Origin of the sequence: Frateuria defendens (assembly GCF_001182895.1) — a bacterium.
Taxonomy (GTDB): Bacteria; Pseudomonadota; Gammaproteobacteria; order Xanthomonadales; family Rhodanobacteraceae; genus Frateuria_B; species Frateuria_B defendens.
This window is the reverse complement of record NZ_LFQR01000033.1, coordinates 1-57155: the sequence shown is the minus strand read 5'-3', so window position 1 is coordinate 57155 and position 57155 is coordinate 1. Positions and strand designations below refer to the sequence as shown.

Annotated in this window: 45 protein-coding genes and 1 pseudogene; 30 read left to right on the top strand and 16 right to left on the bottom strand. The window is 69.9% G+C overall.

Going from position 1 to position 57155, the window contains the following annotated elements; all coding sequences use genetic code 11:
* Positions 1-221 precede the first annotated feature (221 nt).
* Genes ACH65_RS05600 through ACH65_RS05580 form a run of 5 tightly spaced genes read left to right on the top strand, consistent with a single transcriptional unit; the run spans position 222 to position 4571 of the window.
* Entirely contained in the window at positions 222-824 is a 603-nt protein-coding gene (locus ACH65_RS05600) for a hypothetical protein (RefSeq protein ID WP_049621591.1), read from the top strand.
* Positions 821-1015 (top strand): helix-turn-helix transcriptional regulator, encoded by a 195-nt coding sequence (locus ACH65_RS05595; RefSeq protein ID WP_049621590.1) that lies wholly within the window; start codon positions 821-823, stop codon positions 1013-1015. The genes ACH65_RS05600 and ACH65_RS05595 overlap by 4 nt, the downstream gene beginning before the upstream one ends.
* A 48-nt stretch (positions 1016-1063) precedes the next feature.
* Entirely contained in the window at positions 1064-2638 is a 1575-nt protein-coding gene (locus ACH65_RS05590; RefSeq protein WP_049621589.1) for an alpha/beta hydrolase, read from the top strand.
* Complete coding sequence (locus tag ACH65_RS05585) at positions 2635-3369, top strand: ABC transporter ATP-binding protein (RefSeq protein ID WP_049621588.1); 735 nt, start codon at positions 2635-2637, stop codon at positions 3367-3369. Before ACH65_RS05590 ends, ACH65_RS05585 begins: the two co-directional genes overlap by 4 nt.
* The gene (locus ACH65_RS05580; protein ID WP_049621587.1) at positions 3366-4571 is read left to right on the top strand and encodes an ABC transporter permease; all 1206 of its coding nucleotides are present in this window, start codon (positions 3366-3368) and stop codon (positions 4569-4571) included. Before ACH65_RS05585 ends, ACH65_RS05580 begins: the two co-directional genes overlap by 4 nt.
* A gap of 132 nt (positions 4572-4703) precedes the next feature.
* On the opposite strand, the gene hemH is transcribed toward ACH65_RS05580, so the two are convergent.
* A complete protein-coding gene (gene hemH, locus ACH65_RS05575) occupies positions 4704-5765 on the bottom strand; it encodes a ferrochelatase (protein WP_049621586.1) in 1062 nt (353 codons plus the stop codon).
* 113 nt (positions 5766-5878) lie between these two features.
* Here hemH and ACH65_RS05570 point away from each other — a divergent pair, with 113 nt between their 5' ends.
* The 5 genes from ACH65_RS05570 (at position 5879) to ACH65_RS05550 (ending at position 8579) form a co-directional block, all read left to right on the top strand.
* Entirely contained in the window at positions 5879-6568 is a 690-nt protein-coding gene (locus tag ACH65_RS05570; protein ID WP_049621585.1) for a lipid-binding SYLF domain-containing protein, read from the top strand.
* A 59-nt stretch (positions 6569-6627) separates the two neighbouring features.
* Positions 6628-6861: a twin-arginine translocase TatA/TatE family subunit gene (gene tatA / locus ACH65_RS05565; RefSeq protein WP_049621584.1), complete on the top strand. Its 234-nt coding sequence runs from the start codon at positions 6628-6630 to the stop codon at positions 6859-6861.
* 18 nt (positions 6862-6879) lie between these two features.
* Positions 6880-7272 carry a Sec-independent protein translocase protein TatB gene (gene tatB / locus ACH65_RS18555; protein WP_049621583.1) on the top strand — a complete coding sequence of 131 codons (393 nt, stop codon included), beginning with the start codon at positions 6880-6882 and terminating at the stop codon, positions 7270-7272.
* Complete coding sequence (gene tatC, locus ACH65_RS05555; protein WP_049621582.1) at positions 7259-8011, top strand: twin-arginine translocase subunit TatC; 753 nt, start codon at positions 7259-7261, stop codon at positions 8009-8011. Before tatB ends, tatC begins: the two co-directional genes overlap by 14 nt.
* 76 nt (positions 8012-8087) lie before the next feature.
* Positions 8088-8579 carry a cupin domain-containing protein gene (locus ACH65_RS05550; protein WP_049621599.1) on the top strand — a complete coding sequence of 164 codons (492 nt, stop codon included), beginning with the start codon at positions 8088-8090 and terminating at the stop codon, positions 8577-8579.
* Between the two features lie 140 nt (positions 8580-8719).
* On the opposite strand, the gene ACH65_RS05545 is transcribed toward ACH65_RS05550, so the two are convergent.
* Entirely contained in the window at positions 8720-10075 is a 1356-nt protein-coding gene (locus ACH65_RS05545) for a S41 family peptidase (protein WP_049621581.1), read from the bottom strand.
* 140 nt (positions 10076-10215) lie between these two features.
* Positions 10216-11400 carry a murein hydrolase activator EnvC family protein gene (locus tag ACH65_RS05540; RefSeq protein ID WP_082190153.1) on the bottom strand — a complete coding sequence of 395 codons (1185 nt, stop codon included), beginning with the start codon at positions 11398-11400 and terminating at the stop codon, positions 10216-10218.
* A gap of 416 nt (positions 11401-11816) precedes the next feature.
* Between ACH65_RS05540 and ACH65_RS05535 the strand changes: the two genes are divergently transcribed.
* The 7 genes and pseudogenes from ACH65_RS05535 (at position 11817) to ACH65_RS05510 (ending at position 23964) form a co-directional block, all read left to right on the top strand.
* Entirely contained in the window at positions 11817-14633 is a 2817-nt protein-coding gene (locus ACH65_RS05535) for a TonB-dependent receptor (RefSeq protein WP_202594151.1), read from the top strand.
* Between the two features lie 240 nt (positions 14634-14873).
* The gene (gltB, locus tag ACH65_RS05530) at positions 14874-19334 is read left to right on the top strand and encodes a glutamate synthase large subunit (protein ID WP_049621579.1); all 4461 of its coding nucleotides are present in this window, start codon (positions 14874-14876) and stop codon (positions 19332-19334) included.
* Positions 19331-20764: an FAD-dependent oxidoreductase gene (locus ACH65_RS05525; protein WP_049621578.1), complete on the top strand. Its 1434-nt coding sequence runs from the start codon at positions 19331-19333 to the stop codon at positions 20762-20764. Before gltB ends, ACH65_RS05525 begins: the two co-directional genes overlap by 4 nt.
* Before the next feature lie 123 nt (positions 20765-20887).
* Positions 20888-21268 (top strand): annotated as a pseudogene (locus ACH65_RS05520) (hypothetical protein); the annotation flags it as partial.
* Between the two features lie 105 nt (positions 21269-21373).
* Positions 21374-22000: a hypothetical protein gene (locus ACH65_RS18825; protein WP_237561451.1), complete on the top strand. Its 627-nt coding sequence runs from the start codon at positions 21374-21376 to the stop codon at positions 21998-22000.
* A gap of 20 nt (positions 22001-22020) precedes the next feature.
* Positions 22021-23058, top strand: a complete 1038-nt coding sequence (locus ACH65_RS20250; RefSeq protein WP_161805591.1) for a phospholipase effector Tle1 domain-containing protein — start codon at positions 22021-22023, stop codon at positions 23056-23058.
* A 138-nt stretch (positions 23059-23196) separates the two neighbouring features.
* On the top strand, positions 23197-23964 hold the full coding sequence (locus ACH65_RS05510) for an NRDE family protein (RefSeq protein WP_049621577.1): 768 nt from the start codon (positions 23197-23199) through the stop codon (positions 23962-23964).
* A gap of 33 nt (positions 23965-23997) precedes the next feature.
* Here ACH65_RS05510 and ACH65_RS05505 read toward each other — a convergent pair whose 3' ends face one another.
* From ACH65_RS05505 to ACH65_RS05495, 3 genes are read right to left on the bottom strand one after another with little or no spacing between them, the layout of a single operon-like run.
* Positions 23998-25107: an ABC transporter permease gene (locus tag ACH65_RS05505; RefSeq protein ID WP_049621576.1), complete on the bottom strand. Its 1110-nt coding sequence runs from the start codon at positions 25105-25107 to the stop codon at positions 23998-24000.
* The gene (gene ccmA, locus ACH65_RS05500; RefSeq protein ID WP_049621595.1) at positions 25104-26024 is read right to left on the bottom strand and encodes a heme ABC exporter ATP-binding protein CcmA; all 921 of its coding nucleotides are present in this window, start codon (positions 26022-26024) and stop codon (positions 25104-25106) included. The genes ACH65_RS05505 and ccmA overlap by 4 nt, the downstream gene beginning before the upstream one ends.
* A 43-nt stretch (positions 26025-26067) precedes the next feature.
* Complete coding sequence (locus ACH65_RS05495; protein ID WP_049621575.1) at positions 26068-27066, bottom strand: HlyD family secretion protein; 999 nt, start codon at positions 27064-27066, stop codon at positions 26068-26070.
* Between the two features lie 294 nt (positions 27067-27360).
* On the opposite strand from ACH65_RS05495, the gene ACH65_RS05490 reads away from it, so the two are divergent.
* The 5 genes from ACH65_RS05490 (at position 27361) to ACH65_RS05470 (ending at position 32949) form a co-directional block, all read left to right on the top strand.
* Complete coding sequence (locus tag ACH65_RS05490) at positions 27361-28596, top strand: D-alanyl-D-alanine carboxypeptidase family protein (protein ID WP_049621574.1); 1236 nt, start codon at positions 27361-27363, stop codon at positions 28594-28596.
* Positions 28596-28886: a YbeD family protein gene (locus ACH65_RS05485; RefSeq protein WP_049621573.1), complete on the top strand. Its 291-nt coding sequence runs from the start codon at positions 28596-28598 to the stop codon at positions 28884-28886. The genes ACH65_RS05490 and ACH65_RS05485 overlap by 1 nt, the downstream gene beginning before the upstream one ends.
* Before the next feature lie 114 nt (positions 28887-29000).
* Positions 29001-29669, top strand: coding sequence for a lipoyl(octanoyl) transferase LipB (gene lipB / locus ACH65_RS05480; protein WP_049621572.1), 669 nt, complete (start codon positions 29001-29003; stop codon positions 29667-29669).
* A gap of 8 nt (positions 29670-29677) precedes the next feature.
* Complete coding sequence (gene lipA, locus ACH65_RS05475) at positions 29678-30682, top strand: lipoyl synthase (protein ID WP_049621571.1); 1005 nt, start codon at positions 29678-29680, stop codon at positions 30680-30682.
* A gap of 14 nt (positions 30683-30696) precedes the next feature.
* Complete coding sequence (locus tag ACH65_RS05470; RefSeq protein WP_049621570.1) at positions 30697-32949, top strand: carboxy terminal-processing peptidase; 2253 nt, start codon at positions 30697-30699, stop codon at positions 32947-32949.
* 405 nt (positions 32950-33354) lie between these two features.
* Here the strand turns inward: ACH65_RS05470 and ACH65_RS05465 are convergent, their stop codons facing one another.
* From ACH65_RS05465 to ACH65_RS05430, 8 genes are all read right to left on the bottom strand, one after another.
* Positions 33355-35115 (bottom strand): M1 family metallopeptidase, encoded by a 1761-nt coding sequence (locus ACH65_RS05465; protein WP_049621569.1) that lies wholly within the window; start codon positions 35113-35115, stop codon positions 33355-33357.
* A gap of 136 nt (positions 35116-35251) precedes the next feature.
* On the bottom strand, positions 35252-36712 hold the full coding sequence (locus tag ACH65_RS05460) for a c-type cytochrome (protein WP_049621568.1): 1461 nt from the start codon (positions 36710-36712) through the stop codon (positions 35252-35254).
* A gap of 10 nt (positions 36713-36722) precedes the next feature.
* On the bottom strand, positions 36723-38312 hold the full coding sequence (locus tag ACH65_RS05455; RefSeq protein WP_049621567.1) for a GMC family oxidoreductase: 1590 nt from the start codon (positions 38310-38312) through the stop codon (positions 36723-36725).
* 86 nt (positions 38313-38398) lie between these two features.
* Positions 38399-38998, bottom strand: coding sequence for a sugar dehydrogenase complex small subunit (locus ACH65_RS05450; RefSeq protein WP_064504820.1), 600 nt, complete (start codon positions 38996-38998; stop codon positions 38399-38401).
* Between the two features lie 311 nt (positions 38999-39309).
* Positions 39310-40338 (bottom strand): LacI family DNA-binding transcriptional regulator, encoded by a 1029-nt coding sequence (locus tag ACH65_RS05445; RefSeq protein WP_049621566.1) that lies wholly within the window; start codon positions 40336-40338, stop codon positions 39310-39312.
* 19 nt (positions 40339-40357) lie between these two features.
* Positions 40358-41737, bottom strand: coding sequence for a leucyl aminopeptidase family protein (locus tag ACH65_RS05440; protein ID WP_049621565.1), 1380 nt, complete (start codon positions 41735-41737; stop codon positions 40358-40360).
* A 129-nt stretch (positions 41738-41866) separates the two neighbouring features.
* The gene (locus tag ACH65_RS05435; protein WP_049621564.1) at positions 41867-42583 is read right to left on the bottom strand and encodes an HAD family hydrolase; all 717 of its coding nucleotides are present in this window, start codon (positions 42581-42583) and stop codon (positions 41867-41869) included.
* A gap of 17 nt (positions 42584-42600) precedes the next feature.
* Positions 42601-43959 carry a LysM peptidoglycan-binding domain-containing protein gene (locus ACH65_RS05430; protein WP_049621563.1) on the bottom strand — a complete coding sequence of 453 codons (1359 nt, stop codon included), beginning with the start codon at positions 43957-43959 and terminating at the stop codon, positions 42601-42603.
* A gap of 589 nt (positions 43960-44548) precedes the next feature.
* Between ACH65_RS05430 and cyoA the strand changes: the two genes are divergently transcribed.
* Genes cyoA through cyoD form a run of 4 tightly spaced genes read left to right on the top strand, consistent with a single transcriptional unit; the run spans position 44549 to position 48458 of the window.
* Entirely contained in the window at positions 44549-45493 is a 945-nt protein-coding gene (gene cyoA / locus ACH65_RS05425; protein ID WP_082190152.1) for a ubiquinol oxidase subunit II, read from the top strand.
* 6 nt (positions 45494-45499) lie between these two features.
* Positions 45500-47473, top strand: coding sequence for a cytochrome o ubiquinol oxidase subunit I (gene cyoB, locus ACH65_RS05420; protein WP_049621562.1), 1974 nt, complete (start codon positions 45500-45502; stop codon positions 47471-47473).
* Between the two features lie 2 nt (positions 47474-47475).
* Entirely contained in the window at positions 47476-48081 is a 606-nt protein-coding gene (gene cyoC, locus ACH65_RS05415; RefSeq protein ID WP_049621561.1) for a cytochrome o ubiquinol oxidase subunit III, read from the top strand.
* Entirely contained in the window at positions 48081-48458 is a 378-nt protein-coding gene (gene cyoD, locus ACH65_RS05410; RefSeq protein ID WP_049621560.1) for a cytochrome o ubiquinol oxidase subunit IV, read from the top strand. The genes cyoC and cyoD overlap by 1 nt, the downstream gene beginning before the upstream one ends.
* Positions 48459-48674: 216 nt before the next feature.
* Here the strand turns inward: cyoD and ACH65_RS05405 are convergent, their stop codons facing one another.
* Positions 48675-50057 (bottom strand): Do family serine endopeptidase, encoded by a 1383-nt coding sequence (locus tag ACH65_RS05405; RefSeq protein ID WP_049621559.1) that lies wholly within the window; start codon positions 50055-50057, stop codon positions 48675-48677.
* 356 nt (positions 50058-50413) lie between these two features.
* On the opposite strand from ACH65_RS05405, the gene ACH65_RS05400 reads away from it, so the two are divergent.
* The 4 genes from ACH65_RS05400 to ACH65_RS05385 all read left to right on the top strand — a co-directional run bounded on the left by ACH65_RS05400 (position 50414) and on the right by ACH65_RS05385 (position 56168).
* Positions 50414-53683, top strand: a complete 3270-nt coding sequence (locus ACH65_RS05400; protein ID WP_049621558.1) for an LAGLIDADG family homing endonuclease — start codon at positions 50414-50416, stop codon at positions 53681-53683.
* Positions 53684-53739: 56 nt separating this feature from the next.
* The gene (locus ACH65_RS05395; RefSeq protein WP_053096164.1) at positions 53740-54402 is read left to right on the top strand and encodes a hypothetical protein; all 663 of its coding nucleotides are present in this window, start codon (positions 53740-53742) and stop codon (positions 54400-54402) included.
* Positions 54403-54492: 90 nt separating this feature from the next.
* The gene (locus ACH65_RS05390) at positions 54493-55251 is read left to right on the top strand and encodes a TSCPD domain-containing protein (RefSeq protein WP_049621557.1); all 759 of its coding nucleotides are present in this window, start codon (positions 54493-54495) and stop codon (positions 55249-55251) included.
* Positions 55252-55958: 707 nt separating this feature from the next.
* Positions 55959-56168, top strand: coding sequence for a dodecin (locus ACH65_RS05385; RefSeq protein WP_049621556.1), 210 nt, complete (start codon positions 55959-55961; stop codon positions 56166-56168).
* 180 nt (positions 56169-56348) lie between these two features.
* Here the strand turns inward: ACH65_RS05385 and ACH65_RS05380 are convergent, their stop codons facing one another.
* Positions 56349-56888 carry a DUF2058 domain-containing protein gene (locus ACH65_RS05380; RefSeq protein WP_049621555.1) on the bottom strand — a complete coding sequence of 180 codons (540 nt, stop codon included), beginning with the start codon at positions 56886-56888 and terminating at the stop codon, positions 56349-56351.
* Positions 56889-57155 lie beyond the last annotated feature (267 nt).

The following is a 57155-nucleotide window of genomic DNA, read 5'->3' as shown; positions in this document are numbered from 1 at the left end:
TCTACCGCCCACGCTCCTAGAGCGACCGCGTGCCGATGGCGAAGGTGGTGTCGATCGCCACGCCGTGCCATTTCGTGGTGCTCGATCAGTCGGCGGTGTCATGCCGCGTCGTGTCAAGCAAACTTGACGTGACACGTCCCCTGTCCTAGTCTGCACCTGTCAAGTTTGCTTGACAGGTACCCGCGGCCGCCGCGGCACCCCGTCCGGCGGGAGGTGGGGAGATGACGCAGCACGTCTACCGGCGCTACCAGCGCGAGTTCCTGCCGGCGATGCTGGCCTACGCCGCCGTGATGCTGGTGCTCTGGCCACTGACCAGGCGGATCGAGGACACCGGCCTGAAGGCCCTGCTGGCGCTGTTGCCGATGCTGCCGCTGGGGCTGGCGATCCGCGCGATGGTGCGGCTGGTGATGCGCACCGACGAGCTGGACCAGCGCATCCACCTGACCGCCCTGGGCGTCAGCAGCGCGGTGGTCGGCATGGCCTGCATGTCGGCCGGTTTCCTCGCTGCGGCCAGGGTGGTGGCGGTGCCGGGCACGGCGCTGCTGTGGGTGTTCCCGCTGCAGTGCCTGAGCTACGGGCTGGCGCGTTGGTGGGCCGGCCGTCGCTACGGCATGGCGGCGATGGAGGAAGACTGCGGCGTGCTGACGCCGCCGCGCGTCCTGCTGGCGGCCGTGGTTTGCGCGGCGCTGTCGCTGGCCCTGCATCGGGTACTCAGCGATTGGCAGACGGGTTTCCTGATCGGCATGGCCGCGGCGTTCCTCGCCTGGGCAGCGGTCATGCTCGTACGCCGGCGCTGGCGGCATCGGCGCGGCGGCGATGCATGAACAACCGCGTGCGCGCACTGCGCGCCGACCACGGCTGGTCGCAGGCCGACCTGGCCGAGCGGCTGGACGTGTCGCGGCAGACCGTCAATGCGATCGAGACGGGCAAGTACGACCCCAGCCTGCCGCTGGCGTTCAAGATCGCCAGGCTGTTCGGACGTCCGATCGAAGCGATCTTCGAGCCGGAGGTGTGAGGCGATGGCAAGCAGGTGGGACACGAACGAGCGAAGGGGAGGAGACTGATGGCAAGCAAGGGACGTACAGCCCTGCGCATCGCCGCCGTGCTGGTGGGGCTGGGCGCGCTCGCCTGGCAGCACCTGCACCAGCGCGCCGGTAACCGGGCCGCGGGCGAGGCGCCGGCGCCCGCCTCGGCGGCGAGCATCGCCGCGGCCACGCCGCCGGCCGCGCCGCGCACCTGGAAGCTGGGCACGCTCACGCTCACCGCCTGCCAGCTCGGCCAGCCCAACAGCGGACTGTCGACCGCCGCCTGGTGCGCGCCGTTCGAGGTGCCGGAAAACCGCGACGACCCGCACGGCCGCCGCATCATGCTGCGCCTGGCGGTGGTGCGCTCGGAGGCGCAGGTGCCGGCGAAGGACATGCTGGCGCTGCTGGCCGGCGGCCCGGGCCAGGCGGCCACCGAGAGCTGGCCGGCGGTGGCGCCGGCGTTGGATGCGCTGCTCGCCCACCGCAACGTGCTGCTGCTCGACCAGCGCGGCACCGGCGGCTCGAACCCGCTCGACTGCAAGAGCGTGGAGCAGGCCGGCGAGGAGGGCGATTTCGACCCCGGCCGGCTGCGCGCGCAGACCGCGCAATGTCTGAAAGAGGTGGAGGCCAAGGCCGACCCGCGCTACTACACCACCACCGTCGCGGTGGAGGACCTGGAGGCCGCGCGCCGCGCGCTCGGCGCGCCCGCGCTGGACCTGGTGGGCATCTCCTACGGCACCCGCGTGGCGCAGCAGTACGCCATGCGCCACCCCGACGCCGTGCGCAGCCTGGTGCTGGACGGCGTGGTGCCCAACACGCTGGTGCTGGGCGAGGAGTTCGCGCAGAACCTCGACGACGCGCTCAAGGCGCAGTTCGCCCGCTGCACCGCCGACGAGGCGTGCCGCAAGCGCTTCGGCGACCCGTACCAGACGCTGTTCCAGCTGCGCGACGCGCTGCGCGCCAACCCGCACCGGGTGAGCTTCCGCGATCCGCAGAACTACCGCAGCGTGCAGCGCACGCTGAGCGAGGCCGCGCTGACCAGCGTGGTACGCATGTTCGCCTACTCGCCGCCCACCGCCGCGCTGCTGCCGCTGTCGATCGACGCCGCCGCGCACGGCGACGTCGGCCCGCTGCTCGGCCAGGCCAAGCTGCTCTCCGGTGACCTCGCCGACACCATGAACGGCGGCATGCAGTCCTCGGTGATCTGCAGCGAGGATGCGGACCTGCTCACCCCGCGCCCGGAGGACGAGCGCACCATCCTCGGCACGCGCATGATCGACACGCTCGAGGCCCTGTGCACGGTGTGGCCCAAAGGCAGCCGCCCGGCGGATTTCCACCGGCCGCTGCACAGCGCGCTGCCGGCGCTGCTGCTGTCGGGCCAATACGACCCGGTGACGCCGCCGCGCTACGGCGAGGCAGTGCTCAAGGGCCTCTCCAACGCCCGCCACTTCGTGCTGCGCGGCCAGGGCCACAACGTGATCGGCGCCGGCTGCGCGCCCAAGCTGGTGAAGGACTTCGTCGAGAACCTCCAGCCGTCCGCGCTGGACGCGGGCTGCCTCGACCGCATCCAGCCCACCCCGGTCTTCATCGACTTCAACGGAGCCGCCCCATGATCGAGGTGAAGGACCTCCACAAGGCGTTCGGCGCCGTGCGGGCCGTGGACGGCGTGAGCTTCGCCGCCCGCGACGGCGAGATCACCGGCCTGCTCGGCCCCAACGGCGCCGGCAAGACCACCACGCTGCGCATGCTCTACACGCTGATGGCGCCGGACCGCGGCCAGGTGCTGGTGGACGGCCTCGACGCCGCCGCCGATCCGCTCGCGGTACGCCGCCGCCTCGGCGTGCTGCCGGATGCGCGCGGGCTCTACAAGCGCCTCACCGCGCGCGAGAACATCGACTACTTCGGCCGCCTGCAAGGCCTGCCGGAAGCCGAACTGCGCGCACGCCGCGAGGCGCTGGTCGAGGCGCTGGAGATGGCCGACATCGCCGACCGCCGTATCGAGGGCTTCTCGCAGGGCCAGCGGGTGAAGACCGCGATCGCCCGCGCGCTGGTGCACGACCCGCGCAACGTGATCCTGGACGAGCCGACCAACGGCCTTGACGTGATGGCCACCCGCGCGCTGCGCCAGTTCATGCTCAAGCTTAAGGCGGAGGGGCGCTGCGTGCTGTTCTCCAGCCACATCATGCAGGAGGTGGCGGCGCTGTGCGACCGCATCGTGGTGATCGCGCACGGCCGCGTGGTGGCGGACGAGACGCCCGACGCGCTGCGCGCGCAGACCGGCGAGGCCAACCTGGAGGACGCCTTCGTGAAACTGATCGGCAGCGAGGAGGGCCTGGCCGCATGAACGCCCCCGCCCAGCCGGCGCGCCGCGCGCGCGCCTTCCTCACCGTGTTCCTGAAGGAAGTGCGCGAGAACCTGCGCGACCGCCGCACGCTCACCAGCGCCTTCCTCACCGGCCCGCTGCTGACGCCGCTGCTGTTCCTGATGCTGATCAACATCTCGGTCAACCGCCAGCTGGACAAGGCCGAGCGGCCGCTCAAGGTGCCGGTGATCGGCGCCGAATACGCGCCCAACCTGATCGACGTGCTCAAGGCCGGCGGCATCGTGCCCGAGCCGGGCCCGGCCGACCCGGAGGCCGCCGTGCGCCGGCAGGACACCGAGCTGGTGCTGCGCCTCGGTGCCGACTACGCCAGGTCCTGGCGCAAGGGCGAGCCGGTGCAGGTGGAGCTGATCTACGACTCCTCCCAGCGCGAGGCCGGCGCCTCGGTGGAGCGCGTGGGCAAGCTGGTGGAGGCTTATGCCCGCCAGCAGGGCGCGATGCGGCTGGTGGCGCGCGGGCTCTCGCCGATGCTGGCGGTGCCGGTGGTGGTGGCCCGGCGCGACCAGGCCACGCCGCAGTCGCGCGCGGTGCTGCTGTTCAACATGCTGCCGTACCTGTTCGTGCTCACCATCTTCATCGCGGGCATGCCGCTGGCGATCGACCTCACCGCCGGCGAGCGCGAGCGGCAGTCGCTGGAGCCGCTGTTCGCCAACCCGGTGGCGCGCTGGAAGATCTTCCTCGGCAAGCTGGCGGCGATCTGCACGTTCTCGGTGGCGAGCCTGGTGATCTGTCTGGTGGCCTTCGGCATCATCGGCCGCTTCATGCCGACCGAGAAGCTGGGCATGGAGATCGACCTGGGGCTGGGCTTCATCGTCCACGTGCTGTGGCTGCAACTGCCGCTGATCGTGCTGCTGGCGGCCTTGCAGTCGATGGTGGCGGCGTTCGCCAAGAGCTACCGCGAGGCACAGACCTATCTTTCGCTGCTGATGTTTCTGCCGGTGCTGCCGAGCATCCTGCTGATGGTGCTGCCGATCCGCGCGCAGGACTGGATGTACGCGGTGCCGCTGCTCGGCCAGCACCTGGCGATCCTCGACCTGGTGCGCGGCAACGGTCTCGGCGTGGCGCACCTGGGGTTGATCCTGGCCGGCACCGCGGCGACGGCGCTGGTGGCGACGGTGACCACGATGCAGCTGTACCGCTCCGAGCGGCTGGCGATCTCGGTTTGAGCCGGCGGTGCCCCGCCGCGGGCGACCGGGCCGGCTCCCGTGTAGGAGCGCGCCTTGCGCGCGACAAACCTACGCAGCGGTGACGCCGCAACCCCGCGGTCGCGCGCAAGGCGCGCTCCTACACGAGCGGGCCTAGCGGGCGGATTCGCGGGCCGCGGCGAACTCCGGCCAGCCCTGCGCGTGGCGCAGCACCAGGTCGGCGAGGTGGGCCACCTGCGGCGCGCTGTCGTTGAGCGCGGGGATGTAGCGCAGGTCCTCGCCGCCGGACTCGCGGAAGAAGTCGCGGTTCTGCATGGCGATCTCCTCCAGTGTCTCCAGGCAATCCACCGCGAAGCCGGGGCAGGCGACGTCGAGCCGCTTCACGCCCTCGGCGGCGAGGCGGCGCACCGTTTCGTCGGTATAGGGCGAGAGCCACGGCTCGCGGCCCACGCGCGACTGGAAGCTCACCAGCAGCTCGGCTTCGCCCAGCCCCAGCCGCTCGCGCAGCGCGCGGGCGGTGGCCTGGCACTGCGCGTAGTAGGGGTCGCCCGCGCGCACGTAGCGCTCGGGGATGCCGTGGAAGGAGAGCAGCAGCTTCTCGCCGCGGCCGTGTTCGGCCCACCAGCGCTCGATGCTCGCCGCCAGTGCGGCGATGTGGCCGGGGGCGTCGTGGTAGTCGTTGACCAGGCGCAGCTCCGGCGGCCAGCGCAGGGTCTTGAGCGTGTCGGCCACCGCGTCGAACACCGAGCCGGTGGAGGTGGCCGAGTATTGCGGGTAGAGCGGCAGCACCAGCAGCCGGCGCACGCCTTCGCCTTGCAGGGCCTCGATCTGCCGGCGCACCGAGGGCTCGCCGTAGCGCATCGCCAGCGCCACCTTCACCGGGCCCGCGTCGCGCCGGTCCAGCTCGCCTTGCAGGGCGGCGGCCAGGCGCTCGGAGCCGACCTTGAGCGGCGAGCCCTCCGGCGTCCATACGCGCGCGTAGGCGTGCGCCGAGCGCTTGGGGCGGATGCGCAGGATCACCCCGTGCAGCACCAGCCACCACAGCCAGCGCGGGGCCTCGATCACCCGCGGGTCGCCGAGGAACTCGGCCAGGTAGGGGCGCAGGGCCCGGGCGGTGGGCGCGTCCGGCGTGCCGAGGTTGACCAGCAGCACACCGGCCTGAACGGGCCGGTCAGCGGAGTGGGGGGCGGGGCCGGTATAGTGATTGCTTGGCATCGTGGCGATGGCGGTTGGCTCAAGCGCCGGAGTCTGCCACAAGCCATCCGCGGCTCGGCGATCCCTAAGGGTCGCACGGCCGACCGCCTTCCTCAAAGTCAACGGAGCTGCCCATGTTCAAGCCAACGCTGCGTCGCCTGATGTTGCCCATGCTGGCCCTGCTGCTCGCGGCGGGCGCCGCGCAGGCGGAGGATCCGCCGCTGGTGCGCGCGCAGAACGCCGTGCGCGTGCTCAACGAGATCATGCAGGCGCCGGACAAGTCGATCCCGCACGACCTGCTGCGCGACGCCAGGGCGATCGCGGTGATCCCGGACCTGGTCAAGGCCGGCTTCATCTTCGGCGGCCGCCGCGGCGAGGGCCTGATCTCGGTGAAGGGCGCCGACGGCGCCTGGTCCAACCCGAGCTTCATCACCATGACCGGCGGCAGCATCGGCTTCCAGGCCGGCGTGTCCTCCACCGACGTGATCCTGGTGTTCCGCACTCAGCGCGGGGTGGATTCCATCGTGGACGGCAAGTTCACCCTGGGCGCGGACGCCGCCGCCGCGGCCGGCCCGGTCGGGCGCACCGCCAGCGCTTCCACCGACAGCCAGCTCAAGGCCGAGATCTACTCCTACTCGCGCTCGCGCGGCCTGTTCGCCGGCGTGGCGCTGGATGGCTCGGCGCTGAGAATCGACTATGATGCGAATGCCGCCATCTACGGCGCCGGGATCACCCCGCGGCGCATCTTCGAGGGCGGCGTCGGCCATGTACCCGGGCCGGTGGTCGATTTCCGCGACCGCCTGGAGGAGTACACTGCCCGTTGATTGATTCGGAAAGGCCGGCTGCCGCTGTCTTCCGGTCGTTTTCCGTCCCTGAGGTTTCTATGAGCATCTGGCATCTACTCATCCTGCTACTGGTCGTGGTGGTGATCTTCGGCACCAGCAAGCTGCGCAACATGGGCGGCGACCTCGGCTCGGCCATCCGCGACTTCAAGAAGGGGCTCAGCGACGAGGAGCCCGCCAAGAAGGACAAGGATTCCGACCGCCTGCGCGCCGACCCGCCGGCCGCCGAGAGCACCACCCAGGAAGCGCAGCGCGACAGCGCCGACCGCAAGTAAGCGCGCGGTGGCGCGGCGATGATCGAGATCAGCTTCGGCAAGCTGGTACTGCTTGCGTTGATTGCGCTGATCGTGCTCGGACCGGAGAAGCTGCCGGGCGCCGCGCGTACCGCGGGCGCCCTGCTGCGCCGCCTGCGCACGAGTTGGGACAGCGTGCGCGCGGAAGTGGAGCGCGAACTGGAAGTGGAAGAATTGAAGCGCACGGCGCGCGAGGCGGCCGCCAAGGCCGAGGCCGCCCAGGCCCAGCTCGACGCCGGCGTGCGCCGGGTGCAGGGCACGGCCGGCGACCTGACCGCCAAGGTTTCCGCCCCGGTGCCCGACCCCACCGCACCGCCCGCCGCCGCCCCGGCGGCTCCCGCCGTGCCGGCCCCGCCAGCGCCGCCCGAGGAACCGCCGCATGGCCCCGCCTGAGCAGCCCGAAGACGACCTGGAACAGGGCCTGTTCTCCCACCTGATCGAACTGCGCTCGCGCCTGCTCAAGGCCGTGGTCACCGTGCTGGCGGTACTGCTGGCGCTGATGCCCTTCGCCAACCGGCTGTACGCCGCGCTGGCCGCGCCGCTGGTCTCGCGCCTGCCCGAGGGCGCGCACCTGATCGCCACCGAGGTGGCGAGCCCCTTCGTCACGCCGCTCAAGCTGGCCTTCTACGCGGCGCTCTTCATCAGCATGCCGGTGGTGCTCTACCAGCTGTGGGCCTTCGTCAGCCCGGGCCTCTACCGGCACGAGAAGCGCCTGGCGCGGCCGCTGCTGGGGGCGGCGCTGGTGCTGTTCTACCTAGGCTGCGCCTTCGCCTATTTCCTGGTGCTGCCGGCGGCGTTCCGCTTCCTCACCGCGGTGACGCCGCAGGGCGTGGAGATGATGACCGACATCACGCATTACCTCGACTTCGTGATGCTGATGTTCTTCGCCTTCGGCCTGTGCTTCGAGGTACCGGTGGCGGTGGTGATCCTGGCCGCCACCGGCATCGTGGAGGAGGCCAAACTGCGCGCCTCGCGGCGTTATGCCTTCGTCGGCGCCTTCGCCATCTCCGCCTTCATCACGCCGCCGGACATCACCTCGATGGTGATGCTGGCGATCCCGATGTGCGTGCTCTACGAGCTGGGCCTGTTCGCGGTGCGCTGGCTGGTGAAGCCCAGGCCGGTCGCCTCCTGATGCGCGGCCGGTCGCGCGCGCGAAGCGCCGCGGAAGGGTGGCGATGAGCGGGCGCCGCCCGCCGCAGGCGCCGGACATGCCCGCGCGCGCGGAGGCGCTGATCCGGCGACTGGACCTGCAGCCGCATCCCGAGGGCGGGCATTACCGGCGCATCCACCCGCTGCCGCAGCCGGCGCAGCGCGGGGCGCTCAGCGCGATCCACTTCCTGCTGCCCGCCGGCGAGGTCAGCGCCTGGCACCGCGTGGACGCGGAGGAAGTCTGGCACTACGTGGAAGGCGATCCGCTGGAGCTGCTGATCTATCGGCCGGAGCTGGGCACGCTGCGGCGCCTGCGGCTGGGCCCGCTGCCGGAGCGCGGCGAGGCGCAGTCGCTGCTGGGCATGGTGCCCGCCGGCGCCTGGCAGGCTGCGCGCCCGCTGGGCGCCTACACGCTGTGCAGCTGCCTGGTGGCGCCGGCCTTCGAGTTCGCCGGTTTCAGCCTGGTGGAGGACGCCGCGCTGGCGAGGCGGCTGGCGGCGCTGGCCCCGGATTTCCCCGTCGCAGTAGAGCCCGCCCACGATTCTCGGTAGGCGCGCCTTGCGCGCGACCGGGGCAGCGGCGACGCCGCAGCCCCGGTCGCGCGCGAGCGCGCTCCTGCGTCATGGTTGAACGGCGACCCGGTCGGCGCGCGGGCGCGGCCGCCTTGCGCCTTGCCTTGGTATGGCGGGCCTCAGCGCCTGGCGGCGCCGGGCGCCGCGTTATGCGCCAGCGCCAGGCCCTTGAGCACGTTGAGCGCCTGCGACAGCGCGTAGTCACGGGTGGCGAGCTTCTCGTTCTCGGCGCTGCCGTCGTTGTCCGCGTCCTTGCCGGCGGCGGCGTTCTCGTTGGCGAGGTGGTGGCGCAGGTCGGCCTCGGAGTCGATCAGGGAGGCGTTGCTGTCGGCCTTGCTCACCGTGAGGTCGGCCAGCGCGATGTCGGGCTTGATGCCCTCGGCCTGGATCGAGGTGCCGTTGGGCGTGTAGTAGCGCGCTGTGGTGATCTTCACCGCGTGGTCGGCGTCCAGCGGCAGCACCGTCTGCACCACGCCCTTGCCGAAGGTGCGCCGGCCCATCACCAGGGCGCGGCGGTTGTCCTTGAGCGCGCCGGAGACGATCTCCGCCGCCGAGGCGGTGCCGTTGTCCACCAGCAGCACGATCGGCGCGCCGCCCAGCAGGTCGCCCGGGTGCGCCTCGAAGCGCATGTTGGCGTCCTGCAGCCGGCCGCGGGTGCTGACGATGCTGCCGGCGTCGAGGAAGTCGTCGCTCACCGCCACCGCGGCGGTGAGCAGGCCACCGGGGTTGGAGCGCAGGTCCAGCACCGCGCCCTTGGGCGCGCCGTGCTGCTTGACGTAGTCGGCGAACTTCTTCTCCAGGTCGCCGGCGGTGTCTTCCTGGAACTGGCTGATGCGGAGGTAGACGTAGCCCGATTCGAGCGGGCGCACGCGCACGCTGGTCACCGAGATCTTCTCGCGCACCAGGGTGTAGTCCAACGGCTTGTCGCTCTTCTCGTGCAGCACGGTGAGGGTGATCTTGCTGCCCGGCTCGCCGCGCAGCTGCTTGAACATGGCGTCGACGTTGTCCGAGGTGACCGCCTTGCCGTCGATCTTCACGATCACGTCGCCGGGCTTGATGCCGGCGCGCGAGGCGGGCGTGTCGTCGATCGGCGCCACGATGCGCAGCGCGCCGTCGTCCTGCAGCACTTCGATGCCGAGGCCGCTGTACTGGCCGGTGGTGTCCTCGTTGAGCTGGGTCAGGCCTTCCTTGTCGAGGTATTCGCTGTGCGGGTCGAGTTCGCTCAGCATGCCGCTGATCGCATCGCCCATCAGCGTCTTGTTGTCCACCGGTTCCACATAGGCCTGCCGCACGACCTCGTAGACGCGGCTGAAGTTGCGGATGTCGTCGAGGCTGACGTGGTCGACGGGCGCGCCGGCGGAGGACGCGGCCGCCGGTGCGGCGGCCGTGCTGCCGGCCGGCGCCGGCGCGGTCTGCGCATGCAGCAGCGGCGCCGTCAGCAGCAGGGCGAGCAGGCCACGGGGGGAAAGACGCATGGGGAAAGCTCCGAAAAACAGTAAAGGCCGTAGCGCTTCGACAGCCGGGCGCGTCCGGAATTCATCCTGAATTTGGTGGCGACCGCCGCCGTCGGGCGATCGCGGTCCGCCTCCTAGCCTGCGGCGGGGCGCCGGCGGCGTCAACGCTGGCGGCTGAGCCAGCCGCGCGGATCCACCGGCTTGCCGTGCTGGCGCAGCTCGAAGTACACGCCGGTGTTGACGCCGGTGGGCGCCATCGCCGTGCCCAGCGCCTGGCCGGCCTCGATCTGGTCGCCCACGCCGTGCAGCGCGGTCTCGTTGTTGCCGTACATGCTGAGCCAGCCGTCGCCGTGGTTGAGGATGATCAGCATGCCGTAGCCGCGCAGGAAGGCCGCGTAGATCACCCGGCCGCGCGCCACCGCGTGCACCTCGCTGCCACCGGGCGCCTTGATCAGCACGCCGTTGCCGTAGCTGGTCACCGTGCCGGCGGCGGGCCACGGCAGGTTGCCGCGGATGTTGGCGCCGGGGCGGCCGGTGGGCTCGGCCGCGCTGGGCCGGGCGGCGCGCGCCGCCTCGCGGGCGGCTTCCTCGATGGCCTGCTGCAGCTTGGCGATCAGCTGGTTGAGCGACTGCTCGTTCTGCTTCAGGGCGGCCAGGCGCTGGGCCTGGTCCTTGTATTGCGCGTCGGCCTGCGCGGCCAGCTTCTGCTGGGCGGCGCGCTGGGTGCCCAGCGCCTGCATCTGCTGCGCGCGTTGCGCGCGGGCGGCGGCCAGCGCCTGCTGCTGCTCGGCGATGCCGCGCTCCAGCTCCTGCAGGCGGACCAGGTCGCCCATCAGCTGCTGCACGCGCTCGGCGCGGTCCTGCTGGAAGTACTTCGAGTAGGCCAGGGTGCGCGAGATCTGGGCCAGGTCCTGGTCGCCCAGCAGCAGGCGCAGGTCGTTGCCGCGGCCCAGTGTGTAGGTGGCGCGCAGCAGGTCGGCGATGGCGGCGCGCTGGCCGTCCAGGTGCCGCTGCAACTCGGCGCGCTGGGCCTGCAGCTGCTCCAGGTCGTGCTGCTTGGCGGCCAGCGCGGCGTCGGTCTCGCGCACGGCGCGGGCGGCGCCGGCGAGCGCGGTGGCCTGCTTGGCCAGGGTGGCGTTGACGCTGTCGCGCTGGGCCGCGGTCTCCGACTGCTCGCGGGCCAGTGCCTCGATGCGCTTGCGCACGTCGTTCAGCTGCTGCTGGGCCGCGGCCTTGTCGGCCTTGTTCGGGACGGCCTGCGGCGGCAGCGCGGCGGCGGGCAGCGCCCAGGCCAGCAGCAGGGCCGGCAGGCAGCGGGCGGGCGAAGGGAAGCGGAGTCGGCGCATCGGCCGATTATCTCCGATGCTGCGATGCGGAGGGGAAGCCGGCGCGGGCCGGCGGCGCCCCGCAGGTGCAGCATCCGCCGGTGATGCGCGGTGCGAGGCCCGCCTTGGCGTCGCCGGGGGCGCCAAGGCGGGGCCGCATGCGGGCCGGGCGCTCCCCGCCCGCCGGCGCATCGTGGCGTGAAGCCGGCGTGAGCGCCGCCGCCGGTTGCCGCGGCGCAAGAAGCTTCGTGCATGCGATGTGCCAGAGCGACCGAATTTCACAAAAAAATCTCTTAAAAATTAAGTACTTGTAATGAAGTTGCGAACGTGGAAGATGGAGCCGCAACTTCCCCCGTCCGAGCGTCTGGTTTTCCCACGGCCGACGCGCAAGGTTGCCAGGCCCGGACTCGTTGCTACCTACAATGAGGATCGAGCCCATGAAGCCGAACAAGCTCGCTTTGGCACTCGCTGGCTTGCTGTTTAGTACCGGGGGCGCCGCCGCCTCCGCGCAGACCGCACCTTCCTCGGCCCCGGCGCAGCAGAACCCGCCGGCGGAACCCCAGAAAGCCACCCAGCTGCAAACCATCACCGTCACCGGTTCGGCCGTGCCGCGCATCGACGTGGAGACGCCCTCGCCGGTCACCACCATCTCCGCCCAGCAGATCGAGCGCAGCGGCCTGACCACGGTCTCTGACGTGGTGCGCGCGATCTCGGCCGACAACAGTGGCTCGATCCCCAATGCCTTCGCCAACGGCTTCGCCGCCGGCTCCTCCGGCGTGGCCCTGCGCGGCCTCACCGTCAACTCCACCCTGGTGCTGATCGACGGCCACCGCAACGCGACCTACGCCGTGGCCGACGACGGCCAGCGCTCCTTCGTGGACCTGAACACCATCCCGCTGTCGGCGGTGGATCGCATCGAGGTGCTGAAGGACGGCGCCTCCTCGCTGTACGGCGCCGACGCCATCGCCGGCGTGGTCAACATCATCCTCAAGCCCAACTACAAGGGCGTGGAAGGCACGGTGGAATTGGGCACTTCCCAGCACGGCGGCGGCACCCGGCGCCGGGCCACCTTCCTCGCTGGCGGCGGCGACCTGGAGAAGGACGGCCACAACGGCTACCTCGCCGTGCAGTACCAGAAGGACCAGCCGATCTGGCTGCGCCGGCGCGGCTTCCCCTTCAACACCCAGGACCTGCGCCGGATCGGCGGACCGGACCTCAACGTCGGCCAGCCGGCGCAGAATTCGGGCTCGGTCTACGGCTCGGTGACCCCGGGCGGCCTGCGCATGCCTGGCGACATCACCACCGGCGTGGCCGACGACGGCGCGCTGGCCCAGCCGCTGCGGCCCTGCGGCGCGAACTCCACCCCGGTCACCGACGACACCGGCAGCTACTGCGAGCAGAACTTCCAGTCGCTGTACGGGCAGGTGCAGCCGGAGATGGAGCAGGGCGGCATCTACGGGCGCTTCACCATCAAGCTCAACGAGAACACCCGGGCCTACCTGTCGGCCAGCTACTTCCAGGCCAAGACCTGGGCGCCGGGCGCGCCGCGGCCGGTGCAGAACAGCACGCCGCACAACACCAACAACATCGCGCTGCCGCCGACCCTGGCCGACGGCTCGCTCAACCCCAACAACCCGTTCGCCGCGGACGGGCGCTACGCGCTGCTCAACTACGCCTTCGGCGACATCCCCAGCGGCTTCAACTACGACAACCACAACGCGCGGCTGGTGGGCGGCATCTCCGGCTCCTTCCAGGACTGGAACTACGACGTCACCGCGGTCGTCAACCACACCTGGCTGCACACCGTGCAGTACGGCTTCATCGACTACAACGCGCTGCTCAACGCGATCAACACGGGCAGCTACAACTTCGTCAACCCGGCGGCCAACAGCAGCCAGGCGCGCGCGGCGCTGGCGCCGGGCTACGACAAGAACTCCACTTCCGACCTCGACTCGCTGGACCTGGCCGCCAACCGCCCGCTGTGGGACCTGCCGGGCGGCCCGCTGGGCCTGGCGGTGGGCCTGCAGTTCCGCCATGAGGCGCAGAACGACCCCACACTCAACCCGGGCTTCCAGTTCCAGGGCCTGGGCAACGCGCAGACCAAGGGCAGCCGCAACGTGGCGGCGGCCTACTTCGAGTTCAACGCGCCGCTGCTCGAATCGCTGGAGATGGACGTCTCCGGCCGCTTCGACCATTACTCCGACGTGGGCAATACCTTCAACCCGAAGGTGGGCCTGAAGTGGAAGCCGTTCGACTGGATCGCCCTGCGCGGCACCTACTCGCGCGGCTTCCGCGCGCCGAGCTTCGCGGAGAACGGCTCCAGCTCCGCCCAGGGCTTCATCAACCACAACCCGCCCGACGACTTCGTGGCGGCGCACGGCGGCAGCGGCAACGGCTACGTGAACCAGTACGCGCTGTCGATCTTCACCCTCGCCAACAAGAACATCAAACCGGAGAAGGCGAAGAACTACACCCTGGGCGTGCTGGTGCAGCCGGCCGACTGGCTCAACGTCTCGGTGGACTACTTCAACATCAAGAAGACCAACGTGATCGGCCCGGCCGACACCTCCTCGGCGCTGGCCAACTACTACGCCGGGCTGCCGCAGGGGCCGGGCGTGGTGGTGATCCCCGACCGGCCCGACCCGCTCTTCCCCAACGCGCTGCCGCGGCCGGCGGAGGTGGATGGCCTGTACATCAACGCCAGCTCGCTCAAGACCACGGGCGTGGACCTGGACCTGCAGGCGCACTTCGACTTCGGCCACGACATGCAGTACATCACCGAGTTGAGCGGCACCCAGATCTTCACCTGGGAGCTGACCCTGCCGGACGGCACCAAGCAGCAGTTCGTGGGCACCCACGGCCCGTACATCCTGTCCTCGGGCGCGGGCACGCCGCGGCGGCGCGCCTCGTGGGCCAATACCCTGGTCTGGGGGCCGGCGCGGGTCACCGGCACCTTCTACTACGTGAGCGGCATGAAGAACTACGCCGCGGACGTGGGCACCGGCCCGGGCAACTGCCTCACCGCGATCCCGGAGAGCTGCGAGATCAGCTCGTTCACCTATTTCGACCTGACCGGCAGCTACGAGATCAACGACCACGTGTCGATCACCGCCTCGGTGCTCAACGCCTTCGACCGCAAGCCGCCGTTCGACCCGGCCAACTACGCCGGTGGCGGCGCCAACTACAGTCCCACCTGGGCGCAATCGGGCCTGGTCGGGCGCTTCTACAACCTCGGCGTCAAGCTCAAGCTCTGACGTACCGCCCGGCGGGCTGCGGCCGCGTGCCGCACCCCGCCGGGGCGTTTCGCCGCGGCGGCGCGGCCGTCCGTACCGGGCCGGATGCTTGGAAGTCTAGCCGTCCAAACGTGCCGCTTTGACGCGACACGGCATTTGTGCTTTATTCCGAAATCCGGAATTGCCCCTGCGCATCAGGTAGCCCTGGACGTCCCCGCGACGTCCGGGGCGTGCGCATCGGAGGGCCGAACAGGTGGAACGATGGCAGTGAGCAGCAACACGACGACGCTTTATGACGCGGCATTCGAGCACGACAGCTGTGGCTTCGGTCTGGTCGCGCAGATCGACGGCCGCGCCTCGGCCTGGGTGGTGGATACGGCGTTCGACGCGCTGGCCAAGCTCTCCCACCGCGGCGCGGTGAATGCCGACGGCATCACCGGCGACGGCTGCGGCGTCTTGATCCACCGCCCGTACGGCTGGCTGCGCGCGCTGGCCACCGAGGCCGGCATCGCGCTGGGCGAGCGCTTCGCCGCCGGCGTGGTGTTCCTCGACCCGGCCAGCGACGGCTCGGAAGCCTCCGCCGTGCTCGAACGCCACCTGCGCGAGCAGGGCGTGCGGCCGGTCGGCTGGCGCGAGGTGGCGGTGGACCAGGGCGCCATCGGCCCGCTGGCGATCGCCGCGCAACCGCGCGTGCGCCAGGTGTTCGCGGAGCCGGGCGCGGGCATGGACGAGGCGGCGTTCGAGCGCGCGCTGTTCCGCGCCCGCCGCCGCGCCGAGACCGAGCTGGCGTCCGATCCGCATTTCTACGTGGTGAGCCTCTCCGCCGACACCATCGGCTACAAGGCGATGGCCGCGCTGGGCGGCCTGCGCGACGTGTTCCCCGACCTGCACCACCCGGCGCTGGAGGCGGACGCGGTGGTGTTCCACCAGCGCTTCTCCACCAACACGCTGCCGCAGTGGCGCCTGGCGCAGCCGTTCCGCCTGCTCGCGCACAACGGCGAGATCAACACCATCCGCGCCAACCGGCGCTGGATGCAGGCGCGCGGCTCGGTGTGGCGCTCGCCGCTGGTGGACCTGTCCGACATCGGCCCGTTCGTGCGCCAGAAGGGCTCGGACTCGGAGAGCCTGGACAACGCGGTGGAGCTGCTGCTCGCCGGCGGCTTCGACCTGGTCACCGCCATGCGCATCCTGGTGCCGCCGGCCTACACCGCCCGCGAGGACCTGGACGAGGACCTGCTCGCCTTCTACGAGTACTACGCCCTGCACACCGAGCCGTGGGACGGCCCGGCGGGCCTGGTGATGTGCGACGGCCGCTACGCCGCCTGCACGCTGGACCGCAACGGCCTGCGGCCCGCGCGCTGGGCGCTGTCGGACGACAACCACCTGATCGTCGCCTCCGAGGCGGGCCTGTGGGACGTGCCGGCCGCGCGTGTGGTGGGCAAAGGCCGGCTCGGCCCGGGCGAGATGATCGCGGTGGACTTCGCCGAGCACCGCCTGCTCGGCACCGCCGAGGTGGACGAGTTGAACCGCCGCCGCGCGCCGTTCCGCGACTGGCTGCGCGAGGGCGTGACCTACCTCGAATCCGACCTGATCGACCCCAGTCTCGCCGCCGAGCCGCTACCGGCGCCGGAGCTGCACCGCTACCAGAAGCTCTACGGCCTCACCCGCGAGGAGCGCGACACCGTGCTCAAGGCGCTGGCCGAGATCGAGGCCGAGGCCACCGGCTCGATGGGCGACGACACGCCGATGGCGGCGCTGTCGCACCAGTCGCGCGCGCTGTTCGACCGCTTCCGCCAGAGCTTCGCCCAGGTCACCAACCCGCCGATCGACCCGCTGCGCGAGCAGCTGGTGATGTCGCTGGCCACGCAGATCGGCGCCGAGGGCAACGTGTTCGACCTGGGGCCGGAGAACGCGCGCCAGATCCTGCTCAACTCGCCGGTGCTCTCCCAGCGCAAGCTGCGCCAGATCCTGGCGCTGCCGCAGTACGTGGGCGCCACCGCGCGCATCGACCTGTGCTACACGCCCGACGAGGGCCTGGAGAAGGCGCTGCGCCGCTTCTGCCGCGAGGCGGAGCAGGCGGTGCGCGATGGCGCCAGCATCGTCTTCATCACCGACCGCTACCCGCGCCGCGACACGCTCTCCGCGCACGCGCTGCTGGCGGTGGGCGCGATCCACGCGCACCTGATCGACACCGGCCTGCGCTGTCGCTGCAACCTGCTGGTGGAGACCGCCACCGCGCGCGATCCGCACCAGTTCGCCTGCCTGCTCGGCTTCGGCGCCACCGCCATCTACCCGTGGCTGGCCTACCAGAGCCTGTTCGAGCTAGGCCGCGACGGCCACCTGAAGGGCGGCGAGGCCGGCCAGATGGAGATCGGCCGCAGCTACCGCCGCGGCATCCGCAAGGGCCTCTTGAAGATCCTCTCCAAGATGGGCATCGCCAGCGTGGCCGGCTACCGCGGCGCGCAGCTGTTCGAGATCGTGGGCCTCGCGCCCGAGGTGGTGGCGCTGTGCTTCCCCGGCACGCCCTCGCGCATCGGCGGCGCCGGCTTCGCGGAGCTGGAGCAGGAGGACCGCCTGCTCGCCGCCGAGGCGTGGAACGAGGCGCAGTCCCTGCATGCCGGCGGCCTGTACAAGTACGTGCACGGCGGCGAGTACCACATGTACAACCCCGACGTGATCGCCACCCTGCAGAAGGCGGTGCGCACCGGCGAGGCGGCCGACTACCGCGCCTACGCCGACCACGTCGACCGCCGCCCGCCCTCGGCGCTGCGCGACCTGCTGGAGATCCAGCCGCTGGGCGAGCCGGTGCCGCTGGAGGAGGTCGAATCCGCCGAGGCGATCTTGAAGCGCTTCGACTCCGCCGGCATGTCGCTCGGCGCGCTCTCGCCCGAGGCGCACGAGGCGCTGGCCATCGCCATGAACCGCCTCGGCGCGCGCTCCAACTCCGGCGAGGGCGGCGAGGACCCGGTGCGCTACGGCACCGAGAAGATGTCCAAGATCAAGCAGGTGGCGTCGGGCCGCTTCGGCGTCACGCCGGGCTACCTGGTCAACGCCGAGGTGCTGCAGATCAAGGTGGCCCAGGGCGCCAAGCCCGGCGAGGGCGGCCAGCTGCCCGGCCACAAGGTCAACGGCCTGATCGCGCGGCTGCGCTACGCCAAGCCCGGCATCGGCCTGATCTCGCCCCCGCCGCACCACGACATCTACTCCATCGAGGACCTGGCGCAGCTGATCCATGACCTCAAGGAGGTCAACCCGGCGGCCCTGGTGTCGGTGAAGCTGGTGTCCAACGCCGGCGTGGGCACCGTGGCCGCGGGCGTGGTCAAGGCGGGCGCGGACCTCATCACCGTGTCCGGCCACGACGGCGGCACCGGCGCGAGCCCGCTCAGCTCCATCAAGTACGCCGGCACGCCGTGGGAGCTGGGGCTGGCCGAGACGCAGCAGACCCTGCGCCGCAACGGCCTGCGCGGCAGCGTGCGCCTGCAGACCGACGGCGGCCTCAAGACCGGCCTGGATGTGGTCAAGGCGGCCCTGCTCGGCGCCGAGAGCTTCGGCTTCGGCACCGGCCCGATGGTGGCGCTGGGCTGCAAGTACCTGCGCATTTGCCACCTCAATAATTGTGCGACGGGTGTGGCCACCCAGCACGAGTTGCTGAGGCAAAAGCACTTCGTGGGCCTGCCGGAAATGGTGATGAACTATTTCCGCTTCATCGCCGAGGACGTGCGCGCGCACCTGGCGCGCCTGGGCGCGCGCAGCCTGGCCGAGCTGATCGGCCGCGCCGACCTGCTGCGCCAGGGCGAGGGCAATACGCCGGTGCAGCGCAAGCTCGACCTCTCGCCGCTGATCACCGCCGACGGCCTTGGCCGCGAGGTGGAGTTCGCCTGCGTGAGCGCGCGCAACCCCATACGCGACCCGGCCGCGCTGGCCCACCGCATCGAGGCGGACACCGCCGCGGCGGTGGAGGCGGGCGGCGGCGGACGCTTCGCCTACGCCACCGTCAACACCGACCGTGCCATCGGCGCGCGCCTGTCCGGCGCCGTGGCGCGCTGCTGGGGCGACGCGGGCCTCGCCACGCCGATCGCGCTGGCGCTGGAAGGCAGCGCCGGCCAAAGCCTGGGCGCGTGGAACGCGACCGGGGTCCAGATCGACCTTATCGGCGAGGCCAACGACGGCGTCGGCAAGGGCATGGCCGGCGGGCGCATCGTGGTGCGTCCGGCGCCGGATGCAGCCTTCGAGAGCCAGGACGCCTCCATCATCGGCAACACCTGCCTGTACGGCGCCACCGGCGGCGAGCTGTTCGCCGCGGGCCGCGCCGGCGAGCGCTTCGCCGTGCGCAACTCCGGCGCGCTGGCGGTGGTGGAGGGCGCCGGCGACCACTGCTGCGAGTACATGACCGGCGGCGTGGTGGCGGTGCTGGGTGCCTGCGGCCTCAATTTCGGCGCCGGCATGACCGGCGGCTTCGCTTACGTGCTGGACACCGAGCGTGTCTTCGTGGACCGCTACAACCACGAACTGGTAGATATCGTGCGTATTTCCCCCGAAGGCATGGAACATCACATGCAACACCTGCGCGGCCTGATCGCGCGCCATGCCGAACTCACCGGCAGCCGTTGGGCGCAACACCTGCTCACCGATTTCCGCGGTCTGCTGTCGCGTTTCTGGCTGGTCAAGCCCAAGGCGGCGAGCCTCGCCACCCTGGCCGACGAACTGCGGAGGGCCGCATGAGCGCGAAGGACTTCCGCTTCCTCGACCTGCCGCGCCAGCCCCCGCGCACGGTGCCGGTGGCGATCCGCGTGCTGGGCTACGGCGAGATCGCCGGCGACTTCATGCCGCCGGAGGCTTCGGGCCAGGCCGAGCGCTGCCTGGACTGCGGCAACCCCTACTGCGAGTGGGAGTGCCCGGTCCACAACTACATCCCCAACTGGCTCCAGTTGGTGCAGGAGAACCGCCTGTTCGAGGCGGCCACGCTGATGCACGCCACCAACCCGCTGCCGGAGATCTGCGGCCGCGTGTGCCCGCAGGACCGCCTGTGCGAGGGCGCCTGCACGCTGGAGCAGGGCGACTTCGGCGCCGTCACCATCGGCAGCATCGAGCGCTGGGTGGTGGACGAGGCGTTCCGCCAGGGTTGGCGTCCGGACCTCTCCGGCGTGCGCGAGACCGGCCGCCGCGTGGCGGTGGTGGGCGCGGGCCCGGCCGGCCTGGCCTGCGCCGACCGCCTGCGCCGCGCCGGCATCGCGGTGGACGTGTTCGACAGCCAGCGCGAGATCGGCGGCCTGCTCACCTTCGGCATCCCGCCGTTCAAGCTCGACAAGCAGGTGGTGCGCACGCGCCGCGCGGTGCTGGAAGGCATGGGCGTCAACTTCCGCCTCGGCGTGGAGATCGGCCGCGATCTCGCCTTCGAGCAGCTGCTGGAAGACTACGACGCCGTGTTCCTCGGCACCGGCGCCTACCGCTTCGTGGACGGCGGCCTGCCGGGCCGCCAGCTGGACGGCGTGTACGACGCGCTGCCGTTCCTGATCGCCAACGTGGACCGCCTGCTCGACGACGCCCCGGTGCCGCCGATGCTCGACCTGCGCGGCAAGCACGTGGTGGTGCTGGGCGGCGGCGACACTGGCATGGACTGCAACCGCACCTCGATCCGCCTGGGCGCCGCCTCCGTCACCTGCGTGTACCGCCGCGACGAGGCCTCCATGCCCGGCTCGGCGCGCGAGGTGAACTACAGCAAGGAGGAAGGCGTGAACTTCCTCTTCAACCGCCAGCCGCTGGAGCTGCTGGCGGGCGAGGATGGCCGCGTGCGCGCCGTGCGCGTGGTGCGCACCGAGCAGGCCGACGGCGGCCGCGGCGCGCTCAGCCACGTCGAGGGCAGCGAGACCGAGCTGCGCGCCGACGTGGTGATCCAGGCCTTCGGCTTCCGCCCCAGCCCGCCGAGCTGGTCGACCACCCACGGCGTCGAGCTGGACCAGGGCGGCCGCATGCGGGTCGGCCAGGGCGGCGCGCTGCCGTTCCAGACTGCCCACCCCAAGGTGTTCGCCGGTGGCGACAACGTGCGCGGCGCCGACCTGGTGGTGCGCGCGGTGCACGACGGCCGCGAGGCCGCCGCCTCCATCGCCCGCCTGCTGGCGGGCGCCGAGGCGCCGGTGGGCTGCGCCGCCTGAGGCGCAAGGGCGTGTGGACGTTTGGACGTCCATACGCCTAGATGCCTCCAGGCTACCCCGGTCCAGCTCCCTCTCCCCGTCGGGGAGAGGGTTGGGGTGAGGGGCGGGTGCTCGCGAGAGCGCCGCGTCGCCACCGGCACCACCGGCCAGCGCCTCAACGAGCTGGCCTGGAGCCGCGGCTGGCCGCAGGGCCAGGCATGGGCGGAGCGCTACGAGGGCGGCCCGATGGGCGGCGACGCGCAGATCGCCGACCTGGTGCTCGACCACCGCTGCCACCGCGTGATCTTCTTCGAGGACTCGCACGTGGCGCGCCAGCACGAGGCCGACATCCAGCTGCTCGAGCGCGCCGTCACCACCGTCACCGACGAGGCGGTGTGCATCAGCTCGCCCATGGTGGCGCGGCGCTGGTTCGAGGCGGAGCGCCGCCGCGCCGCGGCCGTGCTGAGTGGCGTTCGGCAGGAGGCAAGACAGACTCAATCCATGGGCCGCACGGAATCGTTGTAGGTCGCAGCCCGATAATGCAGCCAACGATATTGGCGTCACACTGTCGATGCGTTGATGCCTGGTATGGTCCAGAGGCCGCGGAACCAGCGAGGTTGACGACCCACCATGGCCAAGTTGTTCCACTTGTCGCGAGTTGCTTCTCCGATCGCTCTTTCCCTGTTCTTTATGATGGGTTCCAATTTTCTTGCGAATGGGTGCCGTGCCGACATGTCCAGCCAGTCCAACAATCATTCGGCTTCTCGGATTGTTCCGAACGAGTGGCCATTGCGTTTCAAGGAGCATAACTTCGAGGCGCTTTGCTACAACGCAATTGGTTGCAATGTTGCTTATAACGGGCATTATCAAAAAAAAAGTGAGCCAGACGAAGTCTCTCCGCCGCCTCCGTCGCCGGACTATTTGAACAAGGTATGGGGTTCGGTCGAGGTCGGGATCCGCAATTTCCCTCCGCCGGCCAATGTGCGATGGAAGTCGATGGACGGCATTCCGCATGAGGCCAAGGTGGATATTGCCGGCATATTTGAGAACGAATTGATCTTGCACAAGGTATCGAGAGACGAAGTGCCCGATGGCTGGGCGCACAATGTCGTTCCGAATGTTTTTCTTGAGGTCAATGATCGCACTATCAATGTCTATATGCGAGCTCATATCGCCACCAAGCAATTGCAGGATCCGGGGAACTCGCACAGCAACTTCCGGAACGATCTGATGCTTGCTTGGACTCACACCTATTGATGGATCGCGGAGCCAGGGACATGAGCGACGAGAAGCATAAGCTCGGCAAGGATGGCGTGTTGGAGGATGGCGTTTCGTACTATTCCGCCGATGCACGCAGGCTGCAGACTTATCAGGAGGCAGGCTGCGATCTGGCGCAATTCCAGGCGCCCGTGCTCATTCATGCGGACAATCCCCATGAGAGGCTGTATGTCGCTGCCTTCGATGGCACCGGTAATGATGTCCATAAGGATCCGGAGCATGCCACCAACGTTGCCAGGATTGATGCGCAGATCCAGTCGCTGAATGCCACCGGTCATACGCAAGTCAAGGCTGGCTACGTGCCAGGTCCCGGCACCCAGGATAATTTTCTCGAACGTGTTTGGGACGGCGTACGCGGAAGCACCTACGATGCAAGGCTCGAGCAAATGTATGGGTATTTCGTCGAGCAGGTCAAAGAATGGAAAGCCGAAGATCCCAGCGCCGAAATCAGGGTGGCCAGCATTGGCTTCAGTCGCGGTGCGGATCAGGTTGCAGGATTCGCACGCCGGCTGCATGAGCGCGGCATCGTGGATCCGGACAGCAGGGTTACCCGCGTAGACGAACATGGCCACCAGGTCACCGAATACACCCGGTACATCGTTCCCCCCGGCCAAGTCCCCCAGGTCGAAGGTCTCTTCGACCCCGTAGGCACCGGTGTGCCGCTGAAGCATGACCGGCGGCCGCCGCCGTCGGTGATCTCCGGATTCCAGATCATTGCCGAGGACGAGCGGCGGGCCAAGTTCAAGTCCGACCACATCATCGACCCGGGCCTGTCGCCCGGCGGGCGCTTCCTGGGCGTAACGGTGGCCGGGGCGCACTCGGATATCGGCGGCAGCTATCACCGTGACGGCTTGGCCCTTCGTAGCGAGAACCTGATGGTCGACTACCTCAACGCCCTGAGTGACAGGCCATTCTTGCAGCGGAGTGTCCATGCAGACGTGACCTTGTGCGAAGGCGGCCGGCTGTGCGCCAACGTGGATGCCAAGGGCCGCCGCTTCGGCGAACGCAGGCAATACCTGCCGGTGGTGCCACGCTGAGAGTGTGCGGGCCTTCGGGCTCGGTGATGGAGTAACCGGGCCAGGCATCGGCATGGCGTGCCCTTGCGGCGTGCATCGGCCGAATGCTTGCCGCGGTCGGGTTCGCAGGTGCGGTGCCCAGGCCGCTAGACTCCGCCCATGTGCCTGATCGCCTTCGCCTGGAACGCCCACCCGCGCTGGCGCCTGCTGCTGGCCGGCAACCGCGACGAGTTCCATGCGCGCCCGAGCGCGCCGCTTGCGCGCTGGCGGGACCTGCCGGTCGCGGGCGGTCGCGACCTCGAGGCGGGCGGTACCTGGCTCGGCGTCACCGACGGTGGCCGCTGCGCCGTGGTCACCAACGTGCGCGACCCGCGCGACCCGCAGCACGGCGTCTCGCGCGGCCTGCTCGCCACCGACTATCTCGCCGGTCCCGCGAACGCGGTCGATCACGCGCAGGCGCTGCTGGCCCGCGCGGCGGACTACCGCCCGTTCAACCTGCTCACCTTCGACGCGCACGACGCCTTCTACCTCGGCAACCGTCCCGCGCCGCGCGCGCAGGCGGTGACGCCGGGCGTGCACGGGCTCTCCAACGCCGATTTCAACACGCCGTGGCCGAAGACGCGCGCGCTGATGCAACGCCTGCGGGCGTGGATGGACGCCGGCGGCGAGGACGACTTCGCGCCGCTGTTCGCCGCCCTCGCCGACGAATCCCACCCGCCCGACGCCGCGCTGCCCGACACCGGCGTGGGCCTGGACCGCGAGCGCCTGCTGTCGGCCGCCTTCATCCGCGGCGAGCACTACGGCACCCGCGCCAGCACGGTGGTGGCGCTCGGCCGCGACGGCCGCCATCGCATCGTCGAGCGCCGCTTCGGGCCGCTGGGGCGCTTCGAGGGCGAGACGGGGCTCGCCTTCGGCAAGCCGGCGTAGCGTCGGCCGGCGGCCGGTGGAATCGGCCCGCTCCTAATCCAGCCGCTTGCGAAACCGCAATGCCGCCAAGGCCAGCAGCAGCACCGCGAACACGCCGAGCGCCGCCAACTCCGGCCACAGGTCCGCCAGCCCCGCCGCCCGCAGCATGATGCCGCGCACCAGGCGCACGAAATGCGTGAGCGGCAGCGCCTCGGCCAGCCACTGCGCAGGGCGCGGCATGCCGGCGAAGGGGAACATAAAGCCCGACAGCAGGATCTGCGGCAGGAAGATGAAGAACGCCAGCTGCATCGCCTGGAACTGGCTGCGCGCCAGCGTGGAGATGAAGATGCCGAGCGCGAGGCAGGCCACGATGAACACCAGCGCGGCGAGGTAGAGATCCCACAGCGCGCCGCGCACCGGCACGCCGAAGATCAGCCGCCCGAGCAGCAACACCAGGGTGGTCTGCACCAGGCCGATGGCGACGAAGGGCAGCACCTTGCCCAGCGTCAGCTCCAGCGGCGACAGCGGCGTGGCGATCAGGAATTCGAGGTTGCCGCGCTCGCGCTCGCGCACCAGCGCGATGGCGGTGAACAGCACCATGGTCATGGTGAGGATCACGCCGATCAGCCCCGGCACCGAGTTGAGCGGCGCGAGCCGCCCGGGGTTGTAGTAGTTCACCACTTCGACCTGGCCCGGCGTCGTGGCCGCGTGCAGCGGCGCCACCAGCGCGCCCACCGGCGCGGCGGCGAGCTGGCGCGCGGCCTGCTGCACTACCTGGTCGGAGCCGTCCACCACCAGCTGCACCGCCGGGCGGTCGCGCTCGATCAGGCGCCGCTCGTAGTCGGGCGGGATCACCAGCGCGGCGCTGATGCGGCCCTCGCGCAACAGTGCGTCCAGTTCGGCCGGCGAGGCGAGCCGGTAGCGGAAATCGAACACCTGCGATTGCGCAAGCTCCGCCACCAGCTCGCGCGCGTTGTAGCTGCGCGCCTGGTCGAGCACGGCGGCGTCCAGGTGGCGCAGGTCCAGGTTGATCGCGTAGCCGAACAGCAGGAGCTGCATGCTCGGGATGCCCACGATCATGGCGAAGGTGAGGCGGTCGCGGCGCAGCTGGCGCAGCTCCTTGCGCACCACCGCGAGCAGCCGGCGCAGGCTGAAGGCGCTCATGCGGCCGCCTCGCGGCCGGGCCGGGTGGCGTGGACGAACACGTCCTCCAGGTTGGACGTGGTGGCGCGCACGGCGGCATCGAGGCCGGCTTCGGCGAGTTGCCGTTGCAGCGCTTCTGCGGTTGCGTCGCGGCGGTCGGTGAGCACGCGCAGGCTGGCGCCGATCTGCGCGGTGGAGAGCACGCCGGGCGCCCCGGTCAGCGCATGCTGCGCCGCGCGCGGCGAGGCGCCCTCGACCAGGAAGGTGCACCCCGGCAGCGCATCCAGCAGGTCGCGTGGGCTGCCCTCGGCCACCAGCCGGCCGCGGTCGAGGATGGCGAGGCGATGGCAGCGCTCGGCCTCGTCCATGTAGTGGGTGGAGACGAGCAGGGTGGCGCCGGCGTCGGCCAGCTCGAACAGCGCGTCCCAGAAGTCGCGGCGCGACTGCGGGTCCACCGCGCTGGTGGGCTCGTCCAGCAGCAGCAGCGGCGGGCGGTGCAGCACCGCGGCGGCGAGCGCCAGGCGCTGCTTCTGGCCGCCGCTCAGCGTGCCGGCCAGCTGGTCGCGCTGCTCGGTGAGCTGGTAGCGCGCCAGCAGTTCTTCCACGCGCGAGTGCGCCGCGGCGCGGTCGAGGCCGTGCACGGCGGCGACGAAGCCGAGGTTCTCCGTCACCGCGAGGTCGTCGTACAGCGCGAACTTCTGCGTCATGTAGCCGAGCCGGCGCTTGAGCGCCTCCGCCTCGCGCGGGATACGATGGCCGAGCACCTCGATCTCGCCCGCGCTCGGCCGCAGCAGCCCGCACAGCATGCGCAGCGTGGTGGACTTGCCCGAGCCGTTGGGGCCGAGGAAGCCGTACACCTCGCCGGTGCGCACGTCGAGGTCGAGCCCGTCCACCGCCACCACCGCGCCGAAGCGGCGGGTGAGGCCGCGGGCGCGGATCGCCACCGCGCGCGTGCCGCCGCCGCGTCCGCGGCCCGCCGGCTCAGCGCTCATCGGCCCGGCGCTCGTCCGCCCGGTGTTCATCCGCGAGCGGCTCCGCATGACAGGGCAGGCCGGCCGGCAGGGCGCGCGCGGCGTCGCCTTCCAGCAGCACCTCGGCGCGGTAGGCCAGCCGGCTCGCGTCCTCGCCGGAGAGCGCGTAGTAGGGCGTGAAGGCCGGGTCGCTGCGCACACTGCGCAGGCGCGCGGCGAACGGCTGCGCCACGCCGTCCACCATCACGCGGAAGCGCTGGCCCGGATGCAGGCCGGCGCGCCGCCGCTCGGGCACGTACACCCGCGCGTAGGGCGCGGGGCCGGCGAGCAGGCTCACCAGCGTGGCGCCCGGCGGCGGCTGGTCGCCGAGGCGGAAGGGCAGCGCGTCCACGCGGCCGTCCTGCGGCGCGCGCACATCCAGCCGCGCGCGCTTCACCGTGAGCGTGGCCACCTGCGCCTGCGCGGCGGCGAGGCTGGCCTCGGCCTGGGCCAGCTGCTCCACGCGCGTGCCGTGCAGCAGTTCGTCGAGCTGGGCGCGGCTGGCGCGCGCGTTGGCCTCGGCCATGCGCAGTGCGTTCTGGGCGTTGTCGAAATCGGCCTGGGCGAGCAGGCCGCGCTGGCGCAGTGCGGCGGCGCGGTCGCGCGCCAGGCGGGCGTTCACGGCGTCGCTCTCGGCGCGGGCCCACTGCGCGCGGCTGGCGTCGATGGTCTCCACGCGCGCGCCGTGGCGCAGCTCCGCCAACACCGCGCCGAGCCGCGCGGCTTCGCCCTGCGCGGCGGCGAGGTCGGCGTCGGTGCGGCGCGGGTCCAGGCGCAGCAGCAACTGGCCCTGGCGCACCGCGTCGCCCTCCTTCACCTCCAGCGCGACCAGCGGCTCGGATACCTCGGCCAGCACGCCGATGCGGTCCCACTCCAGCGTGCCGGGGAAGCCGGTTTCCTCGTGGCGCGAGCAGCCGGCGGCCAGGACGGCCAGGGCGAGGGCAAGCAGGCAGACCAGCGGGAGGCGCATGGGGGCTCCGATCCGTGCCGCGGCGCGTCCAGCATAGGCGCATCGCCATGCCGGGTGGAATCGCCGGCGTGAGTGCGCGAAGGCTTTTTCCCTCTCCCCGCCGGGGAGAGGGCAGGGTGAGGGGCGGGTGCTTGCGGTGGCGTTTTTCGAGGCGCGCTTCGATCAAGGCCACGGCGAGCACCCGCCCCTCATCTGCCCCGCCGGGGTACCCCGGATCAAGTCCGGGGCAAGCCCTTCTCCCCGGCGGGGAGAAGGGAAAAACGCAGATTTCAAATTAGGATTCCGAGAGCACCGATGAGCTTCTTCCGCCGTTCCCTGTTCGTATTCGCCGCCGCCTCGCTGCTGGTCGGCGCGGTCGCCGCCCAGCAGACGCCGCCCAAGCCCTCGCCGGTGCCGCGCCCTGCGGTGCCCGAGGCGCCGGTGCCGCCGCCGCCGGACGTGGACGGCAAGAGCTGGGTGCTGATGGACTATGCCACCGGCCAGATCCTCGCCAGCAAGGACCCGGACCTGCGCGTGGAGCCGGCCTCGATCACCAAGGTGATGACCGACTACGTGGTCTCGGCCGAGATCGGCAACGGCAAGATCAAGATGACCGACCCGGTCACCATCAGCGAGAACGCCTGGCGCGGCGGCGGCGCCAGCACCGACGGCTCCACCAGCTTCTTGAAGCTCAATAGCCAGGTGCCGCTGAAGGACCTGCTGTACGGCATGATCATCCAGTCCGGCAACGATGCCGCCATCGCCCTGGCCGAGCACGCCGCCGGCTCGCAGGAGGCCTTCGCCGGGCTGATGAACGCCTACGCCAAGCAGCTGGGCATGGTGAACTCCAACTTCGAGAACGCCTCCGGCTACCCGATCGCCAACCACTACACCACGGCGCACGACATCGCCATCCTCTCCCGCGCGCTGATCCACGACTTCCCCGAGGACTACGCGATCTCGGCGGTGAAGGAGTTCCAGTGGAACGGCATCACCCAGCACAACCGCAACACCCTGCTGTGGCGCGACGGCACCGTGGACGGCATCAAGACCGGCCACACCGCCGCCGCCGGCTACTGCCTGGCGGCCTCGGCCAAGCGCGGCGAGGCGCGCATGATCGCCATCGTGATGGGCTCCAGCAGCGAGAAGAGCCGCGCCGACGCGGCGCTGGCCCTGCTCAACTACGGCTTCCGCTTCTACGAGACGCACAAGCTCTACGACGCCGGCAAGCCGCTGGCCACGCCGCGCCTGTGGAAGGGCGCCGTCAACCAGCTGCCGATCGGCGTGACCGACAACGTGCTGGTCACCGTCAAGCGCGGCGACTACGACAAGCTCAAGGCCGCCATCGACATCCCCGCCACCCTGGTCGCGCCGTTCACCAAGGGCCAGCAGGTCGGCACGCTGCGCGTGACGCTGGACGGCCAGCCGGTGCAGACGGTGCCGCTGGTGACCCTGGCCGAGGCGCCGCAGGGCGGTTTCTTCGGCCGGCTGTGGGACAGCATCCTGTTGTGGTTCCATAGCGACAAGAAGACCGACGCGGACGCCAAGTGATGCAAGAGATCGACTTCAGCAAGGCCAAGGAAGCGGGCAAGGGCTTCAACTTCCCCGGCGAGTTCGAGATCACCGCCATGGGCAACGCCGGTGCGGACCTGCCCAAGCGCGTGCCGCAGATCCTCGAGGGCATCGGCCTGCACGTGCTGCACGAGACGGTGAAGCACCGCCACTCGCGCGAGGGCAACTTCCTCTCGGTGACGGTGAGCTTCCGCTGCGAGAACCGCGAGCAGTACGACCTGGCGCATGCCACGCTGCGGGCGGATCCGGATATTCGCTATACGTTGTGAGAGAGCTGGGAATCGGGAGCCGGGAATAGGGAATGGCAAAAGCTTCCCGATTCCCGCCCTTGAACCCCCAGGGCACGCCCGCAGATCGGCCCTAGTCCCCCGCCAGGCCTCCCCATGTCCCTCCCGCTCAAGATCCGCCGCCTCGGCCGGCAGCCCTACGCGGCGACCTGGCAGGCGATGCGCGCCTTTACCGACGCGCGCGGCCCCGACACCGTGGACGAGCTGTGGCTGCTCGAGCACGACCCGGTGTTCACCCTCGGCCAGGCCGGCAAGATGGAGCACGTGCTGGCGCCGGGCGAGATCCCGGTGATCCCGGTGGATCGCGGCGGCCAGGTGACCTACCACGGCCCCGGGCAGGTCGTGGGCTACCCGCTGATCGACCTGCGCCGCGCCGGCGTGGGCGTGCGCGAGCTGGTGAACAAGATCGAGCAGGCCATCATCGACACGCTCGGACACTGGAACATCGGCGCCGAGCGGGTCGAGGGCGCGCCGGGCGTGTACGTGGGCGGGGCCAAGGTGGCGGCGCTGGGCCTGCGCGTGCGGCGCGGTTGCAGCTTCCACGGGCTGGCCTTCAACGTGGCCATGGACCTCGAACCGTTCCACCGCATCAATCCCTGCGGCTACAAGGGGTTGGCGGTCACGCAGGTGCTAGACTTGGGCGGTCCGTCGCGACTGGCGGACGTCGAGGATGCGCTGGTGGCCGAGTTTTGCCGCCAGTTCGGCTTCGACGCCGAGCCGGCCGCTCCCGTCCTCCCTGAACTCCCCGCGCGCGCGGCGGTCTAGGCCTAAGCATGAGCAATCCCTCCGCCTCCCCCACGAAGGCCATTCCGATCAGCGTCGTCGCCGGCACCCCGGCGGTCGAGAAGCAGCTGGGCAACGACAAGATCGCGCTGAACCGCGCGGGCTTCGACGCCGCCGTGCCGACCCTGCGCAAGCCGAGCTGGATCCGCGTGCGCCTGCCGCAGGGCAACGCCGTGCAGCAGTTGAAGGCCCGCCTGCGCGAGAACGCGCTGGTGACGGTGTGCGAGGAGGCCTCCTGCCCGAACATCCACGAGTGCTTCTCCAAGGGCACCGCCACCTTCATGATCCTCGGCGAGGTGTGCACCCGCCGCTGCTCGTTCTGCGACGTGGCCCACGGCCGCCCGGCGCCGCCCGACCCGCTCGAGCCCGCGCGCCTGGCCGAGACCATCCACGACATGCACCTGAAGTACGTGGTGATCACCTCGGTGGACCGCGACGACCTGCGCGACGGCGGCGCCGAGCATTTCGCCGCCTGCATCCGCGCGGTGCGCCACGCCAGCCCCGACATCCGCATCGAGATCCTCACCCCCGACTTCCGCGGCAAGGGCCGCATGGAGCGGGCGCTGGAGGTGCTGCGCGACTTCCCGCCGGACGTCTTCAACCACAACCTGGAAACCGTGCCGCACCTCTACCGCGAGGTGCGCCCGGGCGCGGACTACCAGTGGTCGCTGGACCTGCTCAAGCGCTTCAAGGCGCAGCACCCGGAGGTGCCGACCAAGTCCGGCATCATGCTGGGCCTGGGCGAGACGATGAGCCAGGTGCTCGAAACCCTGCGCGATCTACGCGCCCATGACGTGGACATGGTCACCATCGGCCAGTACCTGCAGCCCACGCCGCACCACCATCCGGTGGTGCGCTACTGGACGCCGGACGAATTCGACGCCTTGCGCGAAGCCGGCGAAGCGATGGGCTTTTCCCATGTCGCCTCGGGGCCGCTGGTGCGGTCCTCCTACCATGCCGACCTGCAGGCCCATGCAGCCGGCGTCACCGAGTAGCCTTGAGAGATTCCATGACCCTGCGCACCACCTTCGCCCTGCTGCTCGCCCTGTCGCTGACCTCGGCGCACGCGCAGACCGCCGCGCCGGCCGCGCCCGCCGCCGACGGTTCGCCGCGCAAGGCCTCCAGCCTGCCGCTCAAGCCGCAGCCCAACCAGCTGGACGCGGCGCAGCTGTCGGCGCGCTTCCTCACCCGCTTCCACTATGACGCCAAGCCGCTCGACGACGCCATGTCGGCCAGGATCTACAAGGCCTACTTCGATGCGCTCGACGGCGAGAAGGTGTTCTTCACCCAGGCCGACATGGCCAAGTTCGCGCCGCTGAAGACGCAGTTCGACGATGCGATCTGGAACAAGGACCTCTCCGGGCCGTTCTCGGTGTTCAACCTCTACGTGCAGCGCGCGATCGACCGCATGAGCTATGCCCGCGTGCTGCTCAAGCAGGGCTTCGACCTGTCCAAGGAGGAGAGCTACGGCTTCGACCGCAAGCACGCCGACTGGCCGAAGGACCAGGCGGCGCTGGACGACCTGTGGCGCAAGCGCACCAAGAACGACTGGCTGCGCCTGAAGCTCGCCGGCAAGAGCGACGATGAGATCCGCAAGACGCTGGACAAGCGCTATGCCGGCTACATCGAGCGCGTGCGCCAGCTGGACGGCGAGGATGCGTTCCAGTCCTTCATGAACGCCTACGCCGAATCCACCGACCCGCACACCGACTACCTCGGCCCGCGCACGGCGGAGAACTTCGACATCGCCATGAAGCTCTCGCTGGAGGGCATCGGCGCGGTGTTGCAGGCGCGCGAGGAATACACCCAGATCCGCGAGATCGTGCCGGGCGGCCCGGCGGCCAAGTCCGGCAAGGTGCACGTGGGCGACCGCATCGTGGCGATCGGCCAGGGCGCCGACGGCCCGATGGTGGACGTGATCGGCTGGCGCCTGGACGACGTGGTCAGCAAGATCCGCGGCAACAAGGACACCACCGTGCGGCTGGAGATCCTGCCCGCCGAGGCGGGCCTGGACGGCAAGCACGAGCAGGTCTCGCTGGTGCGCAAGAAGGTCAGCGTGGAGGAGCAGGCGGCCAAGAAGAAGGTCATCCAGATCAACGACGCCGGCGTCACCCGCAAGATCGGCGTGATCGAGCTGCCCACCTTCTACTCCGACTTCGGCGCCCGCCGCGAGGGCGACAAGGACTTCAAGAGCGCCACCCGCGACGTCGCCAAGCTGCTCGGCGAGCTCAAGGGCGAGGGCGTGGAAGGCGTGGTGATGGACCTGCGCAACAATGGCGGCGGCTCGCTGGCCGAGGCCAACGAACTCACCGGCCTGTTCATCGACCAGGGCCCGGTGGTGCAGGTGCGCGACTCGCGCGGCCAGGTCGAGGTGCAGGGCGACGACGAGGCCGGCCTGGCCTGGAGCGGCCCGATGGCGGTGCTGGTCAACCGCGGCTCGGCCTCGGCCTCGGAGATCTTTTCCGCCGCGATCCAGGACTACGGCCGTGGCCTGATCGTCGGTACGCCCACCTTCGGCAAGGGCACCGTGCAGAACCTGGTCGACCTCGACCGCTTCGCCCAGGGCGGCGACGGCGAGAAGCCGCAGCTGGGCGAGCTGAAGATGACCATCGCCGAGTTCTTCCGCATCAACGGCGGCTCCACCCAGATGAAGGGCGTGACGCCGGACATCGGCTTCCCCAAGAACGGCGACGAGAAGGACTTCGGCGAATCCAGCTACGACAACGCGCTGCCGTGGACGCAGATCGCGCCGGCGCAGTACCAGCCGGTGGCCAACCTCAAGGCCTACCTGCCGCAGCTGGAGACCCGCCATGAGGCCCGCGTGGCCACCGCGCCGGGCTGGAAGCTGATGCTGGACGAACTGGCCCAGTACCGCACCATGCGCGACAAGACCTCGATCTCGCTCAACCTCGCCCAGCGCCAGGCCGAGCGCAAGCAGCTGGACGCACTGCAGGCCGAGTTCCGCGCCCGCCACAAGGCCATCGACGGCACCAACGGCGACGGCGACGACAACGACGCCCAACTGGACGACGGCCTCAACGCGAACGAGCGCAGCCTCAAGGACGAACTCAAGCAGGAGAAGGACGCCAAGAACGCCCGCGACCCGCAGCTGCAGGAGACCGCGCACATCCTGTTCGACGCCATCGGCCTGATCAAGGCGGACCCCAAGCTCGCCGCCGAGGTGCTGCCCTATGGCGGCAAGTTCTCCGAGACCACCGCGGCGGTGGCGGCGGAGAAGGCCGCGGCGCCGGCGGGGCATTGAAGCGACGCTCTGCGGTTTCCCGAGCGCTTTGCAAGACCTGCGAACGTTCGCAACCGAACGCTTCGCCACGAACGCCCTCTCCTCGAAGAGGGCGTTCGCTTTTGCGCCTCTCCCCGCCGGCCCTGATCAGCGTCGAATCTCAGCGGGTCTTTGCGAGCGCCTTGCCATGGCCTCACTTCCCCAAGCCGAATCCTTCTCCCCTCGGGAGAAGGTGCCGGCAGGCGGATGAGGGTGCGGGCGGAGCACAGCCCCGCGCTCCTCCGCCCCGAACCCTCACCCCATACCCCTCTCCCGACGGGAGCGGGGCTTCACGTCGCCGCGTCGACAGCCTCTGCCACGTGCACAGGCCATCGCTGAGATTCGACGCCAATCAGGTCCGCCGGGGAGAGGGGATGGTGCGGTCGCCTACTTGCCCTTGCCTTCCGCCTTCGCCTGCTTCGCCGCCTGCTCCTGCTTCCAGGCCTGGTAGGCCTCCACGTGCGGCAGCGCGCGCAACAGCTTGGAGTGCGGGTCGACGATCACCAGCTCGCCCGCCGGTACATGCAGCGTGGCCTCGCCGTGCTCCATCGGTACGGTGCGTAGGGCGTAGCCCACCTGCACTTCCACCGGCATCGGGAACGGCTTGTCGTGCGGCACTTTCCAGCGCAGGCGCAGGGTGTCGCCCTCGCGTTGCTCGACCAGCTCGGGCAGGGCCTTCTCGTGGAGGTACACGTCGAAGAACCAGCCGAGGTCGCGGCCGGTCACCCGGTTCACGATGGCGATGTAGTCGCGGGTGGTGGCGTAGTGCGGCGCGAAGTTGCCGGGCCTGGGGTCGGGCCGGCCGTAGACCAGGCGGCGGGTGCTCTCGAAGAACGCCTCGTCGCCGATCAGCTGCCGCAGCGTGTGCAGCATCAGCGAGCCCTTGTAGTAGATGTCGTTGGCCGGGCCGCGGTCGGCGTCGTACACCTCGTGCTCGAGCTGGCTGCGGCCGGAGACGATGGGGAAGGCGTTCTTCACCATCAGCCGCTCGTCGTGCAGCATGGCGAAGTAGGGCATGTCGCCGTACAGGTACTGGCCGTACAGCGGCTGCATGTAGGTGCCGAAGCCCTCGTGCAGCCACATGTCGTCCCAGTCGGCGTTGGTCACCTGGTTGCCGAACCACTCGTGGGCGAATTCGTGCTGCAGCAGCCAGTCGAAGCCGTAGGGGCCGGCCTTGTAGCCGTTGCCGTAGGCGTTGAGGGTCTGGTGCTCCATGCCCAGGTGCGGCGTCTCCACCACGCCCATCTTCTCGTCGCCGAACGGGTAGGGGCCGATCTCCTGCTCGAAGAAGTCCAGCATGCGCGGGAACTCGGCGAACAGCCGCTTGGCCTGCGCCTCGTGCCCGCGCAGGTACCAGAACTGCATCGGGATGGTGTTGCCGTAGCGGCTCCTGTAGTCGCCCTTGAGCAGCTCGAACGGGCCGACGTTGAGCGAGATGGCGTAGGTGGTCGGGTGTTTGGCGCGCCAGTGGTAGGTGTGGCGCTCGCCTTCTTCGGTGATGTCGACCAGCACGCCGTTGCCCGGCGCGGCGAGGTGCCTGGGCACGGTGATGTAGGTGTCGACCAGGTCGGGCTTGCCCTGCGGGTGGTCGATGCACGGCCAGAACAGGTCGCAGCCTTCGCCTTCCACCGCCGAGGCCACCCACGGCTGGCCGTCGTCGGTGTGCGCCCATACGAAGCCGCCGTCCCACGGCGCGCGCTTGGCCACGTGTGGCTTGCCGCCGTAGCGGATCTCCACGGCCACCTTGCCGCCCGCGGCGAGCGGCGCGGGCAGGGTGATCGCCAGGCGCCCTTCCGGGTTGCTCCAGGCGCCGGCGGCCAGCGGCTTGCCGTCCACGCTGATTGCGGCGATGGCGAAGTGCGGGTCGAGGTCGAGCAGCAGCCGGTCGGTGGGGGCGCTGGCGGTGAACGTGAGGCGGGCGGTGGCGTCGAGGCGCTGCTGCGCGGGGTCCACGGCGAAATGCAGCTCGGCGTGGTCGAAGTGGACGCCCCGCTGCTCGGCCGGCATCACGCCGCCGGAGCGCTGGGTTTGCGCGGTGAGCGGCGGCTGCGCGGGGTCCGGCGCGGCCAGCGCCTCCGCGGCCAGGGCATGGCCGGTGCCGAGCAGGGCGCTGAGCCCGAGGGCGAGAAGGCGTGGGTGGAGCATCATGGCGGGATTCCCTGTGGCACAAACCCATAGGGTTGCATGCCGTGCCGGGCGCGGCACCTGCCGAAGGTTAGGGCGCGCCCGCCGGCCTCGTCCCGCGCCGCGTCGCCAAGGCGACCCGGCGCGGGCGAGGCGGGACTCAGCGCCGCCGCTTGCGCCGCAGGCCGCGTAGCACCAGGGCGAGCACCGCCAGCACCACGATCGCCGCCAGCCCGATCAGCCAGGGCATTAGCGTGAGCAGGCGCGGCGCGGGGCCGCCGTGGCGCAGGGTGGCGACCTGCGCGGCCGTCACCGTGGCCTTGGGGTCGCCGAACTGGCGGCTCACGTAGGTGGCCACGGCGGCGACCTGGGTGTCGTCGAGGTCGTGGGCGAAGCCCGGCATCAGCACCTCGCCGTCGGCGCCCTCGCGGTGCACGCCTTCGAGGATCGCCATCACCAGGTTGTTCGGCCGGCTGGCGCCCACCGCGGTGTTGTGGTTGAGCGAGGGGTAGAAGCGGTCTGCGGTGCCCTGGCCGCCGAGCTGGTGGCAGCTCGCGCAGGCGCCGTTGTAGAGCAGGGCGCCATCGGTGCTGCGGGTGTCGGCCAGCGCGTTCGGGTCGCTGTTGCTGTCCTTGGCGGGCAGCGGCTCGGAGACCGTCAGCGGCGTGGGCGTGGCGCTGCCGGCGAGGGCGTAGGCGGGCTGCCGGTCGGCGCCGTCGCGCAGCGGCTTCACCGTCTTGAGGTAGGCGGCGATGGCGCCGAGGTCGGCGTCGCTCAGGTGGCGCAGGCTGTGGCCGATGGCTTCGGCCATGGGGCCGGCGGCCTGGGCCTTGCCGGCGACATGACCGGTCTTGAGGTAGGCGACCAGTTCCTCGTTGCTCCAGCCGCCGATGCCGCTGACCGGGTCGGACGTGAGGTTGGGCGCGAGCCAGCCGCCTACTTCGCCGCCGGCGAGGTAGCGCGAGCCGTCCTCGGCCATCAGCGCGGTGCGCGGGCTGTGGCAGGCGCTGCAATGCCCCAGCACGTCCACCAGGTAGCGGCCGCGGTTGAGGTCCGCCCCGGCGGCGGCATCCGGCTGGAAGCGCTGGTTCTTGAGGTACAGCGCGTTCCACACCGCCATGCTGGCGCGGAGATTGAACGGGAAGGGCAGGCGCGTGGCCGGCGGCACGGTGTCCACCGGCTGCACGCCCTGGGTGAAGTAGGCGTACAGCGCGTGCATGTCCTCGTCGGTGATGCCGGCGTAGGCGGTGTAGGGCATCGCCGGGTAGAGGTGATGGCCCTCCGCATCGATGCCCTCGCGCACGGCGCGGGCGAACTGCTGCTCGCTCCAGTGGCCGATGCCGGCGGTCTTCGACGGCGTGATGTTGCTGGCGACGATGTCGCCCAGCGGCGAGGCGATGGCGTAGCCGCCGGCGAAGGGCGCGCCGCCCTTGGGGTCGGTGTGGCAGGCGGCGCAGTCGGCGGCGCGGGCGAGGTAGGCGCCGCGCTCGATCAGCGCGGCGTCGGCGGCGGGCGCGTCGGCGCGGGCGGCGGCCGGCAGCAGCCCCGCGCACAGGGCGAGGCCGGCCAGCGCGCGCAGGGAGCGGCCGATGCGGGCGGACGGACGAATGGCAGGTCGCATGGCGGTTCCCTCAGATTTCGCGGCGGATGATGTCGGCGAGGCGGATGCTGAGCGCCACGCCGGTCAGGGTCGGGTTGATCACGCCGGAGGCGGGGATCACGCCGGTGGTCGCCAGGAACAGGTTGTCGTGGTCGTAGCTGCGGCACTCGTGGTTCACCACCGAGTCCTTCGGGTCGGCGCCCATGATCACCGTGCCCATCAGGTGGTCGCGGTTCTGCCAGCCGGTGCGGTCCTCGATCACCTCCTCGCCGAAGGCCGCCACCATCTTGCGGTAGTCCTCGTAGGCCACCTCGCGGCCGGCGGCGGCATAGTCGTCCACGTTGTAGTGCACGCTCAGGCCCGGGATGCCGAGCGCGTCCTTCTTGCTGCTCGGGGTGACGCGGTTGCCCGGGTCGGGCAGCACTTCGTACACGGTGGAGATGCTCATCCAGCGCGCCGCGTCGTGGCGGATGCGCCGGTCCAGCTCGGGCCCGGTCACGCCCATCGCCAGCAGGCGGCGGGTGACGTCGGCGTTGGGCACGGCATTGCCCACCGAGTGCTTGATGGCCGAGTGGCGCTTGCGGAACTCGCCGTCGCGCCAGTTGAGGAAACAACCCTGCTGGATCTGCCCGCGGCCGGGCCACACCGGCTCCTTGGCGAGGAACACCAGGCCGGAGCCGGAGTGGTCCATCAGGTTGCGGCCGACCTGGTCGGAGGAGTTGGCGACCTCCGAGATCAGCAGCAGCTTGGCCGTCTCCAGGCCGTGCGCGGCGACGATGAAGTAGCGCGCGGTGAGGCGCACGTCCTCGCCCTTGGGCGTGCGGTAGTGCACGGCCACGATCTTGTTGCCGGCGCCCTTTTCCAGCCTGTAGGCGGTGGCCTCGGGGATCAGCCTGGCGCCGGCGCGCTCGGCGTGGGTGGCGTGGGTGTCGCCGCTGTACATCGCGCCGATCGGGCACACCGGCATGCAGTTGTTGTTGCCGGCGCAGGCGGGGCGGCTGTCGTAGGGCCGCGTGTTGCGCGCGTTCGGCTCGTGGATGTAGTGGAAGCCGGCGGGCTCGAGCGCCTCGGCGAAGCGCTGGTTCATGTAGGTCACCGCATCCGGCTTCATCGGATACGGTTTGGAGCGCGGCGGAAAGGTCTTGCCGCCGTCCTGGCCGCTCTGGTCCTCCACGTCGCTGCCGGAGACGCCCAGTGCCTCCTCGGCCCGCTGGTACCAGGGCTCCAGCGTGGCGTAGTCGATCGGCCAGTCGCGACCCAGGCCGTACACCGACTTGAGCTTCATGTCGTTGGGCAGGTAGCGCCAGGCGGCGGCGGCCCAGTGCCAGGTGGTGCCGCCCACTAGCTTCAGCATGCCGGGGCGGAAGTCGAACGAGCCGGTGTTCTCCAGGTAGTCCGGGTCGTAGGAGGTGTGCGCCCAGGGCTGGTTGGGATAGGGGTCGTTGTAGTTGCCCTTGCGCGAGGAGGTGCGGTAGTTCTCGACCACCTTCCAGCGCGGGATGCGCGAGCCGGCCTCGAGGATGATCACGGACTTGCCGGCCTTGGCCAGCTCGTGGGCGGCATTGCTGCCCAGCGCGCCGGAGCCGATGACGATGACGTCGGCGTCGTATTGGATGCTCATGGGAATGGCTCCCCTGGTGTCGATGGGGGTTTGGAAAAGGCGTGGCGAAGCCGCCGCATGGCGGCCGCGGAACGGCGGGGCGCGGCTCAGTCGGCGGCGAGGTGGGCCGGCGGGTGCTGCCAGTAGTTGGTGCCGCCACGCGCGTAGGTGGGGATCACCGTGGCGTCGGCCGTCGGCTCGAACATCAGCGCGCCGGTGTAGGTCACGAAGCGGGTGTCGTCGGTGGGCACGCCCGACTTCGGCGTGCCGGTGTAGCCGAGGTACCAGGCGCTGATGATCGCCATGGCGGTCTTCTTGTGCGTCGCGTCCTGTTCCACCGGCGAGCCGGGGTAGTCCTTGATGTGGGCGATGCCGGCCCTGGCCAGCGCCTGGCCCAGCGCCTCGGCCTGCTGCGGGAAGGCGGGCTCCGCCTCGGTGAGCAGGGTGAGCACGCGGGCGGAGAGATCGGCGTCCAGGTGCTCGCGGCCGGTCAGCAGCTGCGACAGCGCGTGGAAGCGCTTCAACTGCTCCGCCGGCAGCGCGGCGGGCGGCACCGCCGCCCACGCCCCGGCGCCGAGCGGCAGCAGCGCGGCGCCGAGCGAGAGGGCACCGGCCATGCCCAGCCACTGTCGTCGCGACGGCGACTGCGGGGCATCGGCGGGGGCATCGTGGGCTTGGTTGTCGGCGGGCGGCGAAGGCTGGCGCATACGGGGTTTTTCCTTGCGGGACGAAAGACGCGGCACGCGGGAGGCCAGCCGGCGGGGCCGGAGGCGGTCGGGCGGCGCTGCGTCAATCAACCGCATGCCGGCGTGCCGGCGCGGATTCTAGAACCGCGTCCTGATGTAAAAACATCAATCAACGCATGCAGGCCATCAGCCCGCGATGGCCGCCGGCAGGCCGGGCGCCTGGGCCGTGGCGCGAAGGCCGGCATCGCGGGGCCTCGCGCGGCACATCGGCCGCGGCGCAGAAAAAATCTTGGGGGCATCCGCCGGCGATGCGCACGACGTCCGCGCGCGGATCAGCCGTGGTAGGGCACGTTCTCGCGCAGCACGATGCCGACCTGCTGCGGGTGGTAGACCAGTGGGATCGAGATGCGCTGGAAATGCGCCAGCACGTGCTGCGCGGCCATCGTGAGCGAGGCCTGCATGTGCTGGTCGAGCACCGCGTCCATCGCGCCCTGCAGCAGCAGGTTGCGGTTGCTCAGGGTGAGGTCGTGGCCGATGAACACCGCCTTGCCCAGGCGGCCGCGCTCGCGCAGCACCGCCGCCACGGTGTCGTCGCCGACCGAGGTGTTGTACACGCCGTCGAGGTCGGGGCAGGCGTCCAGTACCTCGCTCATCAGGCCGTAGACGCGGTCGGGCTGCTCGCCGCTCTCGCGCGCGGCGACGATCCGGCATGACGGGAAGGACTGTTGCAGCACCAGCCGGAAGCCGGCCTCGCGCTCGGCGTGGCCGATGAAGCTGGGCAGCCCGTTGAGCAGCAGGATCTTGCCGCCGCGGGGGCCGAGGAAGCGGCCCATCAGCTCGGCCGCGACGCGGCCGGCGGCGTGGTTGTCGATGCCCACGTAGGCGACCCGCCCGCAGCCGGGAATGTCCGAGGCCAGCGTCACCACCGGCATGCGCCGGCTGCACTGGTACAGCGCCTCGCGGATCAGCGGGTGCGAGTAGGTCAGCACGATCAGCGCATCGACCTCGGCCGACACCGCCTGGATGCGCGCGGCCACGTGCTCGGGCTCCAGCGAGTCGTAGTAGTGCACGCTGCTGAGCAGGCGGTGCGCTTCCAGCCGCGGGCGCAGCTCGGCGCAGAGGCGGTCGAGGTCGCTGTAGAAGTGCGACAGCGGCGGCTGGATCAGGAAGCCCAGCCGCAGCCAGCGCAGCGGCGGCGCGTCCAGGGCGCGGTCGGCCTTCAGCCGCTTGGCCACCTCGCGCACCTTGGCCTGCACCGCGGCCGACACGCCGGGGCGGCCGTTGAGCACGCGGTCCACCGTGGCGGTGCTGACGCCCGCGGCGGCGGCGATGTCGGCGATGGTGGTCTTGCGTTCCGTCATGGCTGGCCGGGCGGGCGACTCAACCGCCGTAGCGCTGCACCAGCAGCGCGAACAGCGCGCGCAGGCCCATCGCCTCGCCGCCGCGCGGGCGGCCGGGGCGGTCGGCGTCGTTCCAGGCGTAGGTGTCCAGGTGCAGCCACGGCGTGCCGGCGGGCACGAAGCGCTCCAGGTACAGCGCCGCGGTGATCGCGCCGGCGTGGCGCGAGGGGCCGGAATTGGCGAGGTCGGCCACGGCGGAGTCGAGCATGCGCCCGTAGGGCTGCCACAGCGGCAGGCGCCAGAGCGGGTCGTCCACTGCGCGGCCGGCGGCCAGCGCGGCCTCGGCCAGCGCGTCCTGGTTGGCGAACAGCGCCGGCAGGTCGGGGCCGAGCGCCACGCGCGCGGCGCCGGTGAGCGTGGCGAAGTCCACGATCAGCTCGGGTTGCTGCTCGGCGCCGTAGGCCAGCGCATCGCACAGCACCAGGCGGCCCTCGGCGTCGGTGTTGTCCACCTCCACGGTGAGGCCGGCGCGGGTGGTGATGACGTCGCCGGGGCGCATCGCCTCGCCGGCCACCGTGTTCTCCACCGCCGGCACCAGCAGGGTCAGGCGCACCGGCAGCTTCGCCTGCATGATCAGCCCGGCCAGCGCGATCGCGTGCGCGGCGCCGCCCATGTCCTTTTTCATGTTGCGCATGAACTCGGCCGGCTTGAGGTCGAGGCCGCCGGTGTCGAAGCACACGCCCTTGCCGATCACCACCAGCTTCGGCGCGCCGGCCTTGCCCCAGCTGAGTTCCACCAGCCGCGGCGAGCGGTGGCTGGCGCGGCCCACGGTGTGGATGGTGGGGAAGTTGGCCTTGAGCAGTTCCTCGCCCACCCACTCGCGCACCTTGGCCTTGTGCGCCTTGCCGAGCTGCTTGATCGCCTCGGCCAGTTGCTTGGGGCCCATGTCCTCGGCAGGCGTGTTGACCAGGTCGCGCACCCGCGCGGTGGCCTCGGCCAGCGGCGCCACCGCGGCGAGGTCCGCCGCCGGCACCGCCAGCGTGGCGCTCGCGCGGCGCGGCTTGCGGTAGCGGGTGAACTGGTAGGCGCCCAGCACCCAGCCCAGCGCGGCCTGGCGCGCGTCGGCCAGCACGCCTTCGTCGGCGAGGTGGTAGGTGCCGGCCGGCAGGGTCTGCGGCAGCGCCGCCAGCGCGACCAGCGGCTGCGCGGCGTCGACGCCCACCAGCACGCGCACCAGCTTGCCCGCGGCATCGGCGAGCAGGACCACGCTGCCGGGCCGGGCCTCGAAGCCGCTGTCGGCCGCCCAGCGCCGCTGCGCGGCGGTGAGGCGCCGGCGCGTGGCGGCGTAGTGCGCGAGGTCGGTGGTCTCGATGGCAATGCTGCCGCGTGCGCCGGCTTGGCGCTCGATCAGGGCGGACATGGGGTTCCTTGGGGCGCGATGCAGCCTCACATGATGCGCGCTTTTGCGGCGGAGGGCACGGGCGCCTGGGGTGTCGCGCCATGCGGAAACGGGCTTCGCACCAGCGGCGCGCACGCCGTGCGCGGTCCGTCAGGCGCGGCCCGCCACCGTTTCATGCGCCTGGCCTTCCAGCCAGTCGGCGAGCGCGGCGAGGTCGGGCAGGTCGAGGTCCGGCGGCGCGCCGAGCGCGGCGGGCCAGGGGTGGCGTTCGCGGTTGATCCAGGCGGTGCGCAGGCCGGCGGCGCGGGCGCCGAGCACGTCCAGTTCCGGGTCGTCGCCCACGTGCAGGATCGCGGCCGGATCGGCGCCGAGCTGCTCGGCCGCGGCAAGGAAGATGCGCGCGTCGGGCTTGGCCGCGCCGGCGTCGCGGGCGCACATGTGGTGGCGGAAGTAGCGCTGCACGCCGGTGCGCCCGAGGTCGGCGTTGCCGTTGGTGAGGCTGGACAGCGGCCAGCGCGCGGCCAGCCGCGCCAGCGCGGGCAGGCTGTCGGGGTAGGGCTCCACGCTGTTGCGGGCGGCGAAGTACACCTCCCACAGCGCCTCGATCGGCGCCTCGGCGATGCCGCAGGCGGCGAAGGCGTGGCGGATGGTGAGGTGGCGCTGGGTGGTGAAGTCGTGCGCGAGGTCCAGCCGTTCGGCGGCGACCTGCGCGCGCAACGCGCGCATGGCCGGGATCGGCCAGCGGCGCGCCACCTCGGGGTGGTGCCGGCGCAGGTAGGCGTCCAGTTCCTGGTCCGCCCGCTCCAGCGCCGGCAGCACCGGCCACAGGGTGTCGTCGAGGTCCAGCGTGAGCGCGAGGATGCGCATGCGTGCCCCGGCTATGCTCAGAACTCGCCGATGTGCAGCACCTGGCCGAGCTTGATGTTGTTGCCCTTGAGGTGGTTCCAGTTGCGCAGCTGCTCCACGCTCACCGAGTGCTTCTTGGCGATCGAGGCCAGCGTGTCGCCCTTGGCCACGGTGTACACGGGCGAGGGCGCGTGGCTGACGCTGGCGTCGGCGCTCACCTTGGCGAAGTCGCTGCCGCGCGAGGCGGCGGTGTCCACCGTGGTGGCGCTGCCCTGCACGCCGGCCAGGCTGGCCTTCTCCGAGGCTTCGACGATGGCCTTGTCGGCCCGCTCCCGCTCCTTGCGCTCGGCCAGCGCCTGCTTGGCCTCCAGCGTGCGCGGCGAGGTCGGCGCCGCGGCGGAGCGCGCCGCGTAGGTGGCGCCCGGGGCGGCGACCGGCGTGCCGCCGGTGCCGGTGTTGACCGGCGGCACCTTCACGCCCACCTCGGCGAGGATCTTGGCGCGGCGCGCCTCGTCCAGACCCACCAGGCCGGCGGCGTCGGCGTAGGGCAGCACCAGGTGCTTGCGCAGCACCGCCTTGGCCTGGTCGGTGGAGAGGAAGTCGATGAAGGCCTTGGTGTCGGCCGCTTTCGGGCTGTTGGCGTTGGTGACCAGGTAGAGCGGCGTGTAGAGCGGGTAGCTGCCGTCGGCGATGTTGGCCACGGTGGGCGGCGTGTCGTCGATGCGCAGCGTCTTGACCTTGCCGTTGCCGGACACGCCGGCCAGGGTGGACACGCCCAGCGCCTTCGGGTCGAGCGCGATCGCCTCTTCCAGCTTGGCGGTGTTCACGTACAGGCGCGGCGCGGCCACCGGCTGGTTGCCGCGGCCGAACAGCAGGCGGCGCAGGCTGTATTCCACGCCGTCGCCGGGGCTGGCGACCGCGTAGACGTTGATCGGCGCGTCGGGGCCGCCCAACTGGCTCCAGTTGGTGATCTTGCCGTAGTAGATGTCGTGCAGCTGCTTGAGGGTGAGGTTGCCGACCGGGTTGGACGGGTGGGTGATCATCACCAGCGCATCCCACGCCACCGGGGTGAAGGCGAGGCTCGCCTCGGCGGCGCTGCCGTTGGGGCCGCGTGCGCTGCCGGCGAGGTCGGCCAGGCCGCTGCCGACCGCCTCCAGGCCCGAGGCGGTGTTGAACGGTTGCAGCTCGATCTTGCCGTGGCCCGTGCTCTCCCAGGTCTTGGCGATGTCGCCGACCACGCCGCGCGCGGTGGTGACGTCGCCGCGCCAGACCAGGGTGGGACCCTTCGGCACGGCGGGCGCCTTCTTGTGGTGCGTGGTTTTGGCGGCGATGGCCGTGGTGGCGAGGCAGCTGCCGATCAGAGCCGTGGCAAGCAGACGGACAAGACGATGGGACATGGACGTGGGGAACCCCGAGGGCGAAGGTGGACGATCTTGCAGGCTGCTCAGCGCCGTGAGGCGCTCTTCGTGACTAAGAATTTCAACACCTTGTGGAACAAGCCTCAAGCAATGCACTGAATGAGGGCGGCCCTCCAAGGGCGCCGGCCGCCCATGGTAGCGGGTGAGCCGGACGATCCCCTGAACGGGTCTCCCGCGCTCCCTTTTCGTCCATGCCGCGTCGTCGGCGCGTCACGGGCGACCAGGCCGCCGCGGTCGTGCCCGGCGTGCCGGCTTCGGACCGCCAGACGGGTTCGCCCGAAGGCTTCCCGGGGTCGCAAGATACTGCGCCGGATGGGCGCGCGCCGCGGCCGGCCGGGGCCGGAAAAAGCGCTGCAATACCGATACTTGCGGAGTGCCGGAGTGCCTTCCGCAGCGGCCGCGATTATGCCATGTGGGTGTGGCATTTTGTCCCACTTGTGCGACGATCGGCGGCTAGGTGAGTACTTTTTGTCGCACCTTGCCCGAGCCCAGCCCGGCAAAATCCCCCTCTTTTTTTCTTCAAAAAAACCCAAGGTTGTCCGTGAGCAAACATCTCATTACTTCCGCCATGCGTGCGCTTGGCGCCGGTGCGGTCGTGCTGCTTGGCGGCTGCAGCATGGAAGTCCTCTCGCCCAAGGGCGACATCGGCGAGCAAGAGAGGACGCTGATCCTGATCGCGCTGGGCCTGATGATGCTGGTCGCCGTGCCGGTCATCATCCTCACCCTCGTGTTCGCCTGGCGCTATCGCGCCTCCAACACCAAGGCCACCTACGCGCCCAAGTGGGCCCACTCGACCGCCATCGAGGTGGTGGTGTGGGCCATCCCGGCGATCATCGTGACCATCCTGGCCGTGCTGGCCTGGCGCACCTCGCACTCGCTCGACCCGTACAAGCCGCTCGAGTCGCAGGCCAAGCCGGTCCACGTCGAAGTGGTGGCGATGGACTGGAAGTGGCTCTTCATCTACCCCGACTACGGCGTCGCCACCGTCAACGAGCTGGCCTTCCCGACCGACGTGCCGGTGAACTTCTCCATCACCTCCGACTCGGTGATGAACTCGTTCTTCATCCCGCAGCTGGGCAGCCAGATCTACGCCATGACCGGCATGACCACCAAGCTGCACCTGATCGCGCGCGAGCCGGGCACCTACGCCGGCCTGTCGGCGAACTACAGCGGCGCGGGCTTCTCGGACATGCACTTCAAGGCCATCGCCACCAGCGAGCAGGGCTTCGCGGACTGGATCAAGCAGGCCAAGGCCGCGCCGCAGTCGCTCACCGCCGAGGTCTACCAGGCGCTGTCCAAGCCCAGCGAGAAGACGCCGGTGACCTATTACGCAAACGTACCCGCGACCCTGTTCGACGACATCGTCAACAAGTACATGGCCGCGCCGCACGAGGAGGGCGCCGCCATGCACGAAGGCATGCACATGTCGGCGGATCACACGATGTCCGCGGACGGCATGCACATGGCCGGCATGCCGATGTCCACCACTGAAAAAGCCAAGGCTTCGGAGTAGTACGCGATGTTCGGAAAGCTGTCACTCGACGCCGTTCCGTACCATGAGCCGATCATCATGGGTACGCTGGCGATCATCGTCCTCGGCGGCATCGCGGTGCTCGCCGCGATCACCCGCTACGGCAAGTGGGGTTACCTGTGGAAGGAGTGGTTCACCTCGGTGGACCACAAGCGCATCGGCGTGATGTACATCATCATGGCCCTGGTGATGCTGCTGCGCGGCTTCGCCGACGCCATCATGATGCGCCTTCAGCAGGCCCTGGCCTCCAACGACGCGGCCGGCTACCTGCCGCCGCACCACTACGACCAGATCTTCACCGCGCACGGCGTGATCATGATCTTCTTCATGGCCATGCCCTTCATCATCGGCCTGATGAACATCATCGTGCCGCTGCAGATCGGCGCGCGCGACGTGGCCTACCCGTTCCTCAACTCGCTGAGCTTCTGGCTGTCGGCGGTGGGCGTGATCCTGATCATGCTGTCGATGTTCGTGGGCGACTTCGCCGCCACCGGCTGGCTGGCCTACCCGCCGCTGTCGGAGCTCGGGTACAGTCCCACGGTCGGCGTCGACTACTACATCTGGGCGCTGCAGATATCCGGCCTGGGCACCACGCTCACCGGCATCAACTTCATCGTGACCATCCTGCGCATGCGCGCGCCGGGCATGTCGCTGATGCAGATGCCGGTGTTCACCTGGACCGCGCTGGTCGCCAACGTGCTCATCGTGGCCGCCTTCCCAGTGCTCACCGCCACCCTGGCGCTGCTCACCGCGGACCGCTACCTCGACATGCACTTCTTCACCAATGAGCTCGGCGGCAACGCCATGATGTACATCAACCTGATCTGGGTGTGGGGCCACCCGGAGGTGTACATCCTGATCCTGCCCTGCTTCGGCGCGTTCTCCGAGATCATCTCCACCTTCTCGGGCAAGCCGCTGTTCGGCTACAAGTCGATGGTGTACGCCACCGTGTCGATCGGCGTGCTGTCCTTCATGGTGTGGCTGCACCACTTCTTCACCATGGGCTCGGGCGCCAACGTCAACGCCTTCTTTGGCATCATGACGATGATCATCTCGGTGCCCACCGGCGTGAAGCTGTTCAACTGGCTGTTCACCATGTACCGCGGCCGCATCCGCTTCACCGCGCCGGTGTACTGGACGATCGGCTTCATGGTCACCTTCGTGATCGGCGGCGTCACCGGCGTGCTGATGGCGGTGCCGGCGGCGGACTTCGTGCTGCACAACAGCCTGTTCCTGATCGCCCACTTCCACAACGTGATCATCGGTGGCGTGGTGTTCGGCTGCATCGCCGCGATGAACTTCTGGTTCCCCAAGGCGTTCGGCTTCACCCTCAACGAGAAGCTGGGCAAGGCCTCGTTCTGGTGCTGGCTGGTGGGCTTCTACCTCGCCTTCATGCCGGTGTACGTGCTCGGCTTCAAGGGCATGACGCGCCGCATGAACCACTACGCCAACCCCGAGTGGCACCCCTACCTGGTGGTGGCCTTCATCGGCGCGGTGGTGATCATGGCGGGCATCGCCCTCACGGTGCTGCAGCTGGCCGTGAGCATCAAGGACCGCAAGAAGAACCTCGACCTCACCGGCGACCCCTGGGGCGGCCGCACGCTGGAGTGGTCCACCTCCTCGCCGCCGCCGTTCTACAACTTCGCCCACGTGCCGAAGATCACCTCGCTCGAGCACTACTGGGACGAGAAGGAATCCGGCAAGGCCGCCCAGGTCGGCCGCTACGAGGACATCCACATGCCGCGCAACACCGGCGCGGGGGTGATCATCGCGGGCTTCGGCTTCCTGCTGACCTTCGGCCTGGTGTGGCACATCTGGTGGCTGGCCATCATCGGCCTGGCCGGCATGATCGGCACCTTCATCGCCCGCAGCTATGACCGCGACGTCGATTACTACGTGTCGGCCAAGGAGGTCGAGCGGATCGAGAGTGCGCACTTCACGCAGATGAAAGAGGTTGCCTGACCATGAGCACCACCGTAGCAACCCACATCCACGACGCGCACGCGCACCACGACGACGGCTCCAAGACCCTGCTCGGGTTCTGGATCTACCTGATGAGCGACTGCCTGATCTTCTCGGTGCTGTTCGCCACCTTCGGCGTGCTGGCGGCCAACACCGCCGGCGGCCCGAGCGGCAAGGAGCTGTTCGAGCTGCCCTACGTGTTCGGCGAGACGATGCTGCTCCTGATCAGCAGCTTCACCTTCGGCGGCGCCATGCTGGCCATGAACGCCGGCCGCAAGAACCAGGTGGTGGCCTGGCTGCTGGTCACCTTCGTGTTCGGCGCGGGCTTCATCGGCATGGAGCTGTACGAGTTCGCCAAGCTGATCCACGAGGGCGCCGGCCCCAACCGCAGCGCCTTCCTGTCGGCCTACTTCACCCTGGTGGGCACGCACGGCCTGCACGTCACCTGCGGCCTGATCTGGATCCTGATCATGACCCACATGGTGGCCCGCTTCGGGCTGGACGGCGTGGTCAAGCGCCGCCTGTCGTGCCTGAGCCTGTTCTGGCACTTCCTGGACCTGGTCTGGATCTGCGTGTTCACCTTTGTCTACCTGCGCGGAGTGCTGTGATGTCGAGCGCAAACCACCATTCGTCGCCGGCTTCCGGCAAGTCCTCCCACGGCAGCTTCAAGAGCTACATCGTCGGCTTCATCCTCTCGCTGGTGCTCACCGTGCTGTCGTTCGGCGCGGTAATGAGCGGCGCCGTGCCCAAGGGCCTGGTGCTGCCGGCCATCGTGGTGCTGTGCGTGGCCCAGCTCATCGTGCAGCTGGTGTTCTTCCTGCACATGGGCACCTCGCCGGACGAGCGCGACAACACCGCCATCTTCCTGTTCACCATGCTGATCATCGCGATCGTGGTGGCCGGGTCGCTGTGGGTGATGCACAACGCCAACGTCAACATGATGCCCATGCACATGTCGGCCGGTCAGGCGATGACGCGGGACTGAGGCCCACGGCCACGGTCCGCGCCGGCCTCCTGGCCGGCGCGGCGTCGAAACCGCCCGGTGCGCGAGCCCGGGCGGTTTCTTTTGGGGGGCTGGGCGACGACGGCATCCGGTCGGTCCGGCGGGCCGCGCCGGCCCTGCCTGCATGCAGCCGCGCCATGCGCCATCGCCGCTGCGCGTCACCGTCACATGGCCGGCGGCGGGATAGGCGGGCGGCGGTTACTCGATCACCACGTAGCGCAGGTCGTTATCGCCGGCCACCACCAGCACCAGCTGCCGCGGGTTGACGCCGGCCAGGCCCTGCAGCGTGCGCAGGCTGGCGAGGCGCTGGTTGCCCACGGCGACCACCAGGTCGCCGGCGCGCAGCCCGGCGCGGGCGGCGCGGCTGCCGGGCTGCACCGAGCTCACCGTCACGCCGTACAGGCCCTGGTCGCGCTGGCTCTGGGCAAGGTCGCTGAAGCCCACGCCCGCCAGGCGCGGGTCGAGGCGGGCGCCCTCCAGCGTGGCGAGCTTCTCCGGCGCCAGCGTGGCGCCGACCTCGCGGGTCTTGCCCTCGCGCTGCACGGTCAGCTTCACCGCGCTGCCCACCGGCAGCAGGCCCTCGGCGTTGCGCAGGTCCTGCGCGCCGCGCACCGGCCGGCCGTTCACGGCGGTGACCACGTCGCCGGTGCGCAGGTCCGCCACGTCCGCCGGCGAGCCGGCGGTCACGCGGGTGACCACCGCGCCGCTGGTGGAGGCGAGGCCGAGGATCTGCGCGATGCGCGGGGTGATGTCCTGCGCCTGCACGCCCAGGCTGCCGCGGCTCACCTTGCCGTGCGCCACCAGCTGGCCCATCACCTCGCGGGCCAGCGCGGAGGGAATGGCGAAGCCGATGCCCACGTTGCCGCCGGAAGGGCTGAAGATCATGGTGTTGATGCCCACCAGCTCGCCGCGCAGGTTGACCAGCGCGCCGCCGGAGTTGCCGGGGTTGATCGAGGCGTCGGTCTGGATGAAGTTCTGGTAGCCGCTGCCGCCCAGCCCCGAGCGGCCGAGCGCGGAGACGATGCCCGAGGTCACCGTCTGGCCGAGCCCGAACGGGTCGCCCACAGCCACCACGAAGTCGCCCACGCGCAGCGCGGCGGAGTCGGCCACCGGCAGCGCCTGCAGGCGCTCGGCGGGGATCTGCACCACCGCCACGTCGGTGTCCGGGTCGGTGCCGACCAGTTTGGCCTTGAAGCTGCGCCCGTCCTGCAGGGTCACCGCGATGTCGTCGGCGCCGCCCACCACGTGGTTGTTGGTCAGCACGTAGCCCTTGGCCGCGTCCACGATCACGCCCGAGCCCAGGCTCTGTTCCACCCGTTCGCGCGAGGTGCCGGGCAGGCCGAAGAACTGGCGGAACATCGGGTCGTCGAAGAACGGGTCGCGCACCCGCACGCGCGTCTTGGTGGAGATGTTCACCACCGCCGGCGTCACCTTCTCCAGCATCGGCGCCAGCGAGGGCAGCAACTGCCCACCCACCGCCGCCGGCAGCGCGGCGTGGCCCGCGAGCGGCAGCGCGGCGGCCACCGACAGAGCGAGCAGGGCGCCCAGCCGGCGCGTGGAAAGGCAGGGGCGGCAAGACATGGTGCGATCCTCCTTGGGGCATGTGACGGGGCTGACGGGCGGCTTCGACCCGCCGGACGCCGGCGCGGTTCCGCGCCGGCGGCGAATTTGCGATCGGCACTTTACATCGGGCGGTGCGAGGGTTAATTTTCTTATCCGTTCGCAATCACAAGATCTTGTGTGCACCCGCCGGGTGTTACCCAAGTAATTGGTGTCGGCAACTGGCGACTCTCGGGGGAGGGGCGCGCTCTGGCGCAGCGGTCGGGCAGGACGGGCTGTGGCAGGTCTACGGCTCGTGACATGGCAGTCGATCGCCCGTTGGGCGGGCGGATTCGTCGTTAACAAAACGGGTCGCAAGGCCGGAGGTCAAAAAGCCGATGAGCACCGTGCGTGCACCAGTCGCGGGTCGCGATGCTGTAGAGATTCCCCTGCAGCCTGCCTCGTATGACATCTGGGACAAGAAATACCGCCTGAAGGCGAAGACGGGCGAGGCGGTCGACGGCAGCGTCGACGAGACCTACCAGCGCGTGGCCCGCGCGCTCTCCGACGTGGAAGCCACCGAGGCGCTGCGCGCGCTCTGGAACGAGCGCTTCCTGTGGGCGCTGCGCCGCGGCGCCATCCCCGCCGGCCGCATCACCTCCAACGCCGGCGCGCTGGCGCACAAGCCGGCCACCAGCACCATCAACTGCACCGTGTCGGGCACCATCCGCGACTCCATGGACGACATCCTGGAGAAGGTGCACGAGGCGGGCCTCACCCTGAAGGCCGGCTGCGGCATCGGCTACGAGTTCTCGACCCTGCGCCCGCGCGGCGCCTACGTGTCGGGGGCGGGCGCCTATACCAGCGGCCCACTGTCCTTCATGGATATCTACGACAAGATGTGCTTCACCGTGTCCTCGGCCGGCGGCCGCCGCGGCGCGCAGATGGGCACCTTCGACGTCAGCCACCCGGACGTGAAGGAATTCATCCGCGCCAAGCGCGAGGACGGGCGCCTGCGCCAGTTCAACCTCTCGCTGCTGGTCACCGACGGCTTCATGCAGGCGGTGGAGCGCGACCAGGACTGGCCGCTGGTGTTCCCGGTGCACGTGAAGGAGCAGGCCGAGCTCGACCTGGCCGACCCCGCCCAGGTGGTCTGGCGCGAGTGGCCCACCCACGAGAACTACGTGGAGCGCGAAGACGGCCTGGTGGCCTGCAAGATCTACGGCCACATCCGCGCCCGCCACCTGTGGGACATGATCATGGTCTCCACGTACGACTACGCGGAGCCGGGCTTCATCCTGATCGACAAGGTCAACGAGATGAACAACAACTGGTGGTGCGAGCACATCCGCGCCACCAACCCCTGCGTCACCGCCGACACCTGGGTGCAGACGGCGGAAGGTCCGCGCCAGGTCCGCGACCTGCTGGGGCGCGCCTTCGAGGCCCGTGTCGACGGCTGCGATCACGCCACCGGCGCCGAAGGCTTCTTCCGCACCGCCACCAAGCCGGTGATCGCTCTTGAAACCGAGGAAGGCTACCGGCTTCGCCTCACCGAAGACCATCGCGTGCGGCGCGTCTCCCGCCTCACCTGCTGGAGCGTGGATACCGAGTGGTGCGCCGCCGGTGCGCTCAGGCCGGGCGACCAGGTGCTGCTGAACGACCATCGCGCCAACGCGCAGTGGGCTGGCGCGCTCACCGCCGAGCAGGGTTACCTGCTCGGCCTCCTGGTCGGCGACGGCACCCTCAAGCATGAGGCGGCGGTGCTTTCGGCCTGGCCACAGGCCGCTGCCGTCAACGCGGTCGGCTGCAGTGGCGCCCGGGCGCTGATGGCCGAGGCGCTGCGCTGCGCGCAGACCCTGCCGCACCGCGCCGACTTCGCCGGCTGGTCGGCGGTGGTCGGTCGCGGCGAGTTCCGCCTGAAATCCGCCGCCCTGCGCGATCTGGCCTTCGAGGTCGGCATGGCGCCGGGCGACAAGTCGATCACGCCGGCGCTGGAGCAAGCCTCCAGTGCGGCTTATCGCGGCTTCCTGCGCGGCTTCTTCGATGCCGACGGTTCGGTGCAGGGCAGCCAGGCCAAGGGCGTGTCGGTGCGGCTGGCGCAGTCGGACCTCGGTTGCCTGGAGGCGGTGCAGCGCATGCTGCTGCGCCTGGGCATTCCCTCGCGCATCCATCGCGACCGTCGTCTCGCCGGCGAATCCATGCTGCCCGACGGCAAGGGCGGCGCGCGTGCTTATCCCGTTCAGGCGCAGCACGAGCTGGTCATCGCCGGCGAGTCGCTGGCGCGCTTCGACGAATGGGTCGGTTTCGCCGACAGCGACAAGGCCGCGCGCCTGCAGGCGGCGCTGGCCGGCTATCGCCGCAGCTTGAACCGCGCCCGTTTCGTCGCCACCGTCGCCTCGCTCGAAGCCGACGGCGTCGAGGACGTCTACGACGTGCAGGTGCCGGGCATCAACACCTTCGACGGCAATGGTCTGCATGCGCACAACTGCGGCGAGCAGCCGCTGCCGCCGTACGGCTCCTGCCTGCTCGGCTCGGTCAACCTCACCACCTTCGTGCGCGACCCGTTCGGCCCCAAGGCCCGCTTCGACTGGGACGAGTACCGCGAAGTGGTGAAGGTGTTCACCCGCATGCTCGACAACGTGGTGGAGATCAACGGCCTGCCGCTCGAGCAGCAGCGCAACGAGATCATGGGCAAGCGCCGCCACGGCATGGGCTTCCTGGGCCTGGGCAGCACGCTGTCGATGCTCAAGATGCGCTACGGCACCGCCGAGGCGGTGGCCTTCACCGAGGACGTCTCGCGCGAGATGGCCGTGGCCGGCTGGGAGGTCGCGCTCGGCCTCGCCAAGGAGAAGGGCCCGGCGCCGATCCTGGCCCGCGACTACACCGTCACCGGCGACATGCTGCGCAAGCGCCCGGAGATGGCGGCCGACGGCTACAAGGTCGGCGACACCATCCCCGGCCGCGTGCTACACGCGAAGTACAGCCGCTACATGCAGCGCGTGGCCGCCGTGGCGCCGCACCTGGTGGAGCAGCTGGCCGAGACCGGCGCGCGCTTCACCCACCACACCTCGATCGCGCCCACCGGCACCATCTCGCTGTCGCTGGCCAACAACGCCAGCAACGGCATCGAGCCGAGCTTCGCCCACCACTACTCGCGCAACGTGATCCGCGAGGGCCGCAAGACCAAGGAGAAGGTCGAGGTGTTCAGCTACGAGCTGCTCGCCTACCGCGCGCTGATCAACGCCGACGCGATGCCGTTCTCCGACGACCCGAAGGCCAAGCTGCCCGAGTACTTCGTGGCCGCCGACGACATCAGCCCGAAGGAGCACGTGGACATCCAGGCCGCCGCGCAGCTGTGGGTCGATTCGTCGATCTCCAAGACCGCGAACGTGCCCACCGACTACCCCTACGAAGACTTCAAGGACATCTACTTCTACGCCTACAAGCAGGGGCTGAAGGGCTGCACCACCTTCCGTTTCAACCCCGCCGCGTTCCAGGGCGTGCTGGTCAAGGAAGCCGATCTTGAAAGCACCCTCTACCGCTTCGAATTGGAAGACGGTAGCGTTATCGAACTGAAGGGCAACGAGGAAGTGGAATACGACGGCGAGATGCACACCGCCGCCAACCTGTTCGATGCCCTGAAGGAAGGCTACTACGGCAAGTTCTGATCGCGCGTAGCAGGCTTACGTCAGTTCTTAAAACAACGTCGGAGGGGAACACCAGCATGTCCATCGATACCGAAGTCGAAGTGAAAGACAGCACCGAACCCACAGCGCCGGCCGCGGCTCCCGAGCCCGCGCCTGCGCCCGTCTCCGCGCCGGCGGCGCCGGTGAAGAAGGCGGCGGCGAAGAAGAAGCCGGCGAAGAAGGCCGCGGCCAAGAAGGCGGCTCCGAAGAAGGCCGCCGCCAAGAAGGTCGCCAAGAAGGCGGTGAAGAAGGCCGCCGCGAAGAAGGCGGCGCCGAAGAAAGCCGCCGCCAAGAAGGTCGCCAAGAAGGCGGTGAAGAAGGCCGCGGCCAAGAAGGCGGCGCCGAAGAAGGCCGCCGCCAAGAAAGTCGCCAAGAAGGCGGTGAAGAAGGCCGCCGCGAAGAAGGCGGCGCCGAAGAAAGCCGCCGCCAAGAAAGTCGCCGCCAAGAAAGTCGCTGCCAAGAAAGTTGCCAAGAAGGCCGTGAAGAAGACCCCGGCCAAGAAGGCAGCCAAGAAGGTCAGCAGCAAGAAGACGGTCGCCAAGAAGGTCGCGCCGAAGAAGGCAGCCGTGAAGAAGGTTGCCGTCAAGAAGGTTGCCGTCAAGAAGACCGTCGCCAAGGCGGCCAAGAAGTCCACTGCCAAAAAGGCGACCGTGAAGGCGGCCAAGAAGCCCGCCGCCAAGAAGGCCGCCCGCAAGAAGTAAGCACGACGCATCCGGCCCGGCCGCGCGCCGGGCCGGATGTTTTTTCCCGTGCCGGGCGCCGCCATCTATCTCTTTGAAGGAAACACCCCCATGGCGATGAAGATCGAAAAGAAGATCAAGGGCTACGCCGTCGTAAAGCCCGAAGACAAGGCCGCGCCGGCCGCCGTTCCCGCCCCGCTTTCGCCCAAGGAAGCGCCCAAGGCGGAAGTGATCCAGATGCACGAGAGCCTCGAGCGCCCCGAGACCCTCGTCGGCAACACCTACAAGATCAAGTCGCCGCTGTTCGAGCACGCGCTGTATGTCACCATCAACGACATCGTGCTCAACGCCGGCACCCCCTACGAGCAGCGCCGCCCCTTCGAGCTCTTCATCAACTCGAAGAACATGGACCACTTCCAGTGGATCGTGGCGCTCACCCGCATCCTCTCCGCCGTGTTCCGCAAGGGCGGCGACATCACCTTCCTGGCGGAGGAGATGAAGGCCGTGTTCGACCCGCGCGGCGGCTACTTCAAGGCCGGCGGCGTCTACATGCCCAGCATCGTGGCCGAGATCGGCGCGGTGATCGAGCAGCACATGAAGAGCATCGGCCTGATCCACGACCCGGAGATGGACGAATCCACCCGCCGCCTGGTCGCCGAGAAGCGCGCCGCCTACGAGGCGGCCTCAAAAAAAAACACTGAAGTAAGCCCGGTCGCCCCCGTCGCGACCGCCGCTGCCGAAGACGCCGGCGAACCCACCAACGGCTTCCCGCCCGGCGCCACCCTGTGCGCCAAGTGCAACACCAAGGCACTGGTGCTGATGGACGGGTGCCAGACGTGCCTCAATTGCGGCTACAGCAAGTGCGGATGAGGGGCGAAGGACGTCGAGGTTGAGATGGCGGAGAAGGGTGGCGTTGATGCCGCCCTTTTTCTTGAGGGCTGCTCTGATCTATTCCCCGAATTAAAAGGTCAGATTCATTTGTCTGCTTCTGGTAAATGAGCTGAGCCTCCCTTTTGGAGCATGGATAGGGCCGCTTGTATAATCCGGTCTCGCGCCAAAAGGTACGTGGTTGAGTGAACCGCCCCGGGATTCCCGGGGCGGTTCAGTCTTTGGATTTCATTCCTTGATCACTCTCACCCGCGTGACGGACCAGTTAACGACAGCAAGATAAGAGTCAGGTTCATTTTGCCCGCGCGGGCGAGCCTCAGACCTCAGGCAGATCATCAGCCATGGTGCCACTCGGTTTGGCACGACAGCGACCATCCCCGATCACCGAGCCGATGGGCCACACAAGGCCGAGCCGTGCGAGTGGGCTGTTTTCCTCAGGGCCAGCGCGCGGCATCGAGCGGTTGCCATCGGTTGGGCATGGTCCTGTCTGTCCATAGGGAGAGCGTTGCAGTGGAAATTGGTGCCGAGCACGAGTGCTTTACCGTCGCCGAAGTCGAACCTTCACGTTCCATGGGCGAGTGCGGGTATGTCCTGTGTCACCCGGGGCGCTGCCGCCGGCGGCGCACAGCAGGGACGAATCCTCGAAAACACGTGCTCGCCGCCACGCCACTCATCAGAGGACCATGACCATGTCCGACCACGTCTACAAGTCCGTGGAGCTCACCGGCTCCTCGAAGACCAGCAGCGACGATGCGATCCGGCTCGCCATCGAGCGGGCGTCGAAGACGATCCGCGACATCCGCTGGTTCCAGGTCACCGACATGCGCGGGCATGTGGAGGACGGGAAGGTGGCGCACTGGCAGGTCACCCTGCGGATCGGCTTCACGCTGGAAGAGTGAGCCGGGGCGCTTGCTGCTGGACTCGCATCGCCGGGGCGTGCGCCGCGGCGGGCGAGGTGCTCCCGGGAGTCGCTGCCGGTCATGGCCAGGGGCTCGCCGCTGGCGTTGCCGTCGTCCAGCCTATGCACCGGCGATAGACGACGCGCGGGCTTCGATGCCGCCCGAGGGGCGCCGGAGCGCTTACCAGACCAGGTCGTCCGGCACCTGGAACTGCTTGTAGTAGTCGTCCATCTCGTCGTCGCCACCCGCCGCGCCGGTGCGGGCGTGGTCCAGCACGATCACGCCGGCGTCGCGCTCGTAGAGCTTGTCGGCGGCGGTGCGGGGCAGCAGTTCGTAGCCCTGCTCGTGGCGGGCGATCACCAGCACGCCCTTGGCGAGCTGGGCGCGCAGGGTTTCGTTGACCAGCACGCCCTTGATCGCGTCCTGGTCGGTGAAGCGGTAGGCGATCTCGCCCTCGCGCTTGACCTTGTGGCTCTCGATGATCTGCCGCACCTGCGCGCGCAGTTCGTTGGCGCGGGCCTGGGCGTTGCGCTCGGCGGCCAGGGCGCGGTCGCGTTCGGCGTGCTCGGCCTTAAGGCGCTGCGCCTCCTGCTGCGCGGCGCTGGGTTGCGCCGACGCCTTGCCGTCGCGCTGTTTCTTTTGCTCGCGCGCCACCTGGTTCACCTTGCCTTTCTTGACCAGGCCGGCCTTGAGCAGTTGTTCTTGCAGGGGATTGCGCATGCGGGCAAACGGGTGTGGAAGTGGTTGGGCAAGGATAACTACCTCTGCTCCTTTTTGCCGGGCTGCTTCGGCGCGTTTCAGTCGATGAGGGCGGCCTCGCAGTCCAGACGGCTGTCGGCAGTGGCCAAGGTCGCTTACCTCGCCTTCGTGACGTGGCGACGGTCCTTGGCGGCCAGGAATCGGGTCAGGGTTGCTCCATTTACTTTGGCACCCGACCGCATGCGTAGTGGTTCACTACCAGCGAACTGGACCGGCGCTACCATCGCC

Excerpts from the sequence above, each read along its gene's own strand:
- ACH65_RS05600 (WP_049621591.1), top strand. The coding sequence starts at position 222 with ATGACGCAGCACGTCTACCGGCGCTACCAGCGCGAGTTCCTGCCGGCG.
- ACH65_RS05595 (WP_049621590.1), top strand. The coding sequence starts at position 821 with ATGAACAACCGCGTGCGCGCACTGCGCGCCGACCACGGCTGGTCGCAG.
- ACH65_RS05590 (WP_049621589.1), top strand. The coding sequence starts at position 1,064 with ATGGCAAGCAAGGGACGTACAGCCCTGCGCATCGCCGCCGTGCTGGTG.
- ACH65_RS05585 (WP_049621588.1), top strand. The coding sequence starts at position 2,635 with ATGATCGAGGTGAAGGACCTCCACAAGGCGTTCGGCGCCGTGCGGGCC.
- ACH65_RS05580 (WP_049621587.1), top strand. The coding sequence starts at position 3,366 with ATGAACGCCCCCGCCCAGCCGGCGCGCCGCGCGCGCGCCTTCCTCACC.
- hemH (WP_049621586.1), bottom strand. The coding sequence starts at position 5,765 with ATGCCAAGCAATCACTATACCGGCCCCGCCCCCCACTCCGCTGACCGG.
- ACH65_RS05570 (WP_049621585.1), top strand. The coding sequence starts at position 5,879 with ATGTTCAAGCCAACGCTGCGTCGCCTGATGTTGCCCATGCTGGCCCTG.
- tatA (WP_049621584.1), top strand. The coding sequence starts at position 6,628 with ATGAGCATCTGGCATCTACTCATCCTGCTACTGGTCGTGGTGGTGATC.
- tatB (WP_049621583.1), top strand. The coding sequence starts at position 6,880 with ATGATCGAGATCAGCTTCGGCAAGCTGGTACTGCTTGCGTTGATTGCG.
- tatC (WP_049621582.1), top strand. The coding sequence starts at position 7,259 with ATGGCCCCGCCTGAGCAGCCCGAAGACGACCTGGAACAGGGCCTGTTC.
- ACH65_RS05550 (WP_049621599.1), top strand. The coding sequence starts at position 8,088 with ATGCCCGCGCGCGCGGAGGCGCTGATCCGGCGACTGGACCTGCAGCCG.
- ACH65_RS05545 (WP_049621581.1), bottom strand. The coding sequence starts at position 10,075 with ATGCGTCTTTCCCCCCGTGGCCTGCTCGCCCTGCTGCTGACGGCGCCG.
- ACH65_RS05540 (WP_082190153.1), bottom strand. The coding sequence starts at position 11,400 with ATGCGCCGACTCCGCTTCCCTTCGCCCGCCCGCTGCCTGCCGGCCCTG.
- ACH65_RS05535 (WP_202594151.1), top strand. The coding sequence starts at position 11,817 with ATGAAGCCGAACAAGCTCGCTTTGGCACTCGCTGGCTTGCTGTTTAGT.
- gltB (WP_049621579.1), top strand. The coding sequence starts at position 14,874 with ATGGCAGTGAGCAGCAACACGACGACGCTTTATGACGCGGCATTCGAG.
- ACH65_RS05525 (WP_049621578.1), top strand. The coding sequence starts at position 19,331 with ATGAGCGCGAAGGACTTCCGCTTCCTCGACCTGCCGCGCCAGCCCCCG.
- ACH65_RS18825 (WP_237561451.1), top strand. The coding sequence starts at position 21,374 with ATGGCCAAGTTGTTCCACTTGTCGCGAGTTGCTTCTCCGATCGCTCTT.
- ACH65_RS20250 (WP_161805591.1), top strand. The coding sequence starts at position 22,021 with ATGAGCGACGAGAAGCATAAGCTCGGCAAGGATGGCGTGTTGGAGGAT.
- ACH65_RS05510 (WP_049621577.1), top strand. The coding sequence starts at position 23,197 with ATGTGCCTGATCGCCTTCGCCTGGAACGCCCACCCGCGCTGGCGCCTG.
- ACH65_RS05505 (WP_049621576.1), bottom strand. The coding sequence starts at position 25,107 with ATGAGCGCCTTCAGCCTGCGCCGGCTGCTCGCGGTGGTGCGCAAGGAG.
- ACH65_RS05495 (WP_049621575.1), bottom strand. The coding sequence starts at position 27,066 with ATGCGCCTCCCGCTGGTCTGCCTGCTTGCCCTCGCCCTGGCCGTCCTG.
- ACH65_RS05490 (WP_049621574.1), top strand. The coding sequence starts at position 27,361 with ATGAGCTTCTTCCGCCGTTCCCTGTTCGTATTCGCCGCCGCCTCGCTG.
- ACH65_RS05485 (WP_049621573.1), top strand. The coding sequence starts at position 28,596 with ATGCAAGAGATCGACTTCAGCAAGGCCAAGGAAGCGGGCAAGGGCTTC.
- lipB (WP_049621572.1), top strand. The coding sequence starts at position 29,001 with ATGTCCCTCCCGCTCAAGATCCGCCGCCTCGGCCGGCAGCCCTACGCG.
- lipA (WP_049621571.1), top strand. The coding sequence starts at position 29,678 with ATGAGCAATCCCTCCGCCTCCCCCACGAAGGCCATTCCGATCAGCGTC.
- ACH65_RS05470 (WP_049621570.1), top strand. The coding sequence starts at position 30,697 with ATGACCCTGCGCACCACCTTCGCCCTGCTGCTCGCCCTGTCGCTGACC.
- ACH65_RS05465 (WP_049621569.1), bottom strand. The coding sequence starts at position 35,115 with ATGATGCTCCACCCACGCCTTCTCGCCCTCGGGCTCAGCGCCCTGCTC.
- ACH65_RS05460 (WP_049621568.1), bottom strand. The coding sequence starts at position 36,712 with ATGCGACCTGCCATTCGTCCGTCCGCCCGCATCGGCCGCTCCCTGCGC.
- ACH65_RS05455 (WP_049621567.1), bottom strand. The coding sequence starts at position 38,312 with ATGAGCATCCAATACGACGCCGACGTCATCGTCATCGGCTCCGGCGCG.
- ACH65_RS05450 (WP_064504820.1), bottom strand. The coding sequence starts at position 38,998 with ATGCGCCAGCCTTCGCCGCCCGCCGACAACCAAGCCCACGATGCCCCC.
- ACH65_RS05445 (WP_049621566.1), bottom strand. The coding sequence starts at position 40,338 with ATGACGGAACGCAAGACCACCATCGCCGACATCGCCGCCGCCGCGGGC.
- ACH65_RS05440 (WP_049621565.1), bottom strand. The coding sequence starts at position 41,737 with ATGTCCGCCCTGATCGAGCGCCAAGCCGGCGCACGCGGCAGCATTGCC.
- ACH65_RS05435 (WP_049621564.1), bottom strand. The coding sequence starts at position 42,583 with ATGCGCATCCTCGCGCTCACGCTGGACCTCGACGACACCCTGTGGCCG.
- ACH65_RS05430 (WP_049621563.1), bottom strand. The coding sequence starts at position 43,959 with ATGTCCCATCGTCTTGTCCGTCTGCTTGCCACGGCTCTGATCGGCAGC.
- cyoA (WP_082190152.1), top strand. The coding sequence starts at position 44,549 with ATGCGTGCGCTTGGCGCCGGTGCGGTCGTGCTGCTTGGCGGCTGCAGC.
- cyoB (WP_049621562.1), top strand. The coding sequence starts at position 45,500 with ATGTTCGGAAAGCTGTCACTCGACGCCGTTCCGTACCATGAGCCGATC.
- cyoC (WP_049621561.1), top strand. The coding sequence starts at position 47,476 with ATGAGCACCACCGTAGCAACCCACATCCACGACGCGCACGCGCACCAC.
- cyoD (WP_049621560.1), top strand. The coding sequence starts at position 48,081 with ATGTCGAGCGCAAACCACCATTCGTCGCCGGCTTCCGGCAAGTCCTCC.
- ACH65_RS05405 (WP_049621559.1), bottom strand. The coding sequence starts at position 50,057 with ATGTCTTGCCGCCCCTGCCTTTCCACGCGCCGGCTGGGCGCCCTGCTC.
- ACH65_RS05400 (WP_049621558.1), top strand. The coding sequence starts at position 50,414 with ATGAGCACCGTGCGTGCACCAGTCGCGGGTCGCGATGCTGTAGAGATT.
- ACH65_RS05395 (WP_053096164.1), top strand. The coding sequence starts at position 53,740 with ATGTCCATCGATACCGAAGTCGAAGTGAAAGACAGCACCGAACCCACA.
- ACH65_RS05390 (WP_049621557.1), top strand. The coding sequence starts at position 54,493 with ATGGCGATGAAGATCGAAAAGAAGATCAAGGGCTACGCCGTCGTAAAG.
- ACH65_RS05385 (WP_049621556.1), top strand. The coding sequence starts at position 55,959 with ATGTCCGACCACGTCTACAAGTCCGTGGAGCTCACCGGCTCCTCGAAG.
- ACH65_RS05380 (WP_049621555.1), bottom strand. The coding sequence starts at position 56,888 with ATGCGCAATCCCCTGCAAGAACAACTGCTCAAGGCCGGCCTGGTCAAG.